Raw genomic sequence first — 55,585 nt, 5'->3', positions numbered from 1 at the left:
ACGGATTTTACCGGGACCGTCATCGGCAAAAACGCCGTTCTCAGGAGCGGGACGATCATCTACTGCGACGTGGAGATCGGTGACGACTTCTCGAGCGGGCACAACGTGATGATCCGTGAGCATACGAAGATCGGCGACCGGGTGGCCGTCGGCACCTCGACGGTGATCGAGGGGGAGTGCTCGATCGGGAACGACGTCTCCCTCCAGAGTATGGTCTATATCCCGACCAATACCATCCTCGGGAACAGCGTGTTCATCGGGCCGAACGCCGTGCTCACGAACGACCGCTACCCGCCGCACGGCAGACCGCCCCTCCAGGGCCCGGTGATCAAGGACAATGTCTCGATCGGGGCCGGAGCGGTGATCCTCCCGGGCATCACCATCGGCGAGGGGGCGCTCGTCGCCGCCGGGTCGGTGGTCACCCACGACGTCCCGGCCCGCATGATGGCGATCGGCACCCCGGCGCGCTTCGTCGACCTCCCGGAGAAGATGCTGGAGTAGGCATGGCGGTGCCGATCGCCCGACCCACTCTTGGACCTGAAGAAGCGGAAGCGGTGCAGGAGGTGCTCGAGTCCGGTATGATCGCCGCAGGCAAGAGGGTAGCCGATTTTGAAGACCGCTTCGCCGCCTGCTGCGGCGTCACCCATGCCGTGGCCGTCAACTCGGGTACGGCCGCCCTCCATGCCGCCCTGCTGGCCGCCGGCATCGGTCCCGGGGACGAGGTGATCGTCCCCTCCTTCTCCTTCATCGCCACCGCAACGGCGGTCTCGATGTGCGGCGCCCGCCCCGTTTTCGCCGATGTGGAGCCCGAACGCTATACGATCGATCCGGCCTCTGCGGCGGCGCTCGTCACCGAGCGGACGAAGGCCGTGATCGGTGTCCACCTCTACGGTCAGGTCTGCGACGCACCGGCGATCGCCAACCTCTGTGCGGACAGCGACCTCATATTTATCGAGGACGCCGCCCAGGCCCACGGCGCATCCCTGGACGGGCGGAGGGCCGGATCGATCGGCGATCTCGGCTGCTTCTCCTTTTATGCCACCAAGAACATCACCACCGGGGAGGGCGGGATGGTGACGACAGCGGACGACGACTACGCCGCCCGCCTCCGCCGGATCATCAACCACGGCCAGTCAGAGAAGTATCTGCACACCGAACTCGGCTACAACTACCGCATGACCGATATCGCCGCCGCCATCGGGCTCGTCCAGCTGGACCGCCTCGACGGCTTCAACCGGCGGCGGCAGGAGACGGCGGCATACTACTCCTCCGGGATCGATTCTCCCTGGCTCCATACGCCCTCGACGGCCCCAGGGGCGGGGCACGTCTTCCATCAGTACGTCCTGCGGGTGGAGGACAGCGCACCCCTGGAACGTGACGGCCTGATGGCGCACCTCCGCCTGAAGGGGATCGGCACCGCCGTCCACTACCCGGTGCCGATCCACCGCCAGCCCCTGTATATCGGGCATACCGCCTCCTGTCCGGTGGCCGATGCCCTCGCCGCCTCGGTCTTCTCCATACCGGTCCACCCGACGGTCACGGACGAGGACCGCACCCTGATCGTCGACACCCTGAACGAGGTGGCCTGATGGACGCAGGCGTGATCGGCACCGGGGCGATGGGGCAAAACCACGTCCGGGTCTACACCGAGCTCAAGGAGGTCGGCACCACCTATGTCTACGACCTGAACCTGGAGGCGGCATCCGACGTCGCCGCTCGGACCGGCGCCGAGGTCTGCACGTCCATCGATGAACTCTTCAGGAAGGCGGAGTGCCTCTCAGTCTGCGTCCCGACCCCCCACCACTTCTCCACCGCCCGACGCTGCATCGAGGCCGGGGTCCACACCCTCATCGAGAAGCCGATCTGCCTGACGGCGGCGGAGGGGGAGGAACTCATCCCCCTGATCCCCGAAGGGGTGACGGTCGGCGTCGGGCATATCGAACGCTTCAACCCGATCATCCCGGAGATCGCCAGAATCGTTCGGGATCCCCTCTACGTGGCATTCCACCGCCACAACCCCGCCTCCGCCCGGGTGAGCGGGTCCTCGGTGGTGGAGGACCTGATGATCCATGACATTGATATCGCCTTCAACCTCTTTTTCCCGGGCCGTGAGTATGCCATCGCCGCAGGTGGGACAGGGGACGTGGCAGCGGCGCTCGCCACCTTCGATACAACGCCTGTCTACCTCTCGGCGTCCAGGAAGGCCTCGAAGAAGGTGAGGAGCATCTATATCGAGGAGGAGAGCCGGACGGTCGAGGCCGACTACATGACGCAGGAGATCTATGTCTACCGTAAACCCAGCGAGTACGGGTTGGAAGACGGCCTCTACCGGCAGGAAAACATCATCGAGAAGGTGCTGGTGAACAAGGTTGAGCCCCTGAAGACCGAACTCCAGACCTTTGTCAGGTGCGCAACGGAGGGCGTGCCCTTCCCGATCACGCCCGATGAGGGGGTGCTGAACCTCCGGGTCTGCGAGGAGATCGGGCGGCGCCTCCCCCGCTGATCCGCAACCGACGCCTACTTGTCCACCGGGAGCTGACTACTCTTCAGATTCCGGGATCATCATGAAGACCAGACTGGCATCCATCATCGAGAAACGGGGGCCGATCCGGCGGATCGGCGTCGTCGGCATGGGCTATGTCGGCATCCCCGCCGCTGCGCTCTTCGCCGACGCACCGGCATTCGAGCAGGTATGGGGGTTCCAGCGGGACTCCCCCACATCAGGCTACAAGATCACCATGCTCAACCGCGGCGAGTCACCGCTCAGGGGCGAGGAGCCCGGTCTTGAGGACCTCCTCAAACGGGTCGTCGGGGCCGGAAAATTCACCTGCACCCCTGACTTTTCGACAGTCTCGGAATGCGATGCCGTCACCCTTGCGATCCAGACACCCTTCGCCGATCCGGCGGACCTGATCCCGGACTTCACCCCCCTGATCGAGGGGATCCGGAACGTCGGGCGCCACCTGACCGAGGGAACCCTGGTGGTGCTCGAGTCCACGATCACCCCGGGCACCACCGCCGGCATGGCCCGCGAGATCCTGGAGGAGGAGTCCAGCCTGGTCGCCGGCGAGGATTTCGCCCTCGCCCATGCACCAGAGCGGGTGATGGTCGGGCGTTTGCTGAGGAATATCAGGGAGCACGACCGTTGTGTCGGCGGGATCGACGATGCGAGCACTCAACGGGCCGTCGAGCTCTATAGCCCGGTGCTCACCACCGGGCAGGTGATCCCGATGACGGCCACCGCCGCCGAGGTGACGAAGACCGCCGAGAACACCTTCCGCGACCTCCAGATCGCCGCCGCCAACCAGCTCGCCCTCTACTGTGAGGCGATGGGAATCAATGTCTATGATGTGCGGGCCGGCATCGCCTCCCTGAAGGGGGAAGGGATCACGCGGGGCATCCTCTGGCCCGGCGCCGGCGTCGGGGGCCACTGCCTCACCAAGGACACCTATCACCTGGAGCGGGGGGTGCGGCAGCTCGGGGCCGACGCCCTGGACTGGCCCGCGGACGTCGCCTCCCTGTATGTCACCGCCCGCCGGATCAACGACTTCATGCCGGCCCACATGCTCCTCCTCACGGAATCGGCACTTGAACAGGTCGGAAAAACTCTGAAAGGCGCCAGAATCGCCCTGCTCGGGTGGGCCTTCATCAATGACTCCGACGACGCCAGAAACACCCCTGCAGAGCCCTTCCGGACTGCGGCCATCGTCGCCGGTGCGGAGGTCGCCGTCCACGACCCCTGGGTCGATCCGGAGACATCGCCGGATGCACCGCCAGCACTCAGCCATGACCTGGATACCGTGCTCGGCGGCGCCGACGCCGTCGTGGTGTTTGCCGGGCACCGGGACTACCGGGGGCTCCTGCCGGCGGCGGTGAAGGAGGCGTGCGGCTGCGACCACCCTGGAATCATCGACGGCAGGAACGTTCTTGATCCCGACCCCTTCATCGAGGCGGGCTTTGCCTACCGGGGGATCGGCAGGGGCGACCGAAACGGACACACACTGAAACCATGAAGATCCTCCTCGTCTCCACCCAGGACTACATCCACCACCCGGTGCCCTCCAGGCACCACTACATCTTCGAGGAGCTTGCCGGTCGCCACGAGGTGCACGTCCCCCACTTTCATGTGAGCCGCGGCCCGGAACGCCCGACCCGCTGCCGGATCCACGAGGCCACCCTGGTCCCGGTCACCAGCCCCTTCGTCCATTATATGGCGAACGCCCCCTACCATGCGGCGGTGATGCGCCGGATCATCAGGGAGAACGGCATCGACGTGGTGGTGGCCGCCCATGTGCTCGCCGGGACAGCGGCGATCCGGGCTGCCCGCTCCGCCGATATCCCGGTGCTCTTTGACCTCAAGGACTGGTTCCCCGACTCCGCGGCCGCCTATTACAACAACCCGGCTACACGCCGGATCATCCACGACGGCGTCTGGGCGATCACCCGCCACAACCTCGACCACGCCGACCAGATCACCACCGTCTCCCCCTCGCTCTCGGCGCAGCTCCGCCGCCACGGCTTCGAGGCCGGGGTGATCACCAACGGCGTCAACACCGATATCTTCCGCCCGATGGACGGGGCGCCGATGCGCCGCCGCCTCGGCATACCGGAGGAGGCCTTCGTGATCGGGTTTGCCGGATCGGTGGAGCGCTGGTATGCCGTCGACAACCTGATCCGCCTGCTGCCCCGTCTCCGACGGGAGTTCGGCGACGTCCGCCTCCTCATTGTCGGAGGGTCGCTCTTCACCGGCTATATCGATGACCTGAAGGCCCTCGCCGCCTCCTGCGGCGTCGCAGGCGAGGTCACCTTCACCGGCACGGTCGGGTATGCGGACCTCCCCCCCCATATCGCCGCCATGGACGTCTGCACCATCCCCCTCTCCCCCCCGCAGTGGGCAAATATCGCCCTCCCGAACAAGTTCTTCGAGTACTCGGCCTGCGCCCGCCCGATCCTCTCCCGCCCGATCCCGGACGTCGAGGCGATCGGGGGAGAGCACCTCTCGATCTACCGGGACGACGAGGAATTCATCGATCTGATCGAGCGGGCCGTCCGCTCCCCCGCCGCCGTCACGGTGGATGCCGAACGCTTCAGCTGGAAGCGGCGGGCGGCGGAGATGGAAGGGGTGCTCGAATCCCTGATCGACTGATGGATCCACTCTTTTTCCCTTCGCTGTTTCCCCCCGGGGAGCGACCATCCCTCCCGGCAGTGCCCCGATCCAGGGAATTCCTTCCGTGCACCGCAGGATAAAGAATCCGGGCTCATCCACGCAAAACACACCCTGCACACTCCGATCCCGACTCCGCCCCTCATACGGCACCCGGCGGCTTTCGGCAGTATCCAAATATATTAATCATCATCGGCAAAACACTCATAGCAGGAGCATCCATGCCGCCATTCGACAATAAACAAAAATCCATCATCATCGCAGCAGCGATCATACTCTTCTCAATCATCGCCCTCTGGATCCGGCTGATCCCGATGGGCGGGCTGATGGCCGAGGGCGTGGCCGATGTGCTCGGCAACGATCCCTGGTACAACCTCAGGCAGGTGGAGTCCCTCGTAGCAAACGGGCTCACCTACGCCTGGTACGACCCCATGACCCTCTTCCCGACCGGGGACACGGTCTACTGGGGCCCCCTGTTCCCCCAGATCATCGCCGTGCTGGTGATCCTGAGCGGTGCCACGACCAGGCCGGAGGTGGCCTATGTGGCCTCCCTGGTGCCGGCACTGATGGGTGCGGCAATGGTGCCGCTGGTCTATGGCATCGGCAGGAAGATGGCGGACTGGAAGACCGGGCTGATCGCGGCGGGCTTCACGGCCGTCGTCTCCGGCCAGTTCATGTACCGCTCCCTCTTCGGGTTTGTGGACCACCACATCGCCGAGGTGCTCTTCTCCACCCTCTTCGTCCTGGCCTATATCGTCGCCCTGGGCGTAGGAAGGCAGGAAAAGCCCGACCTTCAGTCGTTTGAAACCCTGCGACGCCCCCTCGTCTTCGGCGCCGCCGCCGGCATCGCCTATCTGCTCGGGCTGCTGGTGATGCCGACGATGATCCTCTTCGCCATGATCACGGCGCTCTACACCGTGGTCCAGTTCGTGCTGGACGCCTGGAACGGCAGGGAGAGCACCGATCTCGCCCTCATCAACACCGCCGTCTTCGCCGTGGCGACGGTCGGGCTCCTCCTCTTCGGCTTCAAGGAGGCAGGAATGGGTCTGTCCAGGTACTCGATGGGGCATCTGGTCGCCTATCTCGCCATCATCATCGGCACCTGGGCGCTCTTCGGGCTGGCGCGGGCGATGCGGGAGCGCCCGAAATACGTCTATCCCCTCTCGCTTGCCGGGATCGGCATCATCGGCGCCCTCATCCTGATGGTCGCCGCACCTGGTGTGTATTCGGTCCTGGTCGGGAGCTTCTTCTCGTTCTTCGGTCAGTCCGCCGTGGTGCTGACGGTCCAGGAGGCGATGGGCTGGAGCACCGGCGGTGCCTGGCAGGCCTTCAGCACCGGCCTTGTGCTGATGATCGGCGGCTTCGCCGTCCTCGCATATATGATCCTCAGGAAGGAGCGGGCCGATCACCTCTTCGTGCTGGTCTGGTCGGCGATCATGCTCGCTTCGACCTGGCAGCATGTGCGCTACGAGTACTATCTGGCGGTCAATATCGCCCTCCTCTCCGGCATCTGTGTCGGTTTTGTGCTGAACCTCGCCTGGAAGGACATCCTGGCCCTCGGCGCCTCACCGACACCCGAACCGACGGCAGGGAAGGGGAAGAAAAAGGCCGAACCTGCCAGAAAACCCCGTTCGGCAACCGCCGATCCCAGGCATCTGCTGGCGGTCGGGGCCGTCGTCGTCCTCTCCTGCATCTTCGTGGCGCTCTCCCTCCAGACCGGTCTTGCAATCGCCGAGGGATCATCCTACGGCGGCATGAACCCGCAGTGGCGCCAGGCCCTGGACTGGATGGGGGAGAGCACCCCTGATACCGGCGTGGACTATCTCGGGGTCTATGAACGGAGCTCCTACACCTACCCGGAGAGCGCCTACGGCGTGATGTCATGGTGGGACTACGGTCACTGGATCACCTATCTCGCCCAGCGGATCCCGAACGCCAACCCCTTCCAGCACGGCGTCACCGGACCGAATGGTTCTGCCTCCTTCTTCATGGCGCAGGACGAGGATGTGGCCGCCGAGATCATGGACAACGACGGCACCCGCTATGTGATCACCGATATCGAGATGGACACCGGAAAGTTCTGGGCGATGGCGACCTGGTTCGACCCCGATCGCGCCGCTGCAGGATATATCGACACCTTCCTGGTCCCGGATCAAAGCAGCGGATCATATAACCAGGCGAAACTCTATACCGGCGAGTATTTCACGACGATGATCGGGCGCCTCCACAACCTGGACGGTTCCCTGGCCGAACCCTCACAGGTGATCTATGCCGAGTACACCGATGCGGGAACCTCGGGCTACTCGGTCCCGACGATCACCACCGCCGAGGTGATGGACGGGGCGGCAGCACAGGCGAAGGCCGACGCCTTCAATGCAAACGCAGCCGCAGGCAGGCATGCGGGGCTCTTCGGGAGTGAGAGCAACCTGGCCCTCACCCCGGTCGAGGTGCCCGCCCTCCAGCACTTCAGGCTGGTCTTCGAGTCGAGCCAGAACGTCTACAATGCCCAGACGCCGGACATCAGGTATGTCAAGATCTTCGAATATGTTCCGGGTGCCCATATACGGGGCGAAGGCACCATCGAGATCGATCTGATCACGAACGGCGGCCGTTCCTTCACCTACCGACAGACGAGCACGGACGGCGAGTTCATCGTCCCCTACGCCACGTCGGGCGGCACCTCGGGCGTGACCGCCTCCGGGCCGTACCGGATCCTCGAGAGCGGCCGGACCGTGGATGTGCCGGAATCCGCCGTCATGCAGGGACTCACCATCGGTCAATGAGATGCTCGGCCATTACAGGGAAGGTGTTTGCCAGACACGACATGGGGGCCCATCCGTGCAGCAGGCATGCCGAGACCGGTGCCCGCCTCAGGGAGGTGATGGGCGGAATCCCCCCCGACATCCCTGTCCGCGCCCCGACGGCGGTCACCAGTGCCGAGATCGAACTGGTCCATGACCGCTCGTATGTCCGCTGGATCCGGGAGATGGCCCGGGGCGACCGTTTTCTGGACGACAATACCTATGTGACCGCCGCCACCTTCGATGTCGCCCTGACGGCGGCGGGATCGGCCCATGCGGCGGCAGTGCGCGCCATGGAGGGGGAGAACTGTTTTGCCCTGGTCCGTCCGCCCGGTCACCACGCCGAACCGGACCGGCAGATGGGCTTCTGCATCTTCAACAATGCAGCCGTGGCGGCGGCGATGAGCCTGCAGGAGGGGCTCGAGCGGATCGTCATCCTGGACTGGGACCTCCACCACGGCAATGGCACGCAACGGATCTTTTACGGCGAAGAACGGGTGCTCTTCCTCTCGATCCACCAGCGGAACAGTTTTCCGGGCACCGGGTGGCCCGAGGAGATCGGCAGCGGGCGGGGACGGGGCTACACCATCAACGCTCCCATCCGCTCGGGGTCGACGGTCGCCGACTATGTATGGATCCTCGAGGAGGTGTTCCTGCCGGCGATCCGCACCCATCGCCCCGACCTGCTGATCCTCTCGGCCGGGCAGGACGCCCTCTACGACGACCCCCACGGCAGGATGCGACTGACACCCTCTGACTACGGGGTGCTGACCTCACGCCTCCTCTCTCTGGACCTGCCGACGGCGCTGGTGCTCGAAGGGGGCTACGGCCCCTCGCACGGGAAGGCTATCGCCGCCATCTTCTCGGCCCTGAAGGGGAGCAGGGCGGAAATGCCGGATAATCTCCGCCCGTCCGCCGACACAAAAAACCTTGCCGCTCTGCTCAGAAAGGTCATGCCGTACTGACGGGCCGCTCTTTTTCCGGTTTTTATCCCCGGGTTCTCAGGTACGAAAGGCCGTCCCGCGCATCACTCCCATAGAGCAGGGAGGTCTGGGAAGGGGTTTTCCCCTCCCGAAAAAAACACAAGCCGACTACTGGATCTTCCCGGGGATACGGTCCTTGTTCATATGGGAGACCTCAAACCCGGGCACGATCACCCGGACCACCGGGATGCAGGTCCGACTCAGGTCGCAGACCAGGACGCGCTCTGCCTCCGCCCCGACCTCCTCGAGGGCGACCCTGATATCGTCGTCGAAGTAGCCGGTGGCGAGGTCGGGGAGGGTTTCGATCCCGACCTCCTCCCCCTTCTTGAACCACTCGCCGTTGATCCGCTTCATCCGGTCATAGCCGATCCGCTCGATCATGCTCTGCCGCTGCTCATTCACCCGTCCGCCCTGGAGCTGGCTGGCCCGGCTCTGCGCCACCTCGGTGAGCGCCCGGAGCGCCGCGATCGTCGGGCTCAGGTGGGTGCCCGCACCCATCACCAGGAGGGAGGGGTCCTTTGTCACCGTATCGTCGGCCGCTGCCGCAATCGTCGGGATGCCGGTCCGCCCCTCCAGGAGCCAGAGGTGGATCTCGATGCCGTGAGAGGCATAGAGGTCCAGGATCTCGCGGACCGGGCCCTCTCCACCGACCGAGAGGCGCTGCCCCATCGAACGCCGCCGTTCGGCACGGGAGAGGGCGTCGCGCTCCACCACCTCCAGGAGGGCGTGGAGCACCGCCTCCTCCATAACGTTCCCGGATGCAAGCCCGTTCGTATCTGAGATGAACAGGGGTGCCGTCATCCCCAGGCAGTCATAGGGGTGGAAGACCGCATTCGAGGGGACCAGGATCTCCTCATCATTGACAAGGTCCCATGCCAACGACCAGTGGACCTTCTCGTCCCTCTCCAGGGGTCGGGCCAGGATCAGGTCGGTCGGGTCCAGGGCCCGACGTATGCCGAGCTCCTCGAAGGTCGCATACTCCATCCGGTCGCCCCGGTATTCGCCGGAATACCGTTCAATCGCCTCCATCATCGCCGAAACCTGCGCCTGAACCGGCCCCTTTCCCTTGCCTGCATGATGTTTCGCCGCCCCGATAGCGGCCGACGGCCTGAAGACGGAGAAGCAGGGAATGCCGAGACGGTCAAGATGGGTGACGTCCTCAACCGAAACAACGCCGATCTCCTCCATCAGGGGTTCGATGATCTCCAGGGTCTCCTCCGGCGCCCTCGATCGGTGTGTGCCATCGAAATACTGTTTTCTGACGTGGTTGAAGGTAAGGCTCATCAGAGATGATAGGCAGGGTGGACTTTTATATCTTCATGCTCCACTCTTCCACCATGGAGGCCGAGGAGATCGCTGTCGGGATGGCGGTGCGCTATCCGCGGACCGGGACGGCCGGAACGGTGGATCGGATCGAGGAGATCGCCGGGGAGACCTATGCGGAGATCGACTCCACCGGACTCCTCTACAGGGCGGACACCCTTGAGCCCGCAGCCCTGCCCGACCGGCGGCGCACCCACAAAAAAGAGGACATCACGAGTTATGCCGAACGCCAGAGCGGCTTTGACCGGGACATTGAAAACGCCTGGATCAACACCGACCAGTCCTGCGAGGGAGGAGGTTAATTCCCTTCCTTCTCGATCGGTATCGTTGTCAGTTTTACGGATTCCACTCCTTTCTGGGACATCAGCCGTTCCGCAATTGTCTTGAGCTCGGCACCGTCCCCCCGCAGGAGGATCACCTCCATGCACATGTCATGGCTGAGATGGGCGTGCATCGATGCCTGGATGGTATGGATGTACTCGTGCTGGATATCGGTGATCGTTTGCAAAAGGCCGCGCTGGTCGTGGTCATAGACCATGGTGATAACGCCCTGGCGCTCCCCCCTGACGTCGGACATCCATTTGTAATAGGTGATGTAGCTCCTGATCGCATCCCTGATCCCCTCGGACCGGGATGAGTAGCCCCGTGCACCGATGATGGCGTCAAACGTATCGAGGAGGTTTTTCGGGAGGGAAATGCCGATCCTCGAAAGTTCGCTCTCCGGGTTCATACCCTCCTGTGGTACGCGCGAGAACATAAAGGATCGGGTTTTGAGTACTACCTCTTCTGCATTCTTTTGGGGAAGCATACATACATCGTATGCAGAACCGGCGTGCAAAACAGACAACGTGCTCCCGGATTCGGCACCGATTTATCTATAAAGAGTGCGATATATATAGGAAGGGAGGTTTGAACAAGTTTGCATGACATACTGATACCGAACGTCAATATCGGGCTTGTCGGGCATGTCGACCACGGCAAGACGACCCTGGTCTCCGGGCTGACCGGGACATGGACGGACCGGCACAGCGAGGAGATGAAACGGGGGATCTCGATCCGCCTCGGCTATGCCGACGCCACCTTTTATCGCTGCGAAAACCACGAGGGGGGAGACGCCTTCTCCACCTCGACGGAGTGCCCGATCTGCGGGGGCCCCTGCTCCCCCTTCAGGACGGTCTCATTTGTGGACGCTCCCGGCCACGAGACCCTGATGGCGACGATGCTCTCGGGATCGGCCCTGATGGACGGGGCGATGCTCGTGATCGCCGCCAACGAGCCCTGCCCCCAGCCCCAGACAAAGGAACACTTGATGGCCCTCGAACTGGTGGGCATCAAGAATATCGTCATCGTGCAGAACAAGATCGACGTGGTCTCGCAGGCGGATGCGCTCAAGCACTATAAGCAGATAAAAAAATTCGTGAAGGGCACCATCGCCGAGGACGCCCCCATTGTCCCGGTTTCCGCCCAGAAGGGGATCAATATCGGCGCCCTGATCGACGCCCTCGACACCTATATCCCGTCGCCAGAACGGGACCCCGAGGCGAGGGCTCAGATGCTCATCGCCCGCTCGTTCGACATCAACAAACCGGGATCGAACTGGCGCGACCTCCGCGGCGGCGTGATCGGCGGTTCGCTGACACGCGGCGTGATCCGGGACGGCGATGAGATCGAGATCAGGCCCGGCATCCAGAAGCAGGCCGAGAACCGCTCCTTCTGGGAACCGATCGTCACCAAGGTCGTCTCCATTCATGCAGGCGTGCACAAGGTGAACGAGGCCAGTCCGGGCGGCCTGATGGCAATCGGGACAAAACTCGATCCCGCCATCACCAAGAGCGACACCCTGGTCGGTCAGGTGGCCGGACACGTCGGCGAACTCCCGCCGATCCGGGACCGCCTCCTCTTCACCGTCAAACTGATGGACCGTGTCGTGGGCTCGGGCAGCGAACTGGACATCACGCCCCTGAAGCACAAGGAACCGCTGATGCTCTCGGTCGGGACTGCGGTGACGGTCGGGGTCGTGGTCAACACCAGAAAGGACCAGGCTGAAGTCGTTCTGAAGCGGCCCGTATGTGCAGACACCGGGGCGCGGATCGCAATCAGCCGCCAGGTCGAGGGGCGGTGGCGCCTGATCGGGATGGGGATCCTCGCCGAGTGAGGATCCTCCTCGACACCAATGCCCTGATGATGCCCGCACAGTTCAGGGTCGATCTCTTCGGCGAACTCCGGGCCCTGCTCGGCGGGTATGAACCCCTCGTCCTTGAGGACGTGGTGCACGAACTCGAGGGTCTGGCGCGGGGATCAGGGAACGATGCCGCCGCCGCCCGCACCGGTCTGCTGATGGCGGACCGCTGCCTGACCGTGCGGGGGAGGAGTTCGGCTCCTACCGTCGACGAACGGATCAGGGCGTATGCCATGGACGAGGGCTGCATGGTGGCGACGAACGACCGGCGTCTGAGGGAACACCTGCTTGCGGCAGGCGTGCCCGTAATCACGCTGAGAAACCGGAAAAAACTGGAAATTATAAGGCGATAGCATGTATTACCGTGTGACGCTTGAAGACAAGGTGAGGGTGCCCCCGCACCGCCTTGGCGAGGATCTGAAGCTGGTGATTCTGGACGAACTCCAGAAACAGCTCGAGGGGAGCATAGACAAGGAGATCGGCATCTTTGTTGCCGTTACAAAGATCGATGATGTGGGAGAGGGAGAGATCGTCCACGGCGACGGTGCGGTCTATTATGACGTCGTCTTCGATGCCGTCGTCCTCAGGCTTGCCCTGCAGGAAGTGATCGAGGGCGAGGTCGTGGAGACGACAGGCTTTGGCGCCTTCATCTCACTCGGGCCGATCGATGCCATGCTCCACGTCAGCCAGATCTCGGACGACTACATCACCTTCGACGAGAAGAACAACACCCTGAACTGCCAGGAGTCGGGGCGTTCGATCCAGGTGGGCGAGACGATCCGCTGCAGGGTGGTCACCCTGAGCCTCAATGAACGCGAACCCCGCGAGAGCAAGATCGGGCTGACGATGCGGCAGGCCGGACTCGGCACCACGAAGTGGCTGGTCGAGGAGAGGGAGAAGGAGAGGGCCCAGCATGGCGCCGCAGCGTAAGAAGAAAAAGATGCCGAAGGTCTGCCACGAGTGCCACAAGGTGGTCGAGGGCGAGGTCTGCATGTCCTGCGGCTCCTCGAACCTGACCGAGGACTGGGCGGGCTACCTGATCATCATCGACCCGAAGCACTCGGCGATCGCAGAGCGGATGAATATCGACATGCCCGGACGCTACGCCCTGAAGGTCCGCTGATGCTCCGTCTCCCAGACAGGCACCGGGACCGGTTCAGGGAACCGTTCGGCGATCTCTACCCCGAACTGGCCGACGCCCTCCCCATGCTGGAGGGGAAGACGGTCTATGCCGTCGGCGATGTGGTGACCCACAACCTCCTGGCCGCGGGGCGGGACCCGGATATCGCCGTCATCGACGGCTTTACGATGCGCACGCCCTGCAACCGCACCCCTCTCCTCCTCCACCGGAGGGTGCGGGTGAAGAACCCGCCCGGCACCCTGACCGAGGACCTGACAGAGGCCCTCGAAGAGGCCGTCGCCGATCCGCCGGTGCTGATCACCGTGGACGGCGAGGAGGATCTGGCCGTGATCCCCCTGGCCCTGGCGGCGCCGATGGGGGCGGCGATCCTCTATGGACAACCCGGCGAGGGCGTGGTCGTCTGCATGGTGACGGAGAGTCTGAAATCAGCAGCAAAAGACCTTCTTTCGCTCTTTGAACACGAATAGGGCCGGACGCCGTCCGCGCCCGATGTTTTAAATAACCAGGTCGACAATATTTGAGGGATATCGATGGAATTTGAGATCACCCGTGACAACCGGAATGAATTGTTAAACCGGAGGGAAGTGCACTACACCCTCACCTATGACGGCGCCACCCCTTCGAGAGTCCAGATTCTCGGCAAACTCGCCGCCCTTATGAACGCCCCCGAGAACCTCGTGGTCCTCGACTCGATGAAGAAGCGCTTCGGGGCGATGGAGGTCGAGGGCGTCGCCCGGATCTATGACAACGAGGACGCACTCAAGATGACTGAACGCGAATATCTTGTCAAGCGCAGTGCACCGGCGGCGAAGGAGGCAGAGTAATGGCGGCAAAGAAGGGAGCAGCGCCGGCAGCAGCCGTCAAGCGCAGCGCCTATTTCTCTGTCGAGGGTGACAAGGCCGTGGCACAGCGGAAATACTGTCCCCGTTGCGGACCCGGTGTGTTTATGGCCCAGCACAAGGACCGCTTTGCCTGCGGGAAGTGCGGCTATACCGAATTTACGAAATAAGGAATGCACACGGGCACACAGGTACTGGGGATCGAGGGGACGGCCTGGAACCTCAGTGCCGCTGTTTTTGACGACGATCTTCGTTCCCTGTACTCGGCGCCCTATCAGCCCCCGCATGGGGGGATCCATCCTCGCGAGGCGGCCCAGCACCATGCATCGGTGATGCGTGAGGTGATCGCCCGCGTGCTCACCGATCCTGAAGAGATCGGGGCGGTGGCATTCTCACAGGGGCCCGGACTCGGGCCCTGCCTCAGGACAGTGGCGACGGCGGCGCGGACGCTCGCCCTCTCCCTGGGGGTGCCCCTGGTCGGCGTGAACCATTGCGTCGCCCACGTGGAGATCGGGCGATGGGCGACCGGGTGCGAGGACCCGATCACCCTCTATGTCTCGGGGGCGAACACCCAGGTGCTCGGCTACCTGAACGGCCGTTACCGGATCTTCGGCGAGACCCTGGACATCGGGCTCGGGAACGGGCTGGACAAGTTCGCACGAAGCAAAGACTTCCCGCATCCGGGCGGCCCCAGGATCGAGGAGCTGGCCCGGCAGGGCACCTATATCGACCTCCCCTATACGGTGAAGGGGATGGACCTTGCGTTCTCCGGGCTGATCAGCGCCGCACAGGAGAGCAGCGCCCCCCTCGAGGACGCCTGCCATTCCCTGCAGGAGACGGCCTTTGCGATGTGCGTAGAGGTGACCGAGCGGGCGCTCGCCCAGGCGGGCAAGGACGAGGTGCTGCTGGTCGGCGGCGTGGCGGCGAACGCCCGCCTGCGCGAGATGCTCGAGACGATGTGCGCAGAACGCGGGGCGGAGCTCTTCGTCCCGGAACGCCAGTTCTGCGGCGACAACGGGGCGATGATCGCCTATACCGGCCGGATCATGTGGGAGGCCGGGGCGACGATCCCGGTCGAGCACTCCCGTGCGAACCCCCATTTCCGGGCCGACGAGGTGGAGGTGGTCTGGCGGGAGGAGCCGCGGCACGAGGCAGCGGCGGGCGCGAGACGGGGCGCCGAGGCGGTGGTGACTATGGATGAAGACGAGGTGGTGAAACAGCGAGTCTCGAAGTCCTACCGCACGGCGACGCTCGACCGCCGCCTGATCGCCGAACGCACCCGGGCAGAGGCGCGGCTCATCGCCGCCGCCCGAAGGGGCGGTGTGCCGACGCCGATCCTCCACGACGTCACGGCCGACCGGATCGCCATGGAGCGGATCGAGGGCACCCTGATCCGCGACGCCCCCACGCCGGAGAACCTGGAGATGGCGGGGCGGGCGGTGGGACGCCTCCATGACACCGGGATCGTCCACGGCGACCTGACCACCTCGAACCTGATCGAGCGGGAGGGGCGGTGCGTGCTCATCGATTTCGGACTGGCCTTCACCTCCTCAGAGGTCGAGGACCGCGGGGTGGACATCCATGTGCTCTTCCAGACCCTGGAGAGCACCACAGATGATCCGGAGCGGCTGAAGGCGGCGTTCATGCAGGGCTATGCCGGCGCCTTCCCTGAGGCAGACGCCGTCGCCAGGCGCGAGGAGGAGATCGAACGGCGGGGGCGGTACCTCTGAGGATCGCCGTCGTCACCTCCAACCCCCACAAGGCGGCCGAGGTGGCCGCCTATTTCGCCGGGGTGGCGGAGGTGGAGCATGTGCGGATGGACATCCCGGAGTACCGGGACAATGAGGTGGCGAATATCGCCCGGGAGAAGGCGCGCTATGCCTTCGAGCACCTGGGTCGCCCCTGCATCGTCGACGACACCGCATTCTCGATCGATCACCTGAACGGCTTTCCCGGCCCCTATGCGGCCTATGTGCTCGAGACGATCGGGATCGCCGGCATCCTCCGGTTGATGGAGGGGGTGGAGGACCGCTCCGCCCATTTCGAGACGGCGATCGGGTATGCGGACGCCGGCGGCGAGATCCACATCTTCTCAGGCGTGGTGGATGGCGAGGTCACCGCCGCACCGCGGGGGGCGGAGGGCTTCGGCTACGACCCGATCTTTGCCGTGGGCGAACGGACCTTCGCCGAGATCCCGATCACCGAGAAGAGCGCCGTCTCCCATCGCGGTCGGGCGCTTGCCGCCTTCAGGGCGTGGCTGGGGGATCAATATCCTTAAGGCACGGGACAGCATTGTACATAGAACCGAATAACGTGGTGAGATAAGATATGGCACGGTTCCCCGAAGCCGAAGCTCGGCTGCTCAATGTCAAAATCTGCATGCGCTGCAATGCACGGAACGCACTGAGGGCAACGCAGTGCCGCAAGTGCGGCTACCAGAACCTTCGCCCGAAGAACAAGGAACGCAAGGCCTGATCAGGGCCGAAAATGGGCTGTCGACCGCCCGCAGGGTCGGCGCCCACTGTTTTTTTGCGGGACCGGACTATTCCGGACAGGCGTCACGCACTGTAATAGGTCACCTTCTTGCCCTTCTCCGAGTACTCCCCGGCAAAGGTCTCGAGGTTGCGCTTGTAGCCGATCCGTGCCTCGACGCCGAGGAGGCGGAGGTGCTCGCGCACCCGCATCACGTCGGCCTCGTCTGACCAGTCGGCGGTGTAGGCATAGATCACATATCGTTCGTCCCTGGAGTCAGGGTTGGGTTTTGCCGTGCTGACCTTTGCCGAGATGCCCAGGTCGTCGTTCGCCGTGGCGTCCCGGATGCGGTGCCAGAGGGCGTCCACCTCCCTGGCATCGCAGAAGATCAGCCATTTTCCCGCCTCCTCGCCGGTGGGGTCGATCCCTCCGGCCGCCGGGTTGTCCTCGATGATCCAGTAGCGCAGGGTGGTGCGCGAGGGGACGACGCCCTCGCCCTCCACCAGCAGACGGTAGATGACGGAGGGATCAGAAAACCGTTCGATCAGGGCCGCCGCGAGGTCGGGGTAGTCCCCGGCGAAGGCGTCGAAGACCGCCGTGAAGTCGTCCAGGAAGTCGATCCCGGCCTCGACCCGGGCGTGGAGGGACATTCCCCCTGCAAGAAGCGCTTTGTCCAGCAGAATCTCAAAGATACCGAATGCCGCATCGGCCAGTGCACCGGAATCGACCTCGTCCATGATAATTCTCTGGGGAGGCGATCGAAAAAGGTTATCTCTGGATTCTGCCGCGGCGTCGCCGGGTGAAAAGCGGCTGATCCCGGGATCCGTGGCGATAAAGGCGACATATGCCTCGATTTTGGAGTGTCGTCGGCATCCCGGGAAAAAGGGCGTGGGTTCAGGGCTGGTGCCCGAGGGCGGCGGCCACCATCTCTGCCGCCCGCCTGCCGGAGAGGAGCATGCCGCCGAAGATCGGGCCCATGCGGCACTCGCCGGCGACGGCGTTGGCCGCCATGCCGCAGACGTAGAGGCCGGGGAAGACCTCTTTCGTGTGATCCAGGATGTTCCCCTCGGCGCGCTCGGCCCACATGAAGCCCTCGCCGCGGATGGGGAGGTCGCCGCCCTTGCGGGCGACCATATGGGCGATGGTGGCGTCATGGCCGGTGGCATCGACGACGGCCCGACAGCGGACCATGAGGGGATCGATGTGCAGACCGGCCATCTCCACCGGGCTCCAGTTGACGACCAGGCCGGAGACCCGGCCATCGGCCCTGACCACGACATCCTCGACGGTGATGAGGTTGAAGAACTCCGCACCGGCGGTGCAGGCGGCGGCGGTGAGTTTCGAAACGGACTCCACCGAGCGCGCCACATAATAGCCGGGCTCGAACGCGGCGGCGGCGATGCCGAAGCGGTCCAGGACCTCCTTCGCCTCCTCCTGGACGACGATGCGCGGGAACATCATGCCGCCGCCCCACATCCCGCCGCCGATGGAGAGTTTTTTCTCAAATAGGCCGACCTTCAGACCCATTTCTGCACAATAGACCGCACAGGTGATGCCGGAGGGGCCGCCGCCCACGACGGCGACGTCCATCTCCAGGAGATCGAGCATCGTTTCCATCTGGCTGGCCAGGATCGCCCTGCTGATTGTCACTTCATCGAGTTCCATCAGGTCCACTTCGGCGGTTCTGTTGGTGCCAGTGCACGATATAGGATTTTTCACCCGTTTGCAGTTTCACAGGTATTATGAGGTGAGAGAGATACCTGATAGTAATATGAAATGGAAGCGTGACATAGGGCTCACGATGAGGGTGATCCTGACCTGGGCACTGTTGCTCCTGGTCTATCTCGTCTTCATCACGATTCTCGGGGCCCTGTTCCCGGGCATAGGCATGTGGGGACTGGTCGGCGTCGCATTCGTGTTTGCGTTCGTCCAGTACTACTTCTCAGACAGGATGGTGCTCTGGAGCACGGGCGCCCGGGAGGTGAGCGAGGAGGAATACCCCGAACTTCACCGCATGGTGGAGCGGCTTTCGGCCGAGGCCGGCATCCCCAAGCCCCGCGTAGCGGTGATGCCATCGCCGGTGCCCAACGCCTTTGCGACCGGGCGCTCCCCCTCCCATGCGGTGGTGGCGGCGACCGACTCGATCATCAGGATGCTGAACCGCGAGGAGCTCGAGGCGGTGCTCGCCCACGAGCTCTCGCATGTGAAGAACCGGGACGTGCTGACCCTGACGGTGGCGTCATTCATCGCCATGGTGGCGACGATCATCATGCAGAACGCCTGGCTCTTCTCCTTCGCCGACCGGCGGGAGGGGAACCCCTGGATGATCGCCTGGATCGTGGCGATCATCGTCTGGATCGTTTCCACCCTGCTGATCCGCTCCCTCTCCCGTTACCGGGAGTTCGCGGCCGACCGCGGGAGCGCCTATATCACCGGCAACCCGAAGGCGCTCTCCTCCGCCCTCCACAAGATCAGCGGACGCATGGACATGATCCCGCCCGAGAAGAAGCGGGAGGTCGAGGGGGCGAACGCCTTCTTCATCATCCCGGCCCTCTCCGGCGACACCCTGATGGAGCTCTTCTCCACCCACCCGCCCCTGGAGAAGCGGGTGGCCGCCCTTGAGGCGATCGAGGACGAGATGCGGGGTTTCTCCCGGCGGTGAACGCCGCCGGACAATACCCTTTTATTCTTGCCGGACAGAATAGATAGGGTGTCACAGACACACTCGCGCATCGATGGTCTAGTGGCATGACTTTGGCCTTCCAAGCCAATAGCCCGGGTTCAATTCCCGGTCGATGCATCTGGGCTCGTGGTCTAGCTGGTTATGACGTCGCCTTCACACGGCGGAGGTCCTGAGTTCGAATCTCAGCGGGCCCATGAATTATCTTTCTTTTCACGATTTGTCTGATTATTTGTAGTTTTTTTGGAGATCGTAGGCGTTCGTGCGACTGAATCTCAAATAAGAGGGATTCTTGCCGTTTTTTCAGAGGATTTACTGCACCGATCACCACAGACGTCTGAGACGATTATCTATTTTACGCCCATTGTGCGGTATTATCGGAATTATATCACCATTATCACCCCTGATTCCACTGTCATGACAGTTATGTATCTGTCCGTACAGTTTTGGGCATTCCTAACTTTCAGGCGATGCGGGGATGATACAGAGAGAGCAACAAGGCTCGGTGCACCCTCCAGGGAGGACATCTCCCCACGCGGGGGATGGGATCGATCCCGCTTGGCCCATTACCATGTATGGAGAGGGCGAACCTTTCCCTCCCTCACGACGGAGAGCCCACGCTATTGATCAATCCCTCTCCCCTGACAAAGCCAGGGGCTAACAAGCGATGCCAGGGGCCATACACACCTTGAACCGAATTGACCATCACCAGGAGAAAAGGAAGAGAATATAGCCGGGGATCCCGCAGAAATGGGTTATTTACCACTCCACAGAGATGCATAGGCCGCAGGAGAAGACCTTTGAGAAGAATCTGGAGAAGGCCCGGGCGAAGACCGTCCTTCGAAAACTCGGTGCATGCGAGTTCGTCTGTGAACCGAATGCCCGGATCGCAGCCGAAAAGTGGCTGGAGGAACACCCCGGATTCCGGTTCAGCTCCCTCGATATCGCCACAATCTCCCGGAGAATGGAGAAGAGGCGAGGGAGGCCAAAGAACGATGAACCGGTTGTTCTCTCGTACCGGGTTGATGCAGAGATCGAACTCGAGAGGCTGTTGAAGCGGAAAGACAGAAAATCGGGAGATTTGTGGTGGTCGAAGATGGGAGGAGGGTGAAACGGCTGACGAACCTGAGTTAGGAGTTGAGGAAGATGCTGAGGTTGCCTGGGACAGAGTACCAAAAATACTACTCATGAAGGAGGGCCTGCGGAATATCGGCAGAAGACCCTGAAACGATGCAAAAAATTTGGATTGCCTGCCGATCCTGAATATACGATGCAGGAAAAAATAATCGGGGAAATTGAGTCCTTTCTCTGCCTGTCGGGAAAAATTATTCAATCACCCTGAACCACGCGTCCCGCAGTCCCACATTATACTGGGCGATGAACATCGCATCCCCAACTTCGACTGCCCCGTTCCAGTGGACATCGGTACGCTCAAAATCATCGGTATTCTTTTCAGGCGGATCAAGCAGTCCTACGACCTCTTTGAGCACACGCAGGGTATCGGCCTGATTTACCTCACCATCATTATTGGCATCACCAAGAAGAACCCCTGAAGTGACCCTGATGTAACCGGGCTCAGAAAAGGTATCTTCACCCCCGTTAATCGAGAGCGCAACCGAATAGCTGCCGGGTGTCGTGTAGACATGAACCGGGTTTTGTTCGGTCGAGTTTGCGCCATCACCAAAGTTCCAGAACCATGCGGTGACATTGCCGGTGGATGTATCAGTGAACCGCACCGTAAGCGGGGTATGTCCCAGGAGGGGATCAGCAGTAAAGTTTGCCGCTGCAGGGAGGGTTACTCTGGCGGACGTTCCGCTTAGAATTGAGAGAAGGTTGTCCTGCCATACAACACCCCAGTTGCATGACGTATTCGTCTGAACCGAAAACTCAGATGCATCTGCCGGCAGCATAGATGCAGGTATTTCTGCCTTATTTGTGACTCCCAGATCTGCATAGCCATTGTTCTGACCTTCCCAGACATATGCTATCGGTTTGTGCATCACCGCGGTCCCATTGGGGATGATGGTTGTATCAAACCTGAAGTAATACTCTGCTCCGATTACAAGAGCAGATTTGTCAAGTTTCAGGTGATAACCACCGTCTGTCAGAAGAGGCGTTGAAAGAGGTGCATTTGTCATAAACGACGAGTTGATAATTTCAGTTGTCATATTGTGGTCTTTTGCTGATGCAAACCCGACAAATACTGACTCAAAATCAAGGTCATCCAATACCAACGTGATATTTGTCTCCTGAATTCCGGGTGCTGTAAATGTTACCTGACTGCAGTTTCGTGTCAATGTATGGGTGAATGATCTAAACTCTGCAAATGAGGTGTCTGCCCGCGTATCAAACGCACACTGTGGCCCGATTACATATTCCGGCGGGAAATTCCACTCTGCATAGGTTGAGTTCCATGATGCATAATCATCATACTCAACGGAGGTGATATTTGCAACTCCTGCAACATACGTCAGATTTCCGAGGGATACTGTTTCATCCAGATTCTCGGCATGCAGTCTGTATGTCTGGAAGGAAGGATAGGTCCCCGGGACAAATGTATCATTCTCAGTTGATGCGGCAAAGTTACGGTTCAGATCAAACCGTGCCTCTGGTACAGGTGCGGAAATGGTTATCAGATTTACCTTTGTTATGGTGTCCGAACCGCCTGCATTGGATACATTCAGGCTCACATTGAAAGTGCCTTCCATCGTGTAGAGATGCGAGGGGTTCTGAACGGTTGATGTGTTCCCGTCACCGAAGTTCCATACCCATGATGCCGGATTTCCTGTAGACGTGTCAGTGAACTGCACTGCGAGGGGGGCGGAACCGCTTGTGACATTAGCAATAAAAGCGGCAACAGGCGGGGTGGCGGGGGTGTATGATCTGAACACCTGTATCCTGTTATTGTATTCATCCGCCGCATAGACAAGGCCGTCACCATTGACTGCAACACCGAGCAGCCCTGAAAACTGACCATCACCGGAACCTGAGACCCCCCATGTGGTGATGAAAATACCATTGCCGGTAAACTTCCGGATATCAGAGGATGCCGTATAGAGATCAAAGGATGTCACATAGACATTTCCGGCATCGTCCGTTGCGATACAGGAAGGAGAAAGGAGTTGCCCGACTCCCGTGTCATCTGATGCCCATGTAGCAATGAATGTGCCGGAGCTGTCGAATTTCTGAATCCGGCCACCATATCTGTCTGTCACATAAACATTGCCGAAAGGATCTGTCGCGACACCCTGTGGATCCATGAACTCCCCGTCGCCGGTGCCATACGATCCCCATTTCGTGATGAAGGTGCCGTTAGAATCGAACTTCTGGATACGGGCAATGACATACTCTTCAGCATCTGCCACATAGATGAATCCGTCCTCATCCGCTGCGATGCCACGCAGACCACTGAACTGCCCATCACCATAGCCAATCGCCCCTCCCCATTTCGTGATGAAGGTGCCATTGGTATCGAACTTCTGGATACGGTTATTGCCTGAGTCTGCCACATAGACAAAACCTTCACCATCGATAGCGACTCCTTTCGGGAAGGAGAAATTTCCATTCGCTTCGATCACGGGGAGCTCACCAGGTAGAGATGGCGATTCCTCATGTCCCCATGTTGTGATAAAGGTGCCATTGGCATCGAACTTCTGGATGCGGTGATTGTTCGTATCTGCTACATAGACATTGCCGGCAGCATCAACCGCGACACCCTTCGGGTATGAGAACTCGCTGTCACCGGGCGGCTCAGAGCCCCATGTGGCGATGAAGGTGCCGGAACTATCGAACTTCTGGATGCGGTTATTATAGTGATCGGTTACATAGACGTAGCTTTCTGCATCAACCACGATGCCACGCGGCTCTTCAAACTCTCCGTCCCCGGCGCCCCGTAGGCCCCATGAGGTGAGGAATGTGCCGGTGCTGCTAAATTTCTGGATGCGGTTGTTAAGTGAATCAGCCACGTAGACGTTGCTGTCTGCATCCACTGCGATGCCTGTCGGAGAACGGAATTTTCCGATTCCCGTGCCATACGATCCCCATGTGGCAATGAAGGTTCCAGAACTATCGAACTTCAGGATCCTGGAGTTAATTGGGTCTGTCACATAGAGGTTGCCGGCACTGTCTACTGCGACGCTATCTGGTCCCAGCCCGAATTGCCCATCGCCAGAGCCCTGAGAGAATACAAATTTTGTGATGAAAGTGCCGGAACCATCGAACTTCTGGATGCGGTTATTCCAGTAATCAGATACATAGAGGTACCCGGCACTGTCCACGGTGATACCACGCGGATCGGAAAACTCCCCGTCGCCGGAGCCATACGATCCCCATTTCGTGATGAAGGTGCCGGAGCTGTCGAATTTCTGTATCCGATTATTATAGAGGTCTGCCACATAGATGTTGCCGGCAGCATCCATCGCAACGCCATACGGTCCATTCTCGGAATAAGAATCATAGTCGCATCCAAACTCCCCGTTGCCGGAGCCCGGAGAACCCCATTTGGTGCTAAAGGTGCCGTTACGGTCAAATTTCTGGATCCGGAGGTTATTGGCATCTGCCACGCAGACATTACCTGCGGCGTCCACCCCGATGCCCATTGGACCAAGGAGCCGCCCATCGCCATATGATCCCCATTTCATGACGAATTCATAGTTTTCTTCCGGAGGACTCACGGTTATGTATTTATTCTTTGTATCGGTGTCGCTTCCTATTTCATTCGTTGCTGTTAATGAGACAGTGTAAAAGCCCGGTATCGTATAGGTCTTTGTTGGGTTCTGTTCATGTGAGATTGTACCGTCCCCGAAAGTCCATTGCCACTCCGTTGGTTCTCCGGTTGATTCATCGGTGAATGCGACTGTCAGCGGAGCTGTACCAGCGGTTGGCAGAGCAGTGAAGCTGGCGAACGGCATTCCTTCGGGAATGGGTGCGAATACCTGGATGCGGTGATTCCGTGCTTCTGTCACATAGATATTGCCGGCGCTGTCCACCAGGGTATCCCACGGCTCGTTAAACTCCCCTTCGCCTGCACCATACGAACCAAATTCTGTCAGGAAGGTCCCGTTGTTGTCAAATATCTGAATACGATGGTTCAGGGAATCTGCCGCAAAGACATTCCCCCTCAAATCCACCGCAATACCCCTTGGTACGTTGAACTGTCCGTCGCCTGAGCCTGCAGTTCCCCATTTCGCAATGAAAGTGCCGGTGCTGGTGAATTTCTGGATATTGTTATTCCCTGCATCAGACACGAAGACGTTGCCGTCTGCATCCACTGCAATGCCATGTGGGCGGTCAAACTCTCCGTCACCGGTACCACCGGAACCCCATTTGGTGATGAAAGTACCGTTTGAATCAAACTTCTGGATCCGCTGGTTGGCATTATCTGCTACATAGATGGAGCCGTCTGCATCAATGGCGATGCCCTGTGGAAAGTCAAACTGCCCGTCACCGGTGCCATAGGATCCCCATTTGGCGATGAAAGTGCCAGTGCTGTCAAACTTCTGAATGCGGCTATTCCAGGTATCTGTCACATAGACATTGCTGTCGGAATCCACTGCAATGCCATGTGGCATGTTGAACTCCCCATCTTCTGAATATCCGGAAGAGCCCCATTTGGTGATGAATGAACCAGTTCTATTGAACTTCTGGATGCGGTCATTCCCATAATCCACCACATATATGTTACCGGCAGTGTCCATGACGATACCGTCAGGATACGTGAACTCTCCGTCAGATGTGCCTCTGGATCCCCACTCTGAGATGAAACTGAAGTTTGCCGGTGTCGGAACATCAGTGGCGTTTATGTAATTTACCTTTGTGACGGCACTGCTCCCCTGTGCATTCGTTGCATTAAGTGAGACGGTGTAGGTCCCAATAGTCGTGTAAGTTTTCTGTGGGTTCTGGTCGGTTGAATTGGTTCCATCGCCAAACTCCCAGAACCACTCTGTCGGCTCTCTTGTCGAGAGATCAGTAAACTGCACAGTAAGGGGGGCAATTCCTTTTTTGGGTGTCCCGGAGAAGTTGGCAACCGGTGGTGCCGGGTCATCGGTGACCGTTATGTAATTCTCCCGTGTTTTCGTGCTGCTGCCGTCGGCATTTGTTGTGTTGAGGGAGACGGTGTAGGTGCCCGCGGTTGTGTAGGTCTTCTGCGGGTTCTGGTCGGTTGAATTGGTTCCGTCGCCAAACTCCCAGAACCACTGTGAAGGCCCCCCGGTTGAGAGATCGGTAAACTGCACGGTAAGGGGTGCTGTTCCATTTGTGGGTGCCCCGGTGAAGTTGGCGACCGGTGGTACCGGGTCATCAGTGACCGTTATGTAATTCTCCCGTGTTTTCGTGCTGCTGCCATCGGCATTTGTTGCGTTGAGAGAAACGGTGTAGGTGCCCAAAGTTGTGTAGGTCTTCAGCGGGTTCTGCTCGACTGAATTGGTTCCGTCACCAAACTCCCAGAGCCATTCTGTCGGCACTCCGGTTGAGGTGTCATTGAATTGCACGGTCAGCGGGGCCTTTCCGGTGGTGGGTGTCCCGGTGAAGTTGGCGACCGGTGATACGGGGTCATCAGTGACCGTTATGTAATTCTCTCGTGTTTTCGTGCTGCTGCCGTCGGCATTTGTTGCGTTGAGTGAGACGGTGTAGGTGCCCGCGGTTGTGTAGGTCTTCAGCGGGTTCTGGCTGGTTGAATTGGTTCCGTCACCAAACTCCCAGAACCACTCTGTCGGCACTCCGGTTGAGGTGTCAGTGAACTGCACCGAAAGCGGGGCTGTTCCATTGGCAGGAGTTCCCGTGAAGTTGGCAACCGGTGGTGTCGGGGTGTCAGTAACCGATATATAACCCTCTTGTATTTTCGTGCTGCTCCCATCGACATTTGTTGCATTAAGCGAAACAGTGTAGGTCCCCACTGTTGTGTACGTCTTCTGAGGGGTCCGTTCAGTTGACGTTGTTCCGTCACCAAACTCCCAGAGCCACTCTGTCGGCCCTCCCGTCGATAGATCGGTGAACTGAACGGCAAGAGGTTTTCTGCCGGAGGTGGGTGTTCCGATAAAGTCAGAAACAGGGATCACCGGGAAACTGGTGACGTTAATATAGGATTCCCTTGTGGAACTGTTACTTCCACCATCATTGGTTGCATTGAGTGATATGGTGTATAAACCCGGGATCTCATAGGTGATGGTCGGATGCTGAAGTGTTGAGGTGTTCCCATCCCCAAAGTCCCAGAACCATTGTGTAGCATTCCCGGCCGAGGTGTCGTTGAACCGGACGGTCAGCGGAGCAGAACCAACGGTGGGATACCCGGTAAAATTGGTGACGGGTGGTGGCCGGGTTACGATAATTTGACCACTATATACATATATATCACTCAGATTGTCACGACCGACCCATAATGACACAATATACCAGTCCGGTATCATGAAAGTGTAGTTCAGGTTCTGCTCGTCAGTTTTGTACGACCATTCGGGATCATCAAAACGTGCCAGGTTCCACTCCCATGTGTCGGGGGGTGCAAGACCACCGGTGGAGGTGTCAGTGAACTGTACGGTAAGGGGGGCAGTACCCCCGGTGATGTTCATGGTGAAGTTCGCTTTGACCCAGTCAAGGACGGTTATGTAACCATTTTTCGTTGTTGTATTGCTACTGACTTCGTTCTCAACAGTTAGTGACACATCGTAGACGCCGGGTACGGTATAGATGGAGAATGGGTGCTGTTCAAAAGAGGAATTCCCATCCCCAAAGTCCCATGACCATGAAGTGGGCGACCCCCGGGACGTATCGGTAAAGTTCACCCGAAGAGGGAAATTCCCTTCTGTTGGCTCTCCGGTGAAGTTGGCAAATGGAAGCGATGAGAACTTCTGGATGCGGTGATAATCTCTCTGTGCCTCGCCGTCTGCCACAAAGACATATCCGCCACTATCCACTGCAACGCCCTTTGGATACTGAAAACCCCCATCTCCTGAGCCACGGTATCCCCATTTGGTGATGAAGGTGCCGTTAGAATCAAATTTCTGGACACGGTACAGCAAGCCGGAGCCAGTATAATATTGCCCTTCCGCAACGAAGAGGTTGCCCAGATCATCTACCGCAGCACCGCTTGGTGGGTAGGTAAACTGGCCGTTGCCCATGCCTTCCGAACCCCATTTTGTTATAAAGGTGCCATTCGCATCAAACTTCTGAATACGATAATTCTCATCACCGACATACACACTGTCATTCTTTCCTATTGCAATGGCCATGGGAAATCTGAACTGCCCATCGCCTGCACCCTGTGATCCCCATTGTGTAACGAAGGTGCCTGTAGAATCAAACTTCTGGACACGATGATTGACGGTATCTGCCACATAGATATTGCTGGCATTGTCCACCGCAATGCCCCCGGGACTCTCGAACTGGCCTTCACCTGAACCCTGGGTACCCCATCTGGCAATGTAGGTGCCATCTTCATCGAACTTCTGGACGCGGTTATTTGTCTGTTCCACGACATAGACATAACCTTCACCATCCACTGCGACGCCCCTGGGATACGAAAATTGACCGGCGCCGGTGCCCGTGGTACCCCATTTTGTGATAAAATCACCGGTGTTGCTGAATTTTTGTATCCTGTTATTTCCCGGATCTGCTACATAGACATTGCCTTCAATGTCCACCGCAACTCCCTCCGGCCTGATAAACTGCCCGTCGCCAGAGCCATATGAGCCCCATTTTGTGACAAATTCATATGATTCAGCGGCCTGCACCCCGGCTATAATACAGGTGCAGAAGATAAGCACTGTAAGGATTTTTACCATAGATCTCTCTCTCGTCATAATCGATTACCTCTCTGAAACAGTGTTAGAAGACGTATGTTCGGACCGGAGCGAAACGGATGAAGGATATTAAATCTATTTTGTCATTGTATATCAAAATGTATAGTTTAGTATTCCCTCTGGAAAAGGCGACAATCTTATTAATGCGAGTAAAATAGCTAAAAAACAAGGAATGAGACCACAAATGACCATTAAAACGATTCAAGGGGCGTAAGACATCCCTCCTGCATTCCCGGCAACCCATAACGTGTTCAAAAATTTCTCGTCCCACCATCTTTAAAATCTCAAATAGCACCTCTCCATCGAAGCGAAAGTTTTTAGCCCCCTCCAAGATCTCCTCTCTTTCCAGGCCCTTATAGTGCTCCCACCATCCACATGAGTCAGAGAACCTCTCCGAATTGATCAGACCAGAAGATCCTTGTGCTTTGGGCTACAAGCCCCACATGTGCCATCCTCTACTGATTTCATCGAAGGCTCCAGCATCTCGATCGATCATCTCGGGATCGTCACCGGGACCTACGACTACCTCCAGATTGCCCCGGTAATCGACCGTGCAACTCCTAAAAACACGGCCGCATCATCTCACTCACGGAGATGTCGTCAAGGCAATGGTGCTCAACGGTCTCGGGTTCATCGGTGAGAGGCATCCATCTCCCGGTTTCTCATTCCCTATCCAGATGATACGGACATGCATTATTCATAATAATGTATTTCGGGGCTGCCGGAAGCAATCATCCAGCCCTCAAAACCCCTCCCCCTTATCCAGCCGAATAACGACCCCCTCCCCCCGCCTCTGCACACTGATCCTCCCCATGATCTCCTCCCGCAGCCCCGCCAGGAGACGCTCCGATTGCCAATCGCGTTCCCCGGCAGCGTCGCCCCCGGCGGCCGCCACGGCCTTGAGGGCATAATAGGCCGCCCCATAGGCGTGCTGAGGCACATGCGCCGTCGCCACCGCCTGACCGGCGGCACGTGCGGCATAAACGGCCGGGTCATTGCCCTTCGCCTCCCGGGCGGCGGCATGGGCGGCAAGGGAGGAGCCGCGGATCTCGGCCATCCTGAATACCCCTGTCCTGACCCACCGCCGGCACGTCTCGATGGCGCTCCTCGGCCGATCGTCCCCCGGATACGCCCGCTCAAAGTGCGGCAGCACCCGTTCGGCGCAGTCCGCCGCCCAGGCCGCCATCGCCATCTGGTCCTCCCGGCTGTATTTTTTCACACAGGAGTATTATCGAGGTCTGATATGGTTTTCTCGATCCGCCGCATGAACAGGGCATGCCATCCCGGCATCCCGTCAAAAACAGAAGCACTCGAGGCGGGGACCGGCAGCACCCCTGCATGAACGTCAGAAAAGGTGGAGGGGTTAGAGCCCCGCCCTCTCAACGAGAACATCGGCGACCTGCTTTGCACTGGTGAACGGGAAGTCGCCGGGTGTAAGAAGCGCTCCCGCCTCACCTGCGGTCACTTCAACATCTCCGGACCTGCATGTGGTATCCGCACCGGCCGGCATCGCTGCAAGAAGGTCTTCGGGCGTGCGTATCGGGAACGTTGCGTCTGCAAGTGCGCCTTCGATCTGGGAATGGATCTCATCTCTTACGCTCATTTTTCTCACTCCTTTCTGGTTTTTTCGTGCACGGCCGAACGCCCTTTTGAGGGCATCGAACCACACCAGTAGATTGTCCAGTCATTGAAATATACTTAATCGGCACCAGAATATACCAAGTGCATCCAGGTAACTCACATGACCCTGAAGGTCTTTCCAGATACCATTATGCAGGATGCACATGCACCTCCTACTATGAATGAGCATCCCGATTCTGATATTGACGATATCAGGGTCAAACTCGATGAGATCCACAGGGACATCAGGACATTTATTGAAGATTCCAACAGGCAGCACCTGGAGTCCGTTCTGGCCTTTGTCAGGAGCGACTATGCCGACGTCCTGGAAAAGCACCTCATCGCCGATGCAGAGGCCGGACTCTCAAAGAACATGGTCAAAAGATGCGACCGCCTCGATCAGTGCAGGGCCGTTTTCACGGATATGCTGCAAAAAAACGCATCCCTCATCAGGCAGCCCCCGGTGGAGGGCGAATCTATCGACAGCAGGCGCGACGAGATCACAGATCTACGAAAAGCGATGCCATATGATAAATGCGACATCTGCTTCTCCGAAGTCTCGGACCTCTTCGAAAAACAGGTCAGCCTCATGCAGTCCATGAGGATATATGAAACAAAAAAGGACACAAAACAGGTCATCTCAAATATCCCGACAGAGTCTGTTATCGATGACATCCTCGAACCCCTCTGCCACCCCAAACGCCTGGAAATACTCAAAGCAGTCTCCGGCCAGTCCATGAGTTTTTCTCTCCTTTCCAATCTGACAGGCCTTCGCGGGGGCAACCTCCTGTTCCACCTCCAGAAGCTCTCAGATGGCGGGATGATCATTCAGCAACACGAGAGGGGGGACTATATGATCACGGGCAAGGGTTTCAGGGTGATGGAAGGGATCACCGAGATCTACTCCGTCCTTGCACCAGAAGATAATTGATACGGCGGCCCTGTTGGCCGTCAGCCCCGGATAATCGGGCAATCCATTTTTCTGCCATCACAGAGTTTTTGAGAGGACCACAATACAAGCCCCAAAACCCCCTCCCCCCCGCTGGCCCTCCGGAAGACGCCCGGGTCGCTATGCCATCTGATCCGGCCTGCCACTATTCTTCACAAAATATTATAATCCCGGCCCCGATATGCTGTTCTCGATCCGCCGCATGAACAGGGCATGCCACCGCAGCATGAACGGACCGGAATGATGGTGCACGACAGGTTCACCAGGCAGCACCGCCTGCTCGGCACATCCGCAGCCTGGGCCGCGTTCCTCCTCCTGATCGCATACGCCGTTACGCTGGCCCTTGGACTCCTCTCTCTCGGGTCGCCGGAGGAGCCGATCGGCGATCCCTACTTCTCCCTCATGGAGGTGCTCATCATCATGATGGCACCGTCGATGGTCGCCGTCATGGTGGCGGTCCATGCCTACGCCTCCCCCGGCGCCAGGGCATATTCCGGCATGGCGTGTGCATGCATGCTCCTGCTGGCGGGCATCACCTCCGGCGTCCACTTCGTCATCCTCACGGTCAGTCGCCAGATCGGGGCCGCCGGCTTCCCGTGGGCCCCCCTCCTCTTTTCCTTCGAGTGGCCCTCCGTCGCCTATGCCCTGGACATCCTCGCATGGGACGTCTTCTTCGCCCTCTCGATGCTCTTCGCCGCACCGGTCTTCAGGGGAGGGCGGCTGGAGACGGCGGTCCGCTACCTGATGATCGCCGGCGGCGCACTCAGCCTCGCCGGGCTCATCGGCGTGCCGCTTGCCGACATGGGCATCCGGAACATCGGCATCCTGGGCTACGTCGGATTCAGCCTTGCGGTGTTTCCCCTGCTGGGGGTCCTCTTCCGGCGTGCCGGAGAGGGAAAATAGGTCCGTGCCCGGGGGTACCGGCCCCACACGCCGGGAGCAGGGGATCGATCCGGAATGGAAGCCGGGGACATCCGATCCCGCACCGGAAGACCTACGCCGCCGCATCCTCAGGAAAGATCCGCTTCCCGATCTCCGTGTATTCGATAACACCGATGGTTTTCAGGAAATTCACCTCGCTGTCCACCTCCCATCCCTCGGCGAGTCTTCCATCCTTGATGCACCAGATGAAGACCATCCTCATCACCACCCTCCTGCCGGTGGGCGGGAGAGAGACGCCGGAGACATGCCATTCCCCGGAATGGGTCCCGGTCGCCCGGACGCAGACCCAGACCCGGTCCCCCTCGGCGATCATGTCCTCAATGTGTTCGTGCCAGTCAGGGAAACCCTCGAACGCCAGTGAAAAGAGCGTCTTAAAGGGTTCGCGACCTTCCTGCCGATGGGTGTGGTCGATATAATCCGGGGCCACCAGATCGTCGAAGAGGTCCAGGTTCCGCGTATTGTAGGCATCGATAAAACGGCGGACAAGCGCCTTATTCTCCTCAGGTGACATGGAGCATCACCCCCCATGCATCGTGCCGGTATTTACCGATTTTCGTCGCCGGTGCGGGAATCCGGGTGAGGCCATAAAGCGAAGGAGCCCCCTGCGATCCCCCTGGCGCCACCTCAAGAAAGAGACCCGCTCATTTCAGATCTTTCGGATGTCCCGGAGGATCATCCTGGAAATAAACTCCTTGTAGAGATTGTCATCCGTATAGAAGCCGTGCATCTGGCCGTCGATATCGGCGATCATGAACATATTGCGCATGTCGAGAAAGACCTGCAGGAGCATCGGATATGAGGTGTGTGCACCTTTCGGGGAAAACAGACTCTCATCCACCGTCTCGTTCACCATATAGCAGGGGAAGGGGAGCGCGGCTGCCATCTCTGGGCGCGACACAATCACGTACAGGTCCACCTGCTTCTCCACCCGCCGCAGATCGCCCGAAAATCGCTTCAGCAACTCGGCATCATTGCAGAGGATCACAATCTGCGAGCGTGCACGTCTGCACATCAGACGGAACTGGTATTCGATGCCCCCCTCGGTCAGGATCGGCACCTGACCCTGAAGAAAACGGACCGGATGATATATTCTCTCCATTTCATGCAAGCATTCCGAGATTTTTTTGATTCTGGACATCATATCATCCTGAACTGCAAAGAGTGTCCGGTGAATGTCCTCCACTTTATACATCACCGGATTTTTCCCTGCCGCAGTGATGAACTGCTTCTCCTGCAGGTACGAGAGAGTCTCATATACCCGCCCTCTCGGGATCCCGGTCAATTTATGCAGTTCTGTTGCACTTGCCAGACCCAGTCCAAACAAAGCAACATAGATCTTTGCATCGTACTCCCGAAGCCCGCATTCGATCAGCTGCCTGCAGAGAACGTCGTTTACCGGGGTGGGAGGGTCCATATAAAATGTTCATTCCCGGTGCTCATACATGAGGATTTCGAACGACCTCCCGACCGATCCCGGAGGCAGGAAAACACGACATTCATGTCGAACTGCATAATAGAGCGACGTGCACATCTAAACGGATCGATTGGAGACGGCATGGTGCCCGGATGAAGGATGATCCATGCAGTCTGAAGACGGGAATCTCCCGCTCCTCCCTGCAGATTTCACCGACGGTCGAGCTCCTCGAAAAGCGGACATGGATATCTGCATAGATTTATCAATCCCCAAACACACATCCGGGGAATGCCAGACGGCACGGGAAGGAGACAACATGTTATTGATAACAGCCAGATGCAACGTAAAACCAGAATCAGTTGACGACTTTCTCGACCTTGCTCAGAGTATGGTCCAAAAAAGCAGAAACGAGGGGGGAAACATCTCCTATGACCTCTATGCAGATCTGAACGATTCAAACGGCTTCACCTTTGTCGAGGCATGGGCGGACCAGAAGGCGATCGATCTCCACAACGCAAGTGAGCATTTCAAGCACTTCGTAGACAGCACGGGACCGCTCTTTGCAGGACCGCTCGATATCAACCTGTACCGAAAAATGACGTAGGGCCGGATGCATCACCACAACCCCCTCCCCTTCTCCCCTGCAGCAGACGGACCGTGAAGATTGTTGTGCGGCAGACTCTCCAGCACCCCTTTTAATAACGGAGATTCCGCAATATATCGAAAAATTGCCTTTTTGCACATGAAACGCCCATTCCGCCGCCCGGGGAGCAAAAAATATTTTTATACTGATTTCGATATGCCCGACCGACGGCCGTTTTTCGGTCGCCCAGAATGGAGTGATACATCATGGCAAAGAAAATCAAAGGACTGGCGATGAAGCGGATCGGAGAGATCGGCTGGGTTAAAAAAGAGGCACCGGAGTGCGGACCGTGCGACGCACTGGTAAAACCGCTGGCCATGGCGCCATGCACCTCCGACATCCACACCGTCTGGGAGGGTGCGATCGGCGAGCGCACCGACATGATCCTCGGACATGAGGCCGTCGGAGAAGTGGTTGAAGTCGGTCCGATGGTGAAGGACTTCAAACCGGGAGACCGGGTCATCGTCCCTGCGATCACCCCAGACTGGATGAGCGTCGAGGCCCAGGCCGGTTTCGGCATGCACTCCGGCGGAATGCTCGCAGGCTGGAAGTTCTCCAACTTCAAAGACGGCGTATTCGGAGAACTCTTCCATGTCAATGAAGCTGACGGCAACCTCGCACTTCTTCCCGACTCCATCGACGTCGCCGAGGCGACCATGCTCTGCGACATGGTCCCGACCGGTTTCCATGCAGCAGAACTCGCCGACGTGAAGCTGGGCGACACGGTCTGCTGCATCGGCATCGGCCCGGTCGGCCTGATGGCCGTCGCAGGCGCAAACCTCATGGGTGCATCCCATATCCTGGCGGTCGGGAGCAGACCAAACTGCGTCGAGGCGGCAAAGGGCTACGGCGCCACCGACACGATCAACTACAAAGAAGGCGATATCGTCGACCAGGTCATGGAAAAGACCGACGGAAAGGGTGTTGACAAGGTCTGTATCGCAGGCGGGAATGTCGAGACCATGGACCAGGCAATCCGCATGCTCAAGCCCGGAGGAAAGGTCGGCAACGTCAACTACCTGGGCTCAGGCGACTATGTCATCGTGCCGCGTGTCGAGTGGGGATGCGGTATGAGCCACAAGTTCATCCACTGTGGTCTGATGCCCGGAGGCAGATTGCGGATGGAGAAACTCGCAAGCCTGGTCGAAGTCGGCAAACTCGACCTCAAGCCGCTGGTCACCCACACATTCAAGGGATTCGACAAAGTCGAGGAAGCGCTGCTCCTGATGAAGGAGAAACCGGTCGACCTGATCAAACCGGTCGTTGTTGTGTGAAGTCATCCACACAACCCGTTTTTGTGGAAACACACCGGTCCAATTCGGAACGTAACCATCTGGAGACAGATATGAAAGTAGGAATAATTGGCGGCACCGGAAACATCGGTGAAGGCCTTGCACGCCGGATCTGCATCAGCGGCAAACATGACGTCATTATCGGCTCCCGTGATCCCGCAAAAGCGGAAACAGCTGCCGGAGGCGTCACCGAGGCGCTCAGCGAACGCGGTGTCGGTTTTTCGGCCTGTAGCGGAGGAGCAAACGCAGACTGCTGTGATGCAGACATTATCATCCTCTCGCTTCCGTTTGACAAGATCGAATCCACCATTGAGGCAATTGGCAAAGAAAAATTCGAGAACAAAGTTGTTGTCTCCCTGATCAACCCGATGCTCAGGTATCCGGAGGAGAAATGCTTCCTTCACGATTCCCCTGCCGAAACTTCGGCGGCGCTGGCGATTAAAAAGATGCTTCCAGAATCCGCCAAACTGACTACCGGTTTCAACAATGTCGCCGCCGGAAAATGGATGCGGCTTGATGAGGAGCTTGACTACAGCGTCGTGGTCTGCGGAGACGACAAAGATGCCAAGGACACCGTCAGAGAACTCGTGGCCGATGTCTCGAAACTGCAGCCCCTCGACGGCGGACCGCTGAAGATGTCGAACATCGTCGAGAGCATCACACCTCTCGTGATCACCCTTGCAATGAACAACGGTCTCAAGGACGTGGGGGTGTACTTCAGGTAATCCGGCGGTCAGGGAAGTGAAAAGGTCCTGACCCGTATGGACGGTGTGAGGTCCATACGAGAGGAAAATATGGGCGAATGAGTTTCAATCGCCCGATTTTCCTTCGATCCCTCTGTTGAGAAGGAACCGCTGAAAGTGCGATTGGCCTATGGACGCACAACCTCTTGCTGTCGGGATAATCGGCTGTGGGAATGTAGGGCGCATTCTTGCAGAGAAGCAGAATACCTTCCGGATAACCGCCGCATATGATTGTGTCCCCGGATGCGCCCTGGATTTCTCCGCGAGGTTTGGCGCAAAGCCGCTGACCGAGTTTGCAGAACTTCTCGCCGAACCGGTCGAGATCGTGGTGGAGGCCGCATCGGTTTCGGCTGTGCGGGAATACGCGATCGATGTTCTCCGATCGGGCAAAGACCTGATCATCCTCAGTGTCGGGGCACTCGCTGACGAAACATTCCGCATAGAACTGCTTGGCGAAGCCCGGAGACTGAACCGGAAGATCCACGTCCCATCAGGAGCGATTATGGGGCTCGACAATATCAGGATCGGGCAGGTATCCAGTGTCGACACCATCCTGTTGCGGACCACAAAAAATCCGTTGTCTCTGGGCATCGGGGAACCTGAAACAAAATGCGTCTTTTCCGGGACTGCGAGCGAATGTGTTCAGCGGTATCCAAAAAATACGAATGTCGCCGTATCACTCTCTCTCGCCTGCGGGTGCGACGCCAGCGTGGAGGTGTGGAGCGATCCCGGTGAAACAAAAAACATGCATGAGATCATCTTCTCCGGTGAGTTCGGGGAGGCGTATATCAGGATCAGGAACAACCCCTCGTCCGGCAACGGAGCGACAAGTCGTCTTGCAGCGCTGTCCGCGTTAAGTATTCTTGAAAACCTGAAGAACCCGCTGGTGATCGGGGCATAACATCTCCTTTTCACACCTCTCCGATTGAGGCGGCGTTTCACCGCGTGGTCGGCAGAGGAGTGCCTCTTCTCACGGATACCACCGGGGGAGATGATGTCCTCTATCGTTGCCAATGGATACACCCTGATGGGTATCCCCCACCGCATTGGACCATACTTTAATGTCCGCACACCTCACACGGACAATTCGGAGGAGGCAATCCCCACAACAGATACACCCTCAGGCCCTCCGCCACAAACGCATCGCCTGAAATGACCCTCCAGAAAAATGGACCTGATACCATGAAGACCTGTATCATCTACCATTCCCATTCAGGGACCACCCGGAGCGTGGCCGAAGAGGTGAGGGACGCCACCGGCGGAGACCTCATCGAGGTGAGGCTGAAAGAGGGGCATTCTTCGCCCGTTGCATACTTCCTCGGGCTGTTCCGGGCCCTGACACACGGGCACAACCCGATCGAACCGGCGCAGATCGACGTCTCGGCGGCGGACGTCATCGTGATCGGGACCCCGGTCTGGACCCGCCGGGCCACCCCGGCGATCACGGCGGCGGTCGACGCCCTGGAGGGAGGCGAAGGAAAGAGGGCCGTCCTGTTTGCGACCTGCGGCGCGATGGCAGGCGACACCCTCCCGGCCCTTGCCGGAGCACTGACGGCGCGGGGCATGCGGGTCGACGGGGAGCACGTGCTGACGGCAGCAGACCTCCGTGACGGCGAGGCCGTAAAGAGGCTGATCGCAGACGTCATGAAGACAGGGGAGGCCCCATGACGACCGCCGCTGGGGGATGTGCGACAGTCCGGCGGGGGGCGTGAATTACCGGAGAACAGGAGGAGAGATCATGGCGCAACTTGTACTCATCGACACCGCCACCGGCACCCGGATACGCCACCGCGTACGGGGGATGAAGGACGCCCTGAAGCAGCAGGAATGGTACGAATCCAGCCTCGGACGACGGATCAGGATCGAAAAACGATTCAAGAAAAGATAATCTGTGCGTTCAGCCCTCCGGCAACAGCCTGACCGCTAGCACGGCTACACAACTCCCGATCACCACCTCGCCGAACCGGAGGGCGGCGTTGAGCACCGGACCGGTCTCCGGGTTGAGGGTGGAGAAGACCATCACCACCCCCACCGTGACGGCGGCCAGACGCCCGTGGGCCGGCACCGCGATCGCCTGGCAGGCGAGCACCGTTATCCCGATCAGCAGGGCCATGCCGACGGGATTGAAGGGGAGAACGAGGAGATACGCCGCAGCGAACACCGCCCCGATGAGCGAACCCAGCACCCGGAGCAGGGCCGAGGACTCGGTGTCCGCCCGCCTCTCCTGCATCACCACGATCCCGGAGATCATTGCCCAGAGTCCGCCGATCATGGCCGACTGCGGTCCCCCCTCCAGCAATGCAGTGACCAGACCGGCAATCACATAGGAGAGGAGAGCGACCAGGGCATACTGGAGGGCGATCCCCGCGGCACCCCGCACCCCCCCGGAGAAGAGATTCATAGAGAGAATGTGCGGCGCCCCGTATAAAGGAGACAGGGGGCGGCCGAGACGCCGCCATTCACAATTTTTTTCCCATTCCGGGTCGAAAAAATGCCGAGGTGCATACATGAACGCCCCCCCGGACAGGACCATCCCGATCATCGCCTGTATCGCCCTTCTTCTCACGCTCGCCCTCGCTGTCATGGCGATCGCCCCGGTCTCCGTCACAGGCTGCCAGGGCGCCAGAGCATCGGACGACGCTTCGAGCGTCCCCGACCACCTGGAGCAGACCACGCTCCTGCTGACCGCACCCGACGCCGCCGACCGCATTCCCTATCGGGAGCGGGGATTTTCGGATGAGGTCGAGGCCTCGATCGCCTGGTGGATGGCACCGGACTTTTATGACACCACCTCAGAGTACCGGGGATACCTGAGAGGGACGACCGACGAACAGGCCGAATATGCCGAAGAAAAACAGGTGTTCTACACATTCATCACCGAAAACCTTGACGACGCCATCAACGCCTCCAAACTCCATTCCGACCTCCTGCTCTTCCGCGGCATCTCACCGGGGTTGGCGGGCATGGTGATCGACCATGCCGAGTACACCGATGCCGCCTTCGCCTCCACCTCCTATGACATCACCCTCAGTCTGGGGCTGTTCGCATCACCAGACGAGACTGGATATGCGAATGTGCTGATCCTCAAGCGCCATGCCGGCGATCACGCACTCTATATCAACGAAGACGAGCGGGAATACCTCCAGCCCAGGGATTCGGCCTGGTATGTGGCGAGGACGGTGGAGGTGGAAGACCTCACCGTCGAGTCCGACTTCCCCCTCATCGTGAACAACCGCACCTCCGCATCTTTCGAGGGGGTCAGGCTGATCTATATCGTGGAGGAGGACGGATGAACGGGGCTCCCTCCCCGGAGGCACGGAGGAAAAACCGTTTTGTCCTTGAAGAGGGCGATATCAGGATCACCGGCCGGCACCCCCCGGACGAAGAGGAGAAAGGGGCGGCTGAAGCCTTCTTTCTACGGGTGCTCAGGCAGGAAGGCGATACAGAGGGAAAATAATCTCCCTGCGCGGCTGCGGCGGCGAGAAGGCACAAATCACGGGCAAAAGCAGAAATACCGGAGCATAGCACCCATAACCCGCCAAAAAGAGAAGTAGAACCCATTTTAAGGGCGCATAAAGGGCTAATGTCCCATTCACGCCACCAATATGGCATCCGGCCCTTCTACCCCCGATCAATACAGCCGCATTCTTATACTGCCGCCCCACACCTGTACCCTACAGACCTCAGTGCCATCCCATGATATCCGTCCTGTATGTTGACGACGAGCCCTCACTCCTCGAGATCTGCACCCTCTTCCTCGAACGCGGAGGCGACATCTCTGTCGATACGGCCCTATCCGCAGGCGACGCCATCGAGCGGATGGCATCCCACCATTACGACGCCGTCATCTCCGACTACCAGATGCCGGGCATGGACGGGATCGAGTTCCTCCGCACCGTCCGGGAATCAGGCGACGGCATACCCTTCATCATATTCACCGGAAAGGGGCGGGAGGAGGTGGTGATCGAGGCGCTCAACTGCGGTGCCGATTTCTACCTCCAGAAAGGGGGAGACCCGAAGAGCCAGTTCGCCGAGCTGAAGTCAAAAATCCTCCATTCCACGGCGCGAAAACGTGCTGAGGAGGCGCAGAGGGAGAGTGAGGAGCGCCTCAGGACACTGATCGGCGCCATGCCCGACATCGTCTGCTTCAAGGACGGGGAGGGGCGCTGGCTGGAGGCGAATGAGTTCACTCTGGGACTTCTCGGACTTGGAGAGGGAGAGTATCGGGGTAAGACCGATGCCGACCTCGCAGATCTCTCCCCGCTCTACCGCCACGCCCTCCAGAACTGCGAACGGATCGACCACGCGGCCTGGGGGGCCGGAAAACCCGTCAGGAAAGATGAGGCGATACCGCGGCCTGACGGCACCCCGATGATCTTTGACTTCATCAAGGTGCCCACCTATCATCCGGACGGTACCAGAAAGGGGCTGATCGTCATCGGGCGGGACGTGACCGAGCGGAGTCGCGCCGAATGCGCCATCAGGGAGAGCGAAGAGAAGTACCGAACGCTCGTCGAGGAAATCAGGGACGGTTTCTTCATGACCGACCATTCCGGGACGATCACGTTTGCGACGCAGACCCTGGCCAATATCTTCGGGTGCGATGCCCCGGCGGAGATGGCGGGGCAGAGTTTCTCCAGATGGGTCAGCCCCGAACAGCGGAAATGGGCGGTATCCGCCTTCACCAGCGGGATCGAGACGGGGAAGATGTCGGAGACCCCAATCGAGGTGCCGGTGGTGCGGGAGGACGGTACATTGGCATGGACCGAGATCAAGACCTACCCGATCATCAGGAACGGCACTACCGAGGGGGCGAGGGGGATCGTCCGCGATATTACGGCGCGCAAACAGGCCTCCATCGCACTGGCGGAGAGCGAAGAGATATTCCACGCCGTCACGAATGCCGCCATCGACGGGATCATCATGATCGATGACCGGGGGTGCATCACCTTCTGGAACCCGGCGGCCGAACGGATCTTCGGCTACAGCGCCGGGGAGGCGATCGGCAGGAACGTCCATGATCTCATCGCCCCCGGACACCGGCACGCCACCATCAGAGAGGGGTTCAGGCATTTCAGCGCCACCGGTATCGGCCCGGTGATCGGCAGGACGCTCAGACTGGAGGCTGTCCGAAAGAGCGGCGAAGACTTCCCGATCGAACTCTCGGTCTCGGCGGTGCGGATGCGGGACGGATGGCACGCCGTCGGGATCGTCAGGGACGTCAGCGAACGGGTGCAGGGCTGAAGCCCTGAAGAATTAATACACATCAATTTTGAGATATTTGGCCACCACCACCGGCGGGCGCCACAAATACATATCTTTTTATCATAGTGAAAGATCTTCCTGAGCCCGCATTTGCGGGCGAAATGGAGGTTCGAATGATGAAACCGAGTTTGTGGGATATCACGAAAAAATCGACATACAGATCCATCGGAATCATTCTATGCATCCTCCTCTGCGTGTGCATCCCCGGTGCGGGCGCACTGGAACAGGACATGGCCGCAAACAGCAACGAATCGACAGATGAAGACTTTTCCGACCATCACCTGGCGCGGGCGAACGAGTCATTGCCCGACCTCCAGGTCACCGCCATCTCATGGATCCCTGCGGATCCGCTGGGCGGCGATCAGGTGGCATTCTCGGCAACGGTCAGAAACAACGGTCCGGGCTCGATCGTCCCGGATCAGATGCGTGAGCGGTGGTTATTCATGCTGCCGGAGATTGCATTTGTTGTCGACGACACCGAGACGGTGTACGGAGGCGGATACATCATCAACCGGCAAGATCCCCTCGGTCCCGGGGATGAGATGACCATCGGTGCCGCAGAATACTGGAGGGCCACAGCCGGGAGCCACACTGTCGAGGCGATCGTCGATCCCAACAGCACGCTTCCGGAGGCGGATGAGACGAACAATGCCTACAGCACCTCGTTCGATGTCGCATCCAGACCACCTGAAGGCGAATGTAAACTCCTGATCCTGGCGCCGGAAGAATTTACCGGCGCCCTTGCACCCCTGAAGCAGCACAAGGACGACACCGAGATGCCAGCAGAGATCGTCAGTCTTGAAACGGTCTATGCGAACTACGAGGGGGCGGACGAACCCGAACAGATCAAGCGGTGCATCGCCGACTATGAGGAAACCGCAGGAGTCATCTACGTCATGCTCGTCGGGGACGGAGACCGCTTCCCGATGCGCTTCACCATGACGGATCGAAAGGACGAGAACGCATATAACAGGGCATTTTATTCATCAGACCTCTACTATGCCGATCTCTACCGGGAGAATGGCACCTTCGACGACTGGGACGCAAACGACAACGGATATTACGGCGAGTTACGCGGAGAATCGATCCCGGACACCCTGAATGTCGACGATGTGGACATGATCCCGGACGTGATGGTGGGCAGGGTGCCGGCATCGACGGCCCAGGAGGTGGAGACCTATGTGGACAAGGTGATCACCTATGAGAGCGGGGCGTACAACGCAACGTGGACCGAACGGGCCCTGCTGATCCATAGTGGCTGGGTGGACAACGGCTGTGCGGTGCTTGAGGATATTGCATCGGACTATCTCACCGGTTTTGAGATCACCAGGCTCTACCCTGAGGGCAACCCCTGCATGCCGACCCCGACACCCAATGCCACAAATGTCAACGCCGCATTGAACAGAGGGACGCGATTTGTCTCCTATATCGGCCACGGCAACCAGTGGGGATTTACCTGCTACGTCATGTCCGACATGGCAGGGCTCCATAATGACGGAATGACACCGATCATCTTTGCATCCGCCTGCGACACCGGCATCTTCACCACACAGCCACCCTACCACCCCTATACCGACGTTGAGGGAGTCGAACACAACGGATGTGCCAACGGCGAAATCTTCACCGATGTCCCGCCGCAACCGGCACCGCTCCAGACGACCAACAACCCCGACGGCTTCGGGGTGGAGATCACCGTTAAACGCACCGACGGTGCCATCGGGTATATCGGATGCGCCGTGGGTGCACAGCCATATTCGACCGATCTCAATAGATATTTCTTCGAGAGATATCAGTACAGCGCCGGACATCTGACCCTCGGCCAGATGTGGGCGTACATGGTCAGTGAATACTATGAACAGCACGACCTGCCAGAAACCGTAGACCCGGTCAACTGGCATATCGTCGCCGAGGCGCATCAGCCCTGGAAGTTCCACCTTTTCGGCGACCCCTCCCTCAGGGTCGGCGGCGTCTCCTCCTTCCAGCCCGGCGACTTCGCCGGCACCTACGCCATGAACCATGACGGCTGGAAGGGGACGCTGGTGCTTACGCCCTCACCCACAGGGGATTACATCGAGCAGATCCCGAACCTTGAGGGAAACTATACAGGTTCGGACGGCGCCGAGCATGCGGCATACGGCTACGTGCGGGCGGCAGACTATCCGCTGCCACCCGAATGGGGGCCAGATTATAAGATCGAGTTCTACATCGATTTCGCCGACACCCTCGATGAGGAGGACGACCAGCGGTTCGAGGGCTACCTCTTCACGCAGACAGGGGAGGCGATCGCCGGGACGACATGGTGGCACGAAAGGCCGTTCGGATTCTATGCGATCAAATCTGGTTAAGGAGACATACACCCGCGGGGGAAGGCCCCCTCTCCCCGCCACAATGATGAGGAAACCTTGAAACCCCCCACCGACCATTCGGGATCATGAACCGCCGCCACGCAGGCATCGCAGCCCTCATCCTCTTCACCGTCGCCGTGCTGATCGGGGCGCTGGCGATGGCCGGAAGGGCCCTCGTATTTGCGGCTGATTATCTGGCGGGCACCGCCTTTCTCGCCGTCGTCATGATCGCCGCCTGGTGCACGAAGTGTCAGGCGCGAAAGGAGGGGTGCGCCCATGCCCTCCCGGGACTGATCGCCGGATGCCTCCCCGCACGCTGGCAGGGCCCCTATACCCTGCTGGACCATGCAGGCGTGCTGATCCCGGCCCTCATCATCCTGCTCGCCCCCCAGTACTGGCTCCTGCAGAACCCGGCCTATTTTGTGGTGTTCTGGGCCCTGGTCATCACAGCGGCGCTCCTGAACAGACGAACCGTCTGTCCAGACTGCACAAACCGGGAGTGCCCGCTTTCAGGGGCGAAGGAATCAGGGGCGCCAATCGAGACTGCCGCCCGATAAAAAAATGGTGAAAGGTCGGATATATTCGAATTATTCCATCCATTCGGCCGTTTCCGCCCTTTTCCTGGGCGAGAACACCAGATCAAGCACACCGTTGTGGTAGGACATCGCCTCCACATCCAGGGTCACCGGCGGGAGGTCTACCACCCGGCGGTAGCGGCGCTGACCGTCCTCAGCGACGATATGGACCGTGCAACCGTCCTGCCAGACCCGGATCCCCTCCTCCGAGACACCGGGGAGGTCGGCGGTCACGATCAGTTCCTTTCCCGCTTCGGTCACCTCGACCCGCGGCTCAATCTCCTCGGGCACCTCCTCGCCGGTGGCACCATCCTCCGCCTGTGCCGGTCGCCATGTGGGAGGAAGGACATGACAGTGCCCTTCCCTGACGAGCACCCGTATCCCGACTGCAATCGGTTTGTCGTCGTTGTCATTGAGTGCGTCGAGTACCATACCCTTGATGTACTCGGTCAGCTGCTGGAAATCTTCGTCTGGAATGGTCTTTTTCATTGTGCAAACCCCATCTGGAGTGCGTATTTCTGCTACGTCCCCAGGTACAGGGTTTCTGGAACGCGGGTAAAGGCGTTGCGATCCGGGCACGTCCACCGATGGGGAGGGGAGGGAAGAACCGGGAGATATACCCGGTACCAGGACCAGATCAGAAACGTACCCCAAAAAATTGTATGACGATCCTCATTTTTGTACAATTCATGCAAAACGACAACATTCCCAGATCGAATCATTTATGATAGGGTTCCCCGCGCATGATCCTGAAGCCCCGATAGATCTGCTCCAGCAGGATGAGACGCACCATCGTGTGGAGGAAGGTCATCCGCGAGAGGGAGAGGGTGACCCGGGCGCGGTCCAGCACCGCCGGCGAAAGTCCGAGCGGTCCCCCGATCACAAAGGCGATCTCATGTGCACCCTCGATCTCCCAGGAACGCAGACGGGACGCCAGGTCCTCGCTCGACCATGCCTCCCCCCGGAGGTCAAGCGCCACGAGCACGGCATTGTCGGGAACGACCGTACAGATCCGCTCCCCCTCCCGCTCCACAACCTGCGCCTCCTCTGCCGGCGAGGCACGGTTCGGGATCCGCTCCTCCCTCACCTCCACGATATTCAGGTCCGCATAAGGGCGGAGACGCTTCTCGTATTCGGCGATCCCCTCATTGATATATCGGTCCTTCACCTTCCCGACAGCGATCACACTGACCTGCATAGACACCTCCCTCATCCCTCTGCCCGGCATCTATATACGTCCTTCACCGTTGCCGCCTGACCGGGAGGAGAGGGATCCGGCACCCCGCCGGAACAGTCGACGCATGCCTTCCCATTCGCCTGCGGAAAGCCACCAAAAATAGATTTCAAGTATGAAAACGTCAGATACGCGCCCTGGTGCACCAGATCCAGCCCTCGTCGTCGCTCCTGAAAAACCGGTTCTCCCCGCACCGCATCCGCTCCATTCCTGACATCGAGTAATGGGCCATCACCCGCCCGCCGGCGTCCCGGATCACCGAGGCCATGCCGCCCGGCGTATACACCGAGAAGGGGGCGAGACCGCAGGCGTCCCTGATGGAGCCAAAGATCTGGCGCGGCACCGGACGGCGTCGGGGGGAGACCATCTGGCAGGGCGCCAGGTACTCGACGATCAACTGGTTCCTCCCGCTCCCGGAACCAAAGGCGCTGATGATCCCGGCCAGATCATCCCGCCCGAGATAATAACTCACCCCCTCGATGACCAGGAGCGTCGGTTCGGGCCCTGCATAGTGGGCAAGAGAGGAGGAACGGATATCCGCCCGCACGCAGGCGATCCGTCCGGCCAGGTCCGGGGCCACCCGCTCATAGAGAGCGTGCTTCTCCTCCATGCCGACGAGATCCGCCTCTACGACGCCGGCGATCCGGTCGGGATAGCGCTCCAGCATGTCCAGGGCGAGGGGACTCATGCCCGCCGCCGGAACGATCAACCGGCACGGTTCACCCAGCCGCTCCAGTTCGCGGCCGATCAGGCGGGCGATCAGGTACTTCCGGTTCAGGATCACCTCGCCGTACCACGGACAGACGTCGTCGCAGCTCCTCAGCAGGGCGTCGCCCTTCGAGAGATCGAGGGCGTCCAGAAACACCCGGGCCCGCCCTTCCTCATAGAGGGGAGAGGCCCATGCCATCACCAGTGCTGCTGTGGCGTCCAGTTCCATCCCTATAGTTCTCCGATATCCTCGTTCCAGAGCGCCGGATGATCCTCGATAAACCGGGCCATCATCTCATAGCATGCCGGGAGGTCGAGGTCGACCACCTCAACACCGTGATCGACCAGAAATGCCCGGGCGCCGGGAAAGTTCCTCGACTCTCCGACCACCACCCGCGGTATCCCGAACTGCACCACCGCCCCGGCACAGAGATAGCAGGGCATCAGTGTGGAGTAGAGCACCGTCTCCCGGTATCGCCCTACCCTGCCCGCATTCCTGAGGCAGTCGATCTCGGCATGGAGGACGGGATCGTCGTCCTGGACCCGCCGGTTATGCCCCCGCCCGATGATTGCACCGTCCCTGACCAGCACCGCCCCGATCGGGATCCCGCCCTCGGCGCCGCCCGCCTCTGCCTCGGCAAGCGCCGCCTCCATGAACCTATCCACGGCGCACCCCCCGTGCGGCATCGGGGGAGTTATCTCCGGATGCGCCGGCATAACAACCACCGATCAATCCGGTTTCAAAAATTATGTGTTTTTTGAGAGGTGTGATAGTGCCTGACATGGAATCGTGTACCCTATCCTGCCTGAACATCATGGAATAAAAATTCTGTTTTTTGCATGCGCGTCCAATCATAATAGAAAACAATCTAAACTCAGCGGAAGATCGAATAGATGGTGAAGAATATGCGGCGAAACCATGCCATTATTCTCGGTATCCTGCTCATTGTGGGCATGATACCCTGTGCAACCGCAGCAACCGACACGACCGGGCAGATCGGCGGCGATGTCGGCTATTATGCAATCCACTGCAATGTGGACGGCGCGAAGGTCTACTTCGACAACGACTACAAGGGCGATATCTCGGACGGTCGGCTTCTCGTAGAGGTCTATACCACCGGAACCCCGTACTCAACGATCAGTGTCGAGGCGGACGGCTACGAGACCTACACCACCAGGATCGTCGAATACCCGGCGAAGGGGGAGACCGTCGACATCACCGTCGATCTCCAGCAGGCGCCGATCGGCGGGGACATGGGCTCCTATCTGGTGCGCTGCACGGTCGAGGGTGCGAGCGTCTACTTTGACAACGACTTCAAGGGCCAGATCGCAAACGGCGAACTCCTGGTGCCGGTCTACACCACCGGAACCCCGTACTCCACGATAAGCGTCGAGGCAGAGGGTTACGAGACCTACACCGCCCCGATCAGCCAGTACCCGGCGAAGGGCCAGACCGTAGAGATCGACGTCAGCCTCCAGCAGTCACCGATCGGCGGCGATCAGGGCGCCTACCTGGTGCGCTGCAACGTCGAAGGGGCGAGCGTCTATTTCGACAACGACAACAAGGGCGTGATCGCAAACGGTCAACTCCTGGTGCCGGTCTACACCACCGGAACCCCGTACACCTCGATCAGGGTGGAGGCCTCCGGCTACCAGACCTATACCGCCCCGATCAACCAGTACCCGGCAGCGGGCCAGACCGTCGATATCTCGGTCACCATGACGCCGGTGACACCGGCGTCCCCGCTCTCCCCGCTGACGGTCCTCGGCGCCCTCTGCATCGGCGGCGTCCTCCTGATGCTCAGGAGACGATCCTAACCCTTTTTTCCCAGTATCCGTTCCAGAAACGGACGTTTCAAAAGCGAGATCTCGGAATCGAAATAATCGACCCACTCGGCGATGAGCGAGGTCTTCTCACGCTCTTTCCGGAGCGTCTCCTCAAGAAGGGCGATCCTGGCCGAGAGCGCCTCCTCCCGCCCGGTAATCTCGCGGCGGAGGGCCTCGATCTCCAGCGCCTGCCTGGCCACGACGTCCTTGAGGTCACGGGCATCGAAGTACGCCTGCACCGCAGGGGAAGGGGGAGTGTCCTCGTCCGGGACGGCGATCCCCGCTGCCGCCTCTGCCACCGCCCGCTCCGCCTCCAGATCCCGGTTGTTCCGGGCGGCCTCGGCGAGCGTCCGCACGGTCTCGACGGCCTTCGGGTGATAGAGCCTCACCGGCCCGATCGTCCGGCAGCGAAAGAGTTCCGGATGATCGGCAAGATATCCCCGCACCTCCGCCTCGGGGAGGGCTGCGAGATCGGCGATTTCGGCCGGTTTGAGGTAATCCTGTCCCGTGTTCATGGCATTCAGCAGATCACTCTCGGTTGGGCGGGGATAAACCCTCCCATTTCTCATTCCAGCCGCTCTCCCTCGACAAACCAGTCCATAAAATAGCGGAACGAGCGGTTCTTCCGCCTTGCCCGCTCAATATCGAAGACCACCAGGATCTCGTGGAGAAACTCGATGCGGGACACCCCCCGCGGGATCAGGGCATTGAAGTCCTCCTTGGTGATCCGGTCGGTCCGACCGATATGCTCCCTGATACCGAGACGGGCGGCGTCGGCATCGCCAAGACCGGCGATATACCAGCTCTCGATCTCGGTGATCACGATCACGATCCGCTCGGCCTCCATGGCGTGGCCAAAACGGTTGAGGGTTTCCTGCACTCGCCGACGGGCATAGCGCGTCCGGTCGATGTCGCGGACGAATATATAGGCCGTCTGCGACCGCCGGATCGCCCGGACCAGGTTGATCGTCCGCTGCCTCTTCTCGCAGGCATATTTCCAGACCCGCAGTGAGTAGCCCCGCCGGGCACAGAGAGGGGCGATGAGGTGCGAGAAGAAACGCTCGTCGTCCGGACCTTCGAGAAGGACATAGAGGGGCTTATCGGGCACCGGTCCACCTCAGAGCAGGTCCTGCACATAGAGCTCGTCGATGCCCATCGTCTCGAGAAAGACCTCCAGATCCTCCCGCTCGGAGGGGCGGGAGATCACCGAGTTCCCCTCATCGTCCCGCCGCACGAGCAGGATGTCCTCTCTGCCCGCATACTTCACCACCTCGGGGTGATGGGTGGTGACCAGGACCTGGCGGCCCAGGTGGTCGGAGACGTCCTGCATCATCGCCACCAGGCGTGCGATGAGGTGGGGGTGGATGTTTCTCTCCGGTTCCTCGATGATCACCACCGGGCGGTCTTCGAAATAGAGGAGCACCACCATGGCCGTGAGGTTGATCGTGCCGTCGGAGATGAGAAAGGAGGGGATGGTCCCGGGGGCGTAGCGCTCCTGCAGGGTGGTCATCACCACCCGCTCGGTGACGCCCTCCACACTGACCTCCTCGATGTAGGGGAGGAGGTCGCGGATATGCCCCCATGCCCGCCGCCGCCGGTCGGGGTCGGCCAGGATCGCTCGGAGCACCACGGCCAGATTGCTCCCATCACGTTCGAGCGATGCCCGCCCCGAGACCTCGGCCGCCCGTTTTGCCAGCCGAGGATCGATGTCATAGTGGCCGAGATCGCGGAAGAAGTTCCGGACCTGGTAGACGAGCGGGGAGAAGGAGGGATAGATCACCGGGTTCTCGAGCATCGACTCGTCGGGGGCGAGGGGGGCGGCGGCCAGCGGCGTGCAGTCCGGTTCGGGTGCACATGCCGCCGGTTCCACATGGCAGGTGACCACCCCGTCCACCGAACGGAGAAGCCGGATCATTCCGTCGCAGAGGGGGGAAACATCCCCCGGCCCGACAACAGTATAGGTGCAGGAGGCGGCGATCTCCTCCGAGACCACACTGCAGGCTGCGCCCGAACAGCGGAGGGAGAGGGAGTAGGTGCACCGCTCCACCGAGGCCTCGATCACCCGCCCGCCGTTCCGGAAGAAGCGTACCCGCACCGGGGCGCCGTCGGCATCGAGGACGACGGAGACCAGGGTCTCCTCACCGGGAGGCGCCCTGAGATTTCGTATATAGGCTGCCCCGCCCTGGAGGGAGACGGCGTCCGCCAGACCGTCCCGTGCGCAGTCTGAGAGAAAGGAGAACACCTCGACAAAATTTGATTTCCCGGCGGCGTTCGGACCGATGACCACCGAGAACGGGCCGAGACGGACGTCTGCATCCCGGAAACTCTTGAAATTCCGGACAACAATCCCCGCTATCTTCATTGGCACCTCTACAGGGAAATGCGGGGTGAAAGGATAAGAGGGTGTTCCCGGAGGGCGTCAGATTTAAATACGATCATGCCGGCATCGGGCGTATGACCTTTTATGAAGAGGTGCTCGATAAGATTGCGGCCCTGATGACCGCCGCATTCGGGCTGGTTGCCGCACTGGCATGGAACGGCGCCATACAGGCACTGTTCAAAGAGATGTTCGGTGAGGCCGAAAGTCTCCCGGCAATGTTCTCCTATGCCCTGATCGTGACCATCCTTGCCGTCATCGCCACCATCTGGATCGCCAGGGCGGCGGCACGGGCAAAGAGCGAGAAAAAAGAGTGAGGATTGACTTCAGCGCCAGATCCAGCCTATCAGACCGGTGTCGGAGCGCTCTCCTTCGGCAAGAAGCCTGAGGCGCTCCTGCTCCGCCTCCATCACCCCGATCTGCTCCATCAGCACCGCCCGTGTGGCGTCGTCACAGGTGCAGTTCGCCACCAGGCGCTCCATCTCCCGGATCTGTACGCCGCTCTGGTTCACCTCCTCCAGGAGGACGGCGGCACCCTCATCGTCTCCGCCGAAGAAGAAGCGTGCATACCCAGGTCTCGCATGGATCCGCTCCTCGGCGGCGAGGCGGGTCTGGATGGAGGCGTTGTACTGGCGGGCGAACGCCGAGATGTTCCGGCCGATCCCACCGTCCATCTCTCCAAAGGCCAGGAGGGCCTGAACCGCCACCCTGACACTGTTCTGGTTCTGCACCGCGATGCGGGCCGGCCCGCTCAGGTTCCCGGCTTCGGCGTCGAATCGTGCGGAGGATCCGTTGATCTCGTCCCGCAGGTGTTTCTGCAGCCCTGGTGGAGCGGCATCCCCGGCCTGAGTCTGATTACCCCCGACCTGCCCCCCCGGACCGCCGGCACCGCCCGCTCCCTGCCCGTTCCCCTGCGCCGCACACACCGGGGCGGCGAGGAGGAGACAGACGACGATAATTGCACCTGTTCGACACAGCATGCACCCCTGTGTGTGCGATCCTCTATAGAATAGTTCGCATCAGGGGGAGGGAGCGATGCGTCGCCACACGCACCATGCGACCCCGAGCAGGAGGGCGGCGGCCGCCACCACCGCCGCACACCATACGGGATCGTGCCGGAAAAGGTGCAGGAGGGCGCCGGCACCGAGGGCAATCCCAAAACTGCTCACCGCACTCCCGACCAGCACACAGCCCACCGCCCCGCCGATCCCGAACCCCAGGATCCGCCCCAGGATGGTGGCGTTCACCCCGCCCGAACCCTGGAAGGGGATAATGACAAACAGGATCAGCCCGGCATAGGAGAAGCGCTCGAGCCAGGGGCGGGCGTCCAGGTATCCTCTCCCACCCTCCATGAACCGCCCGATCACGCCGCCGATAATCGGGATGCGGAGGGCGAGGTCGAGGTTGAGGGCGATGAACAGCGAACAGCAGAGGTCCATCACCAGGGTGCTGGCGCCGATAAGCCACCAGGGTTCGCCGAGCCCGATGCCGATCGGGATCACCGATTCTTTGCCGGCCGGCGGGAGGAGATAGGCCGTGATCAGACCGAGAAGCACCAGAAACTCCGGATAAGGCCGACTCAGGTAGAGGGCAAGGAAAAACACCAGGGCGATTCCCATCGGAATCACGAGACGGAGCAGGCGGGAAACCGTCGGATCCCTGAATACCGGCAGTTTCCAGAACCCGAGCACCCCGATCATTCCTCTTCATCCATCGTTCCGGCCGGGGATAAAGCATCACCCCGCCGGAGACGGCGGAGGATCAGCAGCACCAGCGCACCGGCAAGCACGCAGAGGAGCAGACCGACCGTCTGGACGATGTCACCGGAAAACTGGCTGAAGAGGGCGCCCGCCCCGAAGGAGTAGAGCGCCGACCCGGTGATCGCTCCCACCGCAACACACAGCACCACGCCCCGCCGCCCCAGGCCGAGCAGGCGTCCGGCCACCGTCCCCCCCACCCCGCCCGAACCCTCGAAGGGGAAGAGCACGAACAGGAAGAGGCCGGCATAGGAGAGGCCTCGGATCCACTCGTGCCGCCGGAACAGGGCATGCCCCCCGCTGCAGAAGCGCTCCAGCCAGGGGCCGAGATAGGGGAGGCGGAGCAGGAGGTCGAAGTTCAGGGCCACGAGCAGGCATCCGGTGATATCGATGTAGGCGAAGGAGGCGGCGGTGATCCACCAGGGATAGCCGAGGGCGGCGGCGAGAGGTATGAGCGTCTCCCGCCCCACCGGTGGGACGATATAGGCGAGCATCAGCCCGATATAAAAGAGGGCGTCGGCAGGGACAAGAAGAAAGACGAGTGCCGCATACAGGGGATAGAGCAGCAGGGGAATGCCCAGACGGGCGAACCGGGAGAGGGGGGGACGGACCGGAACCGCCCCCTCTCCCTCTGCCGCACCCGCATCATCCATACACCGCGAGGTCGCCCCCTGCCTATGAAAGCATATTGATCCGTCACTCCAGCAGGACCAGCCCGATCGAGGTGATCCGGCCGTGGAGGATCCGGCCGTAGACCATGTTCTCACAGGGGATCGGGCTGAAATTCCAGCCCGCCGCCCGTGCCGTGGCGAAGACGTCCATGCCGGCCGCCTCCATCGAGGGGCGCATCACATCGGCATGGCGGCAGAAGCGTTTCATCGAGGGATCGACCGTCCCCCCGCACTCCTCAGGGATGCAGGTCTCGCAATAGATGCAGGGGTACGCCCCGAAGCCGAAGGCCTTATAGAAGCCGTCATAAAAGGCGACCTTCTCCAGGGCATGCACCGTCCCGTTCACCCAGACGATCAGGTCATGGAAGAACGGGTGGAAGTCCTCCGGGACGTCCTCGGGCCTGAGATCGGGGTGCGCAGGGTCACCATCGAAGCGGAGCAGCAGGGCGGTTTCGTAGTTCGCAACCATCCGGCGGGTCTCCTCTGGCGTCGGCGAATAAGGCGGGCAGGAGAGATGTTTTGCATACCCCTTGCACCCGTAGCGGCATTTGAAACGCACCCAGTCAGCAACCACAATCTCTTCCGCCCTGATCGGCGCCGCAACCGCACCCCGGCGCTCCACACAGGCGATCAATCTCTCGATCTCGGCATCCAGGTCCCCAGGCATCCGTCCACCCCGGCAGATGAAACGGCGTGGATCAGAATAAGGGTTTGGATCAGGGGGAGGGGGGGCAGCGCTCGGAGAGGATGCGCCCCACGATCTGGGAAGAACTGGCGAGCAGACCGTCATAACGGCCGATCCTGACGACCTCGGCCCGGAGACCGCGCTCACGCAACGCCTCCCTGAGGTCGCCCTCCCTGAAGTACTGGTTGAAGCCCAGGGTGATCACGTCCGGGTCGATCTCCCTGATGGGGGCGAAGATGTCCACCGGATCGCCCAGACGGGCATGGTCAACCGGCTTGAGGGCCTGCACCATCGCACACCGCTGCTCCTCAGGGATGATCGGGGCGGGCTTGTGGCGGACGTTGGCGTCACGTGCGACGATCACGTGGAGCTCGTCTCCCAGCCGCTTCGACTCCGCCAGATAGAAGAGGTGGCCCGGGTGGAGGATGTCGAAGGTGCCGGTGGCAACGATCCGTCTCATCCGATCACCGCCAGGTCGTGGGGGGTGCCGTCGGCGGTGAAGCAGGCCCAGTCGGACGGGCCGTAGGGTGCGCCGATGATGAGGTGGTAGCGCCCGCCGGTGCGGGGGAAGAAGCGTAGGTCGGCGTCCGAGGGGAGGAGGACGCCGTTCGGGTGGGAGTGGGCGCTGCCGGCGTTGTGGATGCCGAGGGGGAGCATGTCCAGGAGCACATGGGCGCTCTCCTCGGTGCCGACCGTTCCGGGCACCAGGTCGACGCCGGTGATGACGCCGTCCTCCTCGGTGAGGATGGCGGCGAACTCATACGGATGACTCTCCTCCCCGAGCCTGAGGAGGAGGTCGAGGACGTCGGCGGCTATTCCCCTGATCTTCATACGCGGATCCCTGTTGGGTGCCATGCGCAATCAATGATTGGATCACGACCGTCAGAAGGGGCCGTCCTGCACATAACTCCGTCCCAGAAGGAGGGCGACCTCGGCACGGGCGAGTTCCCGCCCCAGGTAGGCGGCATGATCCAGGCGCGAGACGCAGCCGTTTTCGATGAGCGCCGAGACCACGTCGGCGGCGGTGCGCCCCCGGTAGACCCGGCCCTCGTGCTCGGCCAGGATCCAGCCCTCATCGGCCCCTATCCTGATATTTCCCGCCGGGTCGGGCACGAAGCCGTCCGGAGCCGGCGGGACGTCGACCGCCTCGCCGACCGGCAGGGGCTCGCGGCGGCGGCGTTTCTCCTTGAGCACGAAGAGGTCGATCCCCAGGTCCTTGGGGTAGGGGTGGTCGCCGAGGGCGCCCATCATCTCGGTCGCCCGCCGCATCTCCGCCACCGACCCCCGTGTCTTGTCCGAGTGCTCGCTGGTGAACACCACCGCCGCCCCCACCTCGTGCGCACAGGCGGCGAGCAGGGCATTCACCCCGACCGAATCGGCGTCGATGAGTTCGACGACATTTCCCGCCCCGAAGAAGAGGGGGACGCCGCGATCCCCGAAACCGGCAAGCGAGGCCGCAAATCCCGAACCTGCAGGCTGGAGGAGGGGGTCGGCGATCAGGGCCTCGACCCCGACGTCCCGGGCGGCCCGGAGGTTCTCGGCAAGACCCGCCGTGCCCGGCACGACGACGGCCGCAGCACCCGCCGCCGCCACCGCCGCCCCCACCTCGGGGATGTTTCCTTCATGGAGGGAGAGGATGAGGTCCGCCCTGTCGAGCGCCGCACGGATCAGGAGGGGGTCCTGGGTATCGGCGGCCAGCGGGCGGCCTATCCCCTCGAGGACCGCAAAACAGCGTTCGACATCCGCAGGAGAGGCGTCGAAGCCGAAGCCGAGGTCCACGATGTCCGCCCCGCGGGCGAAGAAATCCTCCACCCCCTCCCGCAACGCCGGGTGGCGGTGGGCGTCCATGATCTCGGCGAGCACCTTCATCCTGGACCCCCCACCGATCTTCACCCCGCGGACCACGAAATCGGGCTCAGCCTCCGCCTCCGCCTCAGCGATCCGCCCGTAGGCCGCCTTCCGCCGCTCGGTGGCGATGAGGTCGTCGGCCGGGAGCGTGCGGGAGAGGGCGACCGTCCCCAGGAGGCCGAGCACCATGCCGAGGTCGGCGGCATGCCGCGGCCCCATCACGATCGGCACCCCGCTCTCCTCCTCGACAGATGCAAAACTGGCCGTGGCCATGCCGGGCACGATCACCAGGTCGTAGTCGCCGGAGGCGATGAGC

General features: G+C 60.3%; 58 protein-coding genes, 2 tRNA genes and 2 pseudogenes (2 of these 62 running past the window's edge). 38 read left to right on the top strand and 24 right to left on the bottom strand.

The window, feature by feature from the left end:
• The 7 genes from CUJ86_RS02770 to CUJ86_RS02740 all read left to right on the top strand — a co-directional run.
• On the top strand, positions 1-501 hold the 3' portion of the coding sequence (locus CUJ86_RS02770) for an N-acetyltransferase (protein WP_130646022.1). The gene continues 93 nt to the left of window position 1, outside the view; 501 of the gene's 594 nt are visible here — the last part of the coding sequence; its start codon lies off the left edge, out of view; its stop codon occupies positions 499-501.
• Between the two features lie 2 nt (positions 502-503).
• Entirely contained in the window at positions 504-1,589 is a 1,086-nt protein-coding gene (locus tag CUJ86_RS02765; protein WP_130646021.1) for a DegT/DnrJ/EryC1/StrS family aminotransferase, read from the top strand.
• Positions 1,589-2,503 (top strand): Gfo/Idh/MocA family protein, encoded by a 915-nt coding sequence (locus CUJ86_RS02760; protein WP_130646020.1) that lies wholly within the window; start codon positions 1,589-1,591, stop codon positions 2,501-2,503. Before CUJ86_RS02765 ends, CUJ86_RS02760 begins: the two co-directional genes overlap by 1 nt.
• A 61-nt stretch (positions 2,504-2,564) precedes the next feature.
• Positions 2,565-4,013 (top strand): nucleotide sugar dehydrogenase, encoded by a 1,449-nt coding sequence (locus CUJ86_RS02755; RefSeq protein ID WP_130646019.1) that lies wholly within the window; start codon positions 2,565-2,567, stop codon positions 4,011-4,013.
• On the top strand, positions 4,010-5,146 hold the full coding sequence (locus CUJ86_RS02750; RefSeq protein WP_130646018.1) for a glycosyltransferase: 1,137 nt from the start codon (positions 4,010-4,012) through the stop codon (positions 5,144-5,146). The genes CUJ86_RS02755 and CUJ86_RS02750 overlap by 4 nt, the downstream gene beginning before the upstream one ends.
• 239 nt (positions 5,147-5,385) lie before the next feature.
• Positions 5,386-7,947: an oligosaccharyl transferase, archaeosortase A system-associated gene (locus CUJ86_RS02745; protein ID WP_130646017.1), complete on the top strand. Its 2,562-nt coding sequence runs from the start codon at positions 5,386-5,388 to the stop codon at positions 7,945-7,947.
• 41 nt (positions 7,948-7,988) lie between these two features.
• Complete coding sequence (locus CUJ86_RS02740; RefSeq protein WP_235855553.1) at positions 7,989-8,930, top strand: histone deacetylase family protein; 942 nt, start codon at positions 7,989-7,991, stop codon at positions 8,928-8,930.
• Positions 8,931-9,056: 126 nt separating this feature from the next.
• On the opposite strand, the gene CUJ86_RS02735 is transcribed toward CUJ86_RS02740, so the two are convergent.
• Positions 9,057-10,232 carry a YcaO-related McrA-glycine thioamidation protein gene (locus tag CUJ86_RS02735; protein WP_130646015.1) on the bottom strand — a complete coding sequence of 392 codons (1,176 nt, stop codon included), beginning with the start codon at positions 10,230-10,232 and terminating at the stop codon, positions 9,057-9,059.
• Between the two features lie 53 nt (positions 10,233-10,285).
• On the opposite strand from CUJ86_RS02735, the gene CUJ86_RS02730 reads away from it, so the two are divergent.
• Positions 10,286-10,573 (top strand): DUF2098 domain-containing protein, encoded by a 288-nt coding sequence (locus CUJ86_RS02730; RefSeq protein ID WP_130646014.1) that lies wholly within the window; start codon positions 10,286-10,288, stop codon positions 10,571-10,573.
• Here CUJ86_RS02730 and nikR read toward each other — a convergent pair.
• On the bottom strand, positions 10,570-11,001 hold the full coding sequence (gene nikR / locus CUJ86_RS02725) for a nickel-responsive transcriptional regulator NikR (RefSeq protein WP_130646013.1): 432 nt from the start codon (positions 10,999-11,001) through the stop codon (positions 10,570-10,572). The genes CUJ86_RS02730 and nikR overlap by 4 nt on opposite strands.
• 189 nt (positions 11,002-11,190) lie before the next feature.
• Between nikR and CUJ86_RS02720 the strand changes: the two genes are divergently transcribed.
• From CUJ86_RS02720 to CUJ86_RS02675, 10 genes are all read left to right on the top strand, one after another.
• Positions 11,191-12,426, top strand: a complete 1,236-nt coding sequence (locus tag CUJ86_RS02720; RefSeq protein ID WP_130646012.1) for a translation initiation factor IF-2 subunit gamma — start codon at positions 11,191-11,193, stop codon at positions 12,424-12,426.
• Entirely contained in the window at positions 12,423-12,803 is a 381-nt protein-coding gene (locus CUJ86_RS02715; RefSeq protein ID WP_130646011.1) for a type II toxin-antitoxin system VapC family toxin, read from the top strand. The genes CUJ86_RS02720 and CUJ86_RS02715 overlap by 4 nt, the downstream gene beginning before the upstream one ends.
• Before the next feature lies 1 nt (position 12,804).
• A complete protein-coding gene (locus CUJ86_RS02710; RefSeq protein WP_130646010.1) occupies positions 12,805-13,380 on the top strand; it encodes a DNA-directed RNA polymerase in 576 nt (191 codons plus the stop codon).
• Positions 13,364-13,573: a transcription elongation factor subunit Spt4 gene (spt4, locus tag CUJ86_RS02705; protein ID WP_130646009.1), complete on the top strand. Its 210-nt coding sequence runs from the start codon at positions 13,364-13,366 to the stop codon at positions 13,571-13,573. The genes CUJ86_RS02710 and spt4 overlap by 17 nt, the downstream gene beginning before the upstream one ends.
• The gene (locus tag CUJ86_RS02700; protein WP_130646008.1) at positions 13,573-14,058 is read left to right on the top strand and encodes a GTP-dependent dephospho-CoA kinase family protein; all 486 of its coding nucleotides are present in this window, start codon (positions 13,573-13,575) and stop codon (positions 14,056-14,058) included. Before spt4 ends, CUJ86_RS02700 begins: the two co-directional genes overlap by 1 nt.
• 63 nt (positions 14,059-14,121) lie before the next feature.
• On the top strand, positions 14,122-14,415 hold the full coding sequence (locus CUJ86_RS02695) for a 30S ribosomal protein S24e (RefSeq protein WP_130646007.1): 294 nt from the start codon (positions 14,122-14,124) through the stop codon (positions 14,413-14,415).
• Entirely contained in the window at positions 14,415-14,600 is a 186-nt protein-coding gene (locus CUJ86_RS02690) for a 30S ribosomal protein S27ae (RefSeq protein ID WP_130646006.1), read from the top strand. Before CUJ86_RS02695 ends, CUJ86_RS02690 begins: the two co-directional genes overlap by 1 nt.
• A gap of 3 nt (positions 14,601-14,603) precedes the next feature.
• Positions 14,604-16,160 (top strand): bifunctional N(6)-L-threonylcarbamoyladenine synthase/serine/threonine protein kinase, encoded by a 1,557-nt coding sequence (locus CUJ86_RS02685; protein ID WP_130646005.1) that lies wholly within the window; start codon positions 14,604-14,606, stop codon positions 16,158-16,160.
• Positions 16,157-16,708 (top strand): RdgB/HAM1 family non-canonical purine NTP pyrophosphatase, encoded by a 552-nt coding sequence (rdgB, locus tag CUJ86_RS02680; RefSeq protein ID WP_130646004.1) that lies wholly within the window; start codon positions 16,157-16,159, stop codon positions 16,706-16,708. Before CUJ86_RS02685 ends, rdgB begins: the two co-directional genes overlap by 4 nt.
• Before the next feature lie 50 nt (positions 16,709-16,758).
• Positions 16,759-16,905, top strand: coding sequence for a 50S ribosomal protein L40e (locus CUJ86_RS02675; protein ID WP_130646003.1), 147 nt, complete (start codon positions 16,759-16,761; stop codon positions 16,903-16,905).
• A gap of 83 nt (positions 16,906-16,988) precedes the next feature.
• Here CUJ86_RS02675 and CUJ86_RS02670 read toward each other — a convergent pair whose 3' ends face one another.
• Complete coding sequence (locus CUJ86_RS02670; protein WP_130646002.1) at positions 16,989-17,639, bottom strand: putative phosphothreonine lyase domain-containing protein; 651 nt, start codon at positions 17,637-17,639, stop codon at positions 16,989-16,991.
• A gap of 157 nt (positions 17,640-17,796) precedes the next feature.
• Positions 17,797-18,567, bottom strand: coding sequence for a sulfide-dependent adenosine diphosphate thiazole synthase (locus tag CUJ86_RS02665; protein WP_130646001.1), 771 nt, complete (start codon positions 18,565-18,567; stop codon positions 17,797-17,799).
• Between the two features lie 106 nt (positions 18,568-18,673).
• On the opposite strand from CUJ86_RS02665, the gene htpX reads away from it, so the two are divergent.
• From htpX to CUJ86_RS02645, 4 genes and pseudogenes are all read left to right on the top strand, one after another.
• The gene (gene htpX, locus CUJ86_RS02660; protein ID WP_130646000.1) at positions 18,674-19,564 is read left to right on the top strand and encodes a zinc metalloprotease HtpX; all 891 of its coding nucleotides are present in this window, start codon (positions 18,674-18,676) and stop codon (positions 19,562-19,564) included.
• A 67-nt stretch (positions 19,565-19,631) separates the two neighbouring features.
• A tRNA-Gly gene (locus CUJ86_RS02655) sits at positions 19,632-19,702 on the top strand.
• A 3-nt stretch (positions 19,703-19,705) separates the two neighbouring features.
• Positions 19,706-19,779, top strand: a tRNA-Val gene (locus tag CUJ86_RS02650).
• 539 nt (positions 19,780-20,318) lie between these two features.
• Positions 20,319-20,671: pseudogene (locus tag CUJ86_RS02645) on the top strand (IS1634 family transposase); the annotation flags it as partial.
• A 236-nt stretch (positions 20,672-20,907) separates the two neighbouring features.
• On the opposite strand, the gene CUJ86_RS12120 reads toward CUJ86_RS02645, so the two are convergent.
• Positions 20,908-28,305 (bottom strand): PKD domain-containing protein, encoded by a 7,398-nt coding sequence (locus CUJ86_RS12120; protein WP_235855551.1) that lies wholly within the window; start codon positions 28,303-28,305, stop codon positions 20,908-20,910.
• Positions 28,306-28,840: 535 nt separating this feature from the next.
• Here CUJ86_RS12120 and CUJ86_RS12350 point away from each other — a divergent pair.
• Positions 28,841-29,018 (top strand): annotated as a pseudogene (locus CUJ86_RS12350) (DUF4277 domain-containing protein); the annotation flags it as partial.
• A 98-nt stretch (positions 29,019-29,116) separates the two neighbouring features.
• Here CUJ86_RS12350 and CUJ86_RS02635 read toward each other — a convergent pair.
• Positions 29,117-29,593: a putative immunity protein gene (locus CUJ86_RS02635; RefSeq protein ID WP_130645997.1), complete on the bottom strand. Its 477-nt coding sequence runs from the start codon at positions 29,591-29,593 to the stop codon at positions 29,117-29,119.
• A gap of 144 nt (positions 29,594-29,737) precedes the next feature.
• Entirely contained in the window at positions 29,738-29,977 is a 240-nt protein-coding gene (locus tag CUJ86_RS02630) for an MTH865 family protein (protein ID WP_130645996.1), read from the bottom strand.
• A 195-nt stretch (positions 29,978-30,172) separates the two neighbouring features.
• Between CUJ86_RS02630 and CUJ86_RS02625 the strand changes: the two genes are divergently transcribed.
• Complete coding sequence (locus CUJ86_RS02625) at positions 30,173-30,925, top strand: winged helix-turn-helix domain-containing protein (RefSeq protein WP_130645995.1); 753 nt, start codon at positions 30,173-30,175, stop codon at positions 30,923-30,925.
• 231 nt (positions 30,926-31,156) lie between these two features.
• Positions 31,157-31,846: a hypothetical protein gene (locus tag CUJ86_RS02620; RefSeq protein ID WP_235855550.1), complete on the top strand. Its 690-nt coding sequence runs from the start codon at positions 31,157-31,159 to the stop codon at positions 31,844-31,846.
• A gap of 91 nt (positions 31,847-31,937) precedes the next feature.
• On the opposite strand, the gene CUJ86_RS02615 is transcribed toward CUJ86_RS02620, so the two are convergent.
• Together CUJ86_RS02615 and CUJ86_RS02610 are read right to left on the bottom strand one after the other, a co-directional pair.
• The gene (locus CUJ86_RS02615; protein WP_130645994.1) at positions 31,938-32,396 is read right to left on the bottom strand and encodes an ester cyclase; all 459 of its coding nucleotides are present in this window, start codon (positions 32,394-32,396) and stop codon (positions 31,938-31,940) included.
• 135 nt (positions 32,397-32,531) lie between these two features.
• Positions 32,532-33,299 carry a TrmB family transcriptional regulator gene (locus CUJ86_RS02610; RefSeq protein WP_130645993.1) on the bottom strand — a complete coding sequence of 256 codons (768 nt, stop codon included), beginning with the start codon at positions 33,297-33,299 and terminating at the stop codon, positions 32,532-32,534.
• A gap of 316 nt (positions 33,300-33,615) precedes the next feature.
• Here CUJ86_RS02610 and CUJ86_RS02605 point away from each other — a divergent pair, with 316 nt between their 5' ends.
• From CUJ86_RS02605 to CUJ86_RS11755, 6 genes are all read left to right on the top strand, one after another.
• On the top strand, positions 33,616-33,903 hold the full coding sequence (locus CUJ86_RS02605; protein WP_130645992.1) for a putative quinol monooxygenase: 288 nt from the start codon (positions 33,616-33,618) through the stop codon (positions 33,901-33,903).
• 245 nt (positions 33,904-34,148) lie between these two features.
• Positions 34,149-35,216 (top strand): NAD(P)-dependent alcohol dehydrogenase, encoded by a 1,068-nt coding sequence (locus CUJ86_RS02600; RefSeq protein ID WP_328590931.1) that lies wholly within the window; start codon positions 34,149-34,151, stop codon positions 35,214-35,216.
• A 71-nt stretch (positions 35,217-35,287) separates the two neighbouring features.
• Positions 35,288-35,959: an NADPH-dependent F420 reductase gene (gene npdG, locus CUJ86_RS02595; RefSeq protein ID WP_130645991.1), complete on the top strand. Its 672-nt coding sequence runs from the start codon at positions 35,288-35,290 to the stop codon at positions 35,957-35,959.
• 148 nt (positions 35,960-36,107) lie between these two features.
• Entirely contained in the window at positions 36,108-36,878 is a 771-nt protein-coding gene (nadX, locus tag CUJ86_RS02590) for an aspartate dehydrogenase (protein WP_130645990.1), read from the top strand.
• A 281-nt stretch (positions 36,879-37,159) separates the two neighbouring features.
• Positions 37,160-37,645, top strand: coding sequence for a flavodoxin family protein (locus CUJ86_RS02585; RefSeq protein WP_130645989.1), 486 nt, complete (start codon positions 37,160-37,162; stop codon positions 37,643-37,645).
• A 70-nt stretch (positions 37,646-37,715) separates the two neighbouring features.
• Positions 37,716-37,865: a hypothetical protein gene (locus CUJ86_RS11755; RefSeq protein WP_165394743.1), complete on the top strand. Its 150-nt coding sequence runs from the start codon at positions 37,716-37,718 to the stop codon at positions 37,863-37,865.
• A gap of 9 nt (positions 37,866-37,874) precedes the next feature.
• On the opposite strand, the gene CUJ86_RS02580 is transcribed toward CUJ86_RS11755, so the two are convergent.
• A complete protein-coding gene (locus tag CUJ86_RS02580; RefSeq protein WP_130645988.1) occupies positions 37,875-38,378 on the bottom strand; it encodes an FUSC family protein in 504 nt (167 codons plus the stop codon).
• A 106-nt stretch (positions 38,379-38,484) separates the two neighbouring features.
• Here CUJ86_RS02580 and CUJ86_RS02575 point away from each other — a divergent pair, with 106 nt between their 5' ends.
• From CUJ86_RS02575 to CUJ86_RS02560, 5 genes are all read left to right on the top strand, one after another.
• A complete protein-coding gene (locus tag CUJ86_RS02575; protein WP_130645987.1) occupies positions 38,485-39,270 on the top strand; it encodes an ADP-ribosyltransferase family protein in 786 nt (261 codons plus the stop codon).
• Positions 39,267-39,434, top strand: coding sequence for a hypothetical protein (locus CUJ86_RS11750; protein WP_165394742.1), 168 nt, complete (start codon positions 39,267-39,269; stop codon positions 39,432-39,434). Before CUJ86_RS02575 ends, CUJ86_RS11750 begins: the two co-directional genes overlap by 4 nt.
• A 239-nt stretch (positions 39,435-39,673) precedes the next feature.
• Complete coding sequence (locus tag CUJ86_RS02570) at positions 39,674-41,221, top strand: PAS domain S-box protein (protein WP_130645986.1); 1,548 nt, start codon at positions 39,674-39,676, stop codon at positions 41,219-41,221.
• A 251-nt stretch (positions 41,222-41,472) separates the two neighbouring features.
• Complete coding sequence (locus tag CUJ86_RS02565; RefSeq protein WP_165394741.1) at positions 41,473-43,587, top strand: C25 family cysteine peptidase; 2,115 nt, start codon at positions 41,473-41,475, stop codon at positions 43,585-43,587.
• A gap of 86 nt (positions 43,588-43,673) precedes the next feature.
• A complete protein-coding gene (locus tag CUJ86_RS02560) occupies positions 43,674-44,144 on the top strand; it encodes a hypothetical protein (protein WP_130645984.1) in 471 nt (156 codons plus the stop codon).
• Positions 44,145-44,174: 30 nt separating this feature from the next.
• On the opposite strand, the gene CUJ86_RS02555 is transcribed toward CUJ86_RS02560, so the two are convergent.
• From CUJ86_RS02555 to CUJ86_RS02540, 4 genes are all read right to left on the bottom strand, one after another.
• Positions 44,175-44,651 carry an Hsp20/alpha crystallin family protein gene (locus tag CUJ86_RS02555; protein WP_130645983.1) on the bottom strand — a complete coding sequence of 159 codons (477 nt, stop codon included), beginning with the start codon at positions 44,649-44,651 and terminating at the stop codon, positions 44,175-44,177.
• A gap of 229 nt (positions 44,652-44,880) precedes the next feature.
• Complete coding sequence (rlmH, locus tag CUJ86_RS02550) at positions 44,881-45,360, bottom strand: 23S rRNA (pseudouridine(1915)-N(3))-methyltransferase RlmH (protein WP_130645982.1); 480 nt, start codon at positions 45,358-45,360, stop codon at positions 44,881-44,883.
• A 160-nt stretch (positions 45,361-45,520) separates the two neighbouring features.
• A complete protein-coding gene (locus tag CUJ86_RS02545) occupies positions 45,521-46,333 on the bottom strand; it encodes a hypothetical protein (RefSeq protein WP_130645981.1) in 813 nt (270 codons plus the stop codon).
• A gap of 2 nt (positions 46,334-46,335) precedes the next feature.
• Positions 46,336-46,821 carry a nucleoside deaminase gene (locus CUJ86_RS02540; protein WP_235855549.1) on the bottom strand — a complete coding sequence of 162 codons (486 nt, stop codon included), beginning with the start codon at positions 46,819-46,821 and terminating at the stop codon, positions 46,336-46,338.
• Positions 46,822-47,010: 189 nt separating this feature from the next.
• Here CUJ86_RS02540 and CUJ86_RS02535 point away from each other — a divergent pair, with 189 nt between their 5' ends.
• On the top strand, positions 47,011-47,922 hold the full coding sequence (locus CUJ86_RS02535; RefSeq protein WP_130645980.1) for a PEGA domain-containing protein: 912 nt from the start codon (positions 47,011-47,013) through the stop codon (positions 47,920-47,922).
• On the opposite strand, the gene CUJ86_RS02530 is transcribed toward CUJ86_RS02535, so the two are convergent.
• Genes CUJ86_RS02530 through CUJ86_RS02520 form a run of 3 tightly spaced genes read right to left on the bottom strand, consistent with a single transcriptional unit; the run spans position 47,919 to position 50,293 of the window.
• Positions 47,919-48,446 carry a hypothetical protein gene (locus tag CUJ86_RS02530; protein WP_130645979.1) on the bottom strand — a complete coding sequence of 176 codons (528 nt, stop codon included), beginning with the start codon at positions 48,444-48,446 and terminating at the stop codon, positions 47,919-47,921. The genes CUJ86_RS02535 and CUJ86_RS02530 overlap by 4 nt on opposite strands.
• Before the next feature lie 50 nt (positions 48,447-48,496).
• Entirely contained in the window at positions 48,497-49,039 is a 543-nt protein-coding gene (locus tag CUJ86_RS02525; protein WP_130645978.1) for a hypothetical protein, read from the bottom strand.
• Positions 49,040-49,048: 9 nt separating this feature from the next.
• The gene (locus CUJ86_RS02520) at positions 49,049-50,293 is read right to left on the bottom strand and encodes an AAA family ATPase (protein WP_130645977.1); all 1,245 of its coding nucleotides are present in this window, start codon (positions 50,291-50,293) and stop codon (positions 49,049-49,051) included.
• A 92-nt stretch (positions 50,294-50,385) separates the two neighbouring features.
• On the opposite strand from CUJ86_RS02520, the gene CUJ86_RS02515 reads away from it, so the two are divergent.
• Positions 50,386-50,625, top strand: a complete 240-nt coding sequence (locus tag CUJ86_RS02515; protein ID WP_130645976.1) for a DUF5654 family protein — start codon at positions 50,386-50,388, stop codon at positions 50,623-50,625.
• Between the two features lie 9 nt (positions 50,626-50,634).
• Here the strand turns inward: CUJ86_RS02515 and CUJ86_RS02510 are convergent, their stop codons facing one another.
• The 7 genes in view from CUJ86_RS02510 to CUJ86_RS02480 are tightly spaced (at most 51 nt apart) and all read right to left on the bottom strand, a layout consistent with a single transcriptional unit that may run on beyond the window.
• A complete protein-coding gene (locus CUJ86_RS02510; RefSeq protein WP_130645975.1) occupies positions 50,635-51,288 on the bottom strand; it encodes a hypothetical protein in 654 nt (217 codons plus the stop codon).
• 39 nt (positions 51,289-51,327) lie between these two features.
• Entirely contained in the window at positions 51,328-52,008 is a 681-nt protein-coding gene (locus CUJ86_RS02505) for a small multi-drug export protein (RefSeq protein ID WP_130645974.1), read from the bottom strand.
• A complete protein-coding gene (locus CUJ86_RS02500) occupies positions 52,005-52,718 on the bottom strand; it encodes a small multi-drug export protein (protein ID WP_130645973.1) in 714 nt (237 codons plus the stop codon). Before CUJ86_RS02500 ends, CUJ86_RS02505 begins: the two co-directional genes overlap by 4 nt.
• 43 nt (positions 52,719-52,761) lie before the next feature.
• The gene (locus CUJ86_RS02495) at positions 52,762-53,403 is read right to left on the bottom strand and encodes a DUF2284 domain-containing protein (protein WP_130645972.1); all 642 of its coding nucleotides are present in this window, start codon (positions 53,401-53,403) and stop codon (positions 52,762-52,764) included.
• 49 nt (positions 53,404-53,452) lie between these two features.
• On the bottom strand, positions 53,453-53,881 hold the full coding sequence (locus tag CUJ86_RS02490; protein ID WP_130645971.1) for an adenylyltransferase/cytidyltransferase family protein: 429 nt from the start codon (positions 53,879-53,881) through the stop codon (positions 53,453-53,455).
• Positions 53,878-54,252, bottom strand: a complete 375-nt coding sequence (locus CUJ86_RS02485; protein ID WP_130645970.1) for a Mov34/MPN/PAD-1 family protein — start codon at positions 54,250-54,252, stop codon at positions 53,878-53,880. Before CUJ86_RS02485 ends, CUJ86_RS02490 begins: the two co-directional genes overlap by 4 nt.
• 51 nt (positions 54,253-54,303) lie before the next feature.
• Positions 54,304-55,585, bottom strand: the 3' portion of a protein-coding gene (locus CUJ86_RS02480; protein WP_130645969.1) for a dihydropteroate synthase-like protein. It continues 128 nt past the right edge of the window; the window shows 1,282 of its 1,410 coding nt (coding positions 129-1,410); its start codon lies off the right edge, out of view; it ends in the stop codon at positions 54,304-54,306.

The sequence above is a fragment of the Methanofollis fontis genome, assembly GCF_004297185.1.
GTDB lineage: Archaea > Halobacteriota > Methanomicrobia > Methanomicrobiales > Methanofollaceae > Methanofollis > Methanofollis fontis.
This window is presented reverse-complemented; position numbering and strand designations above follow the sequence as displayed.

Excerpts from the sequence above, each read along its gene's own strand:
- CUJ86_RS02765 (WP_130646021.1), top strand. The coding sequence starts at position 504 with ATGGCGGTGCCGATCGCCCGACCCACTCTTGGACCTGAAGAAGCGGAA.
- CUJ86_RS02760 (WP_130646020.1), top strand. The coding sequence starts at position 1,589 with ATGGACGCAGGCGTGATCGGCACCGGGGCGATGGGGCAAAACCACGTC.
- CUJ86_RS02755 (WP_130646019.1), top strand. The coding sequence starts at position 2,565 with ATGAAGACCAGACTGGCATCCATCATCGAGAAACGGGGGCCGATCCGG.
- CUJ86_RS02750 (WP_130646018.1), top strand. The coding sequence starts at position 4,010 with ATGAAGATCCTCCTCGTCTCCACCCAGGACTACATCCACCACCCGGTG.
- CUJ86_RS02745 (WP_130646017.1), top strand. The coding sequence starts at position 5,386 with ATGCCGCCATTCGACAATAAACAAAAATCCATCATCATCGCAGCAGCG.
- CUJ86_RS02740 (WP_235855553.1), top strand. The coding sequence starts at position 7,989 with ATGGGGGCCCATCCGTGCAGCAGGCATGCCGAGACCGGTGCCCGCCTC.
- CUJ86_RS02735 (WP_130646015.1), bottom strand. The coding sequence starts at position 10,232 with ATGAGCCTTACCTTCAACCACGTCAGAAAACAGTATTTCGATGGCACA.
- CUJ86_RS02730 (WP_130646014.1), top strand. The coding sequence starts at position 10,286 with ATGGAGGCCGAGGAGATCGCTGTCGGGATGGCGGTGCGCTATCCGCGG.
- nikR (WP_130646013.1), bottom strand. The coding sequence starts at position 11,001 with ATGAACCCGGAGAGCGAACTTTCGAGGATCGGCATTTCCCTCCCGAAA.
- CUJ86_RS02710 (WP_130646010.1), top strand. The coding sequence starts at position 12,805 with ATGTATTACCGTGTGACGCTTGAAGACAAGGTGAGGGTGCCCCCGCAC.
- spt4 (WP_130646009.1), top strand. The coding sequence starts at position 13,364 with ATGGCGCCGCAGCGTAAGAAGAAAAAGATGCCGAAGGTCTGCCACGAG.
- CUJ86_RS02700 (WP_130646008.1), top strand. The coding sequence starts at position 13,573 with ATGCTCCGTCTCCCAGACAGGCACCGGGACCGGTTCAGGGAACCGTTC.
- CUJ86_RS02695 (WP_130646007.1), top strand. The coding sequence starts at position 14,122 with ATGGAATTTGAGATCACCCGTGACAACCGGAATGAATTGTTAAACCGG.
- CUJ86_RS02690 (WP_130646006.1), top strand. The coding sequence starts at position 14,415 with ATGGCGGCAAAGAAGGGAGCAGCGCCGGCAGCAGCCGTCAAGCGCAGC.
- CUJ86_RS02685 (WP_130646005.1), top strand. The coding sequence starts at position 14,604 with ATGCACACGGGCACACAGGTACTGGGGATCGAGGGGACGGCCTGGAAC.
- CUJ86_RS02675 (WP_130646003.1), top strand. The coding sequence starts at position 16,759 with ATGGCACGGTTCCCCGAAGCCGAAGCTCGGCTGCTCAATGTCAAAATC.
- CUJ86_RS02670 (WP_130646002.1), bottom strand. The coding sequence starts at position 17,639 with ATGGACGAGGTCGATTCCGGTGCACTGGCCGATGCGGCATTCGGTATC.
- CUJ86_RS02665 (WP_130646001.1), bottom strand. The coding sequence starts at position 18,567 with ATGGAACTCGATGAAGTGACAATCAGCAGGGCGATCCTGGCCAGCCAG.
- htpX (WP_130646000.1), top strand. The coding sequence starts at position 18,674 with ATGAAATGGAAGCGTGACATAGGGCTCACGATGAGGGTGATCCTGACC.
- CUJ86_RS02630 (WP_130645996.1), bottom strand. The coding sequence starts at position 29,977 with ATGAGCGTAAGAGATGAGATCCATTCCCAGATCGAAGGCGCACTTGCA.
- CUJ86_RS02625 (WP_130645995.1), top strand. The coding sequence starts at position 30,173 with ATGAATGAGCATCCCGATTCTGATATTGACGATATCAGGGTCAAACTC.
- CUJ86_RS02620 (WP_235855550.1), top strand. The coding sequence starts at position 31,157 with ATGCCACCGCAGCATGAACGGACCGGAATGATGGTGCACGACAGGTTC.
- CUJ86_RS02615 (WP_130645994.1), bottom strand. The coding sequence starts at position 32,396 with ATGTCACCTGAGGAGAATAAGGCGCTTGTCCGCCGTTTTATCGATGCC.
- CUJ86_RS02610 (WP_130645993.1), bottom strand. The coding sequence starts at position 33,299 with ATGGACCCTCCCACCCCGGTAAACGACGTTCTCTGCAGGCAGCTGATC.
- CUJ86_RS02605 (WP_130645992.1), top strand. The coding sequence starts at position 33,616 with ATGTTATTGATAACAGCCAGATGCAACGTAAAACCAGAATCAGTTGAC.
- CUJ86_RS02600 (WP_328590931.1), top strand. The coding sequence starts at position 34,149 with ATGGCAAAGAAAATCAAAGGACTGGCGATGAAGCGGATCGGAGAGATC.
- npdG (WP_130645991.1), top strand. The coding sequence starts at position 35,288 with ATGAAAGTAGGAATAATTGGCGGCACCGGAAACATCGGTGAAGGCCTT.
- nadX (WP_130645990.1), top strand. The coding sequence starts at position 36,108 with ATGGACGCACAACCTCTTGCTGTCGGGATAATCGGCTGTGGGAATGTA.
- CUJ86_RS02585 (WP_130645989.1), top strand. The coding sequence starts at position 37,160 with ATGAAGACCTGTATCATCTACCATTCCCATTCAGGGACCACCCGGAGC.
- CUJ86_RS11755 (WP_165394743.1), top strand. The coding sequence starts at position 37,716 with ATGGCGCAACTTGTACTCATCGACACCGCCACCGGCACCCGGATACGC.
- CUJ86_RS02580 (WP_130645988.1), bottom strand. The coding sequence starts at position 38,378 with ATGAATCTCTTCTCCGGGGGGGTGCGGGGTGCCGCGGGGATCGCCCTC.
- CUJ86_RS02575 (WP_130645987.1), top strand. The coding sequence starts at position 38,485 with ATGAACGCCCCCCCGGACAGGACCATCCCGATCATCGCCTGTATCGCC.
- CUJ86_RS11750 (WP_165394742.1), top strand. The coding sequence starts at position 39,267 with ATGAACGGGGCTCCCTCCCCGGAGGCACGGAGGAAAAACCGTTTTGTC.
- CUJ86_RS02570 (WP_130645986.1), top strand. The coding sequence starts at position 39,674 with ATGATATCCGTCCTGTATGTTGACGACGAGCCCTCACTCCTCGAGATC.
- CUJ86_RS02565 (WP_165394741.1), top strand. The coding sequence starts at position 41,473 with ATGGCCGCAAACAGCAACGAATCGACAGATGAAGACTTTTCCGACCAT.
- CUJ86_RS02560 (WP_130645984.1), top strand. The coding sequence starts at position 43,674 with ATGAACCGCCGCCACGCAGGCATCGCAGCCCTCATCCTCTTCACCGTC.
- CUJ86_RS02555 (WP_130645983.1), bottom strand. The coding sequence starts at position 44,651 with ATGAAAAAGACCATTCCAGACGAAGATTTCCAGCAGCTGACCGAGTAC.
- rlmH (WP_130645982.1), bottom strand. The coding sequence starts at position 45,360 with ATGCAGGTCAGTGTGATCGCTGTCGGGAAGGTGAAGGACCGATATATC.
- CUJ86_RS02545 (WP_130645981.1), bottom strand. The coding sequence starts at position 46,333 with ATGGAACTGGACGCCACAGCAGCACTGGTGATGGCATGGGCCTCTCCC.
- CUJ86_RS02540 (WP_235855549.1), bottom strand. The coding sequence starts at position 46,821 with ATGCCGGCGCATCCGGAGATAACTCCCCCGATGCCGCACGGGGGGTGC.
- CUJ86_RS02535 (WP_130645980.1), top strand. The coding sequence starts at position 47,011 with ATGCGGCGAAACCATGCCATTATTCTCGGTATCCTGCTCATTGTGGGC.
- CUJ86_RS02530 (WP_130645979.1), bottom strand. The coding sequence starts at position 48,446 with ATGAACACGGGACAGGATTACCTCAAACCGGCCGAAATCGCCGATCTC.
- CUJ86_RS02520 (WP_130645977.1), bottom strand. The coding sequence starts at position 50,293 with ATGAAGATAGCGGGGATTGTTGTCCGGAATTTCAAGAGTTTCCGGGAT.
- CUJ86_RS02515 (WP_130645976.1), top strand. The coding sequence starts at position 50,386 with ATGACCTTTTATGAAGAGGTGCTCGATAAGATTGCGGCCCTGATGACC.
- CUJ86_RS02510 (WP_130645975.1), bottom strand. The coding sequence starts at position 51,288 with ATGCTGTGTCGAACAGGTGCAATTATCGTCGTCTGTCTCCTCCTCGCC.
- CUJ86_RS02505 (WP_130645974.1), bottom strand. The coding sequence starts at position 52,008 with ATGATCGGGGTGCTCGGGTTCTGGAAACTGCCGGTATTCAGGGATCCG.
- CUJ86_RS02500 (WP_130645973.1), bottom strand. The coding sequence starts at position 52,718 with ATGGATGATGCGGGTGCGGCAGAGGGAGAGGGGGCGGTTCCGGTCCGT.
- CUJ86_RS02495 (WP_130645972.1), bottom strand. The coding sequence starts at position 53,403 with ATGCCTGGGGACCTGGATGCCGAGATCGAGAGATTGATCGCCTGTGTG.
- CUJ86_RS02490 (WP_130645971.1), bottom strand. The coding sequence starts at position 53,881 with ATGAGACGGATCGTTGCCACCGGCACCTTCGACATCCTCCACCCGGGC.
- CUJ86_RS02485 (WP_130645970.1), bottom strand. The coding sequence starts at position 54,252 with ATGAAGATCAGGGGAATAGCCGCCGACGTCCTCGACCTCCTCCTCAGG.